The sequence below is a fragment of the Hydrogenobaculum acidophilum genome (assembly GCF_054656715.1).
In genome coordinates this window covers 1-56562 of sequence record NZ_BAAHXP010000007.1, presented here as the reverse complement: position 1 = coordinate 56562, position 56562 = coordinate 1, and the positions used below count along the sequence as shown (strand labels likewise).

The following is a 56562-nucleotide window of genomic DNA, read 5'->3' as shown; positions in this document are numbered from 1 at the left end:
AAAAACCCGTGTTTTCTATAAAAGGATACGAGCTTTTGCCCTTTGTGGATAAAAATAGCTTAGTGATATGCATATCTTACAGTGGCGATACCGAAGAGACCATATCTATCTTTGAACAAGCGATAAAAATAGGTGCCAAGATAATATCCATAAGCTCAGGAGGTAAGTTGGAAAAGCTATCAAGCGATAACGGGGTACCTCACATAAAAATACCCACCGGTTATCCACCAAGGTATGCTCTCGGGTTTATGTTAAACGCCTGTTTGTGGCTTTTTGGAAAAGAGGAAGAGATATTGGATTTAAAAGAGGATTTAAAAGCATCAAGCTCACGTTATGAAGAAATTTCAAAAGACATAGCAAAAGGGCTTTTTGGATATGTACCTATCATATACGGCACACCGCTTATGGAAGCAGCCGCTTACAGATTTAAAACCCAGATAAATGAAAACTCAAAAACCCCAGCTTACAACGCATATATACCAGAGATGCATCACAACGAAGTGGTGGGCTACACAAACCCAGATATAAACCAGTACCTTAGGTTTGTAATAGTGGCAGACAAAAAAGAACATCCTAGAGTAAACCTAAGAGTTAGCATGACCGTGGATATTCTAAAAGATAAAGGCTTTAACCCAATACTCATATCCGAAGAAGGAAACTCTTACATTTCAAGGCTTTTAAAAAATATATACATAGGGGATTTTGCCAGCTATCATTTGGCAAGTATGTATGGTTATGACCCGTTGCCAGTGGACATAATAACCTATGTAAAGAAGAGGCTACAAGATGGATAGGATAAGGTTTGCAGAATCACCTTTTGAAGGACATCCAGACAAGCTTGCAGATATCATATCCGATGAAATATTGGACGAGTTTATGAGAAAAGACCCATTTTCTAGAGTTTCTATCAATGTACTTCTTAGCTCTAACATCGTATTTATAGCCGGGGAAGTATCTTCCTCTGCCTACGTAGATTTACAGATGATATCAAAAAAAGCTATAAAAGAAGTAGGATACACAAAGCCAGAGTATGGTTTTGATGGTGATTTGATAGGTATTATAAGCTCGATAAACGAACAAAGCCCAGAAATAGCTCTTTGCATAGCCTCAGAAGGTGCCGGAGATAGCGCTATAGTGGTAGGATACGCCACCGATGAAACCGAAAACTTTTTACCAGCCCCAATACATTACGCTCATAAAATCTCAAAAACCACATCAGATTTTAGAAAAAAGGGTATGATGCCATTTTTAAGACCCGATGGCAAAACTATAGTGGGGATAAAATACGAAGATCAAAACACGTTTTATATAGACTCCATAAATATGTTTGTCCAGCATGACCCAGACATAAGCTTGTCTCATCTTAGAGAGCTTATATTTGAAGATATTATAAAAAAACACATACCAACCTCTTTGTTGAGGAAAGAAACCAAGATAAAGATAAACCCAGCTGGTAGATTTATAATAGGGGGTCCAGTGGCAGATACAGGTATCACCGGAAGAAAAATAGTATCAGATGCTTACGGGGATATATCTTTTTCAGGAGGAAGCGCTTTTTCCGGCAAAGACCCCACAAAAACCGACAGAGCCGCCTCCTATATGGCAAGATACATCGCTAAGCATATAGTGGCCGCCAAGTGGGCTAAGAAAGTCCTCATACAGATAGCTTACGCTTTTGGTGTGAAAGAACCAATTGGTTTTGACATAGAGACTTTTGGCACAGAGACAAAACCCGTAGAGCTTATAAAATCAAGGATAAGAGAAGTCTTTAGCTTATATCCAAAAGACATTATAGAGATTTTGGATTTAAGAAAACCCATATACAAAAAAACCGCTTGTTATGGACATTTTGGAAAAGAAGGGCTTAGTTGGGAAACGCTTGATAAGTTAGAGTACTTTACCTAATATGAAAGTAAATTTTGTAAACTTAGGATGTCCAAAAAACTTAGTGGATTCGGAAAACCTTATCGGTTTTTTTAAAAAAGAGGATATTAGCTCTTATCACAAAGCCGATACTGTAATTATAAACACCTGCGGTTTTATAGAACAAGCCAAAAGAGAATCTATCGAACATATCTTAAAAGCTATAGAAGACGGTAAAAAAGTACTTGTAACAGGATGTCTTGTTTATAGGTACAAAGAAGAGCTTCAAAAAGAGATACCAGAAGCTGTATTTTTTGAAAATATAAAAGATTTAGACAGTGTTGAGCTTTTAGAAACCCCAAAAAGACAAATCACCACAAGGCATTATGCTTATCTTAAGATAGCAGAAGGCTGCAACAGAAAATGCTCTTTTTGTGCGATACCAAGTATAAGAGGGCATCATCGGTCCAAATCCATAGAGGAGCTTGTAGATGAGGCAAAATATCTCAAAGACAACGATGTAAAAGAGCTTATCATAGTATCCCAAGACACTCTTTACTATCAAGAAGACAACTCTTTTAAAAGCATAATAAAACTCTTAGAAGCCCTTGAAAAGCTAGATTTTCCTTGGATAAGGCTCATGTATCTTTACCCAAATAGCATCACCGATGAGCTTATAGATTTTATAGACAATTCTAAAAGCATTTTGCCATATTTTGATATACCGCTTCAACATATATCCGATAATGTTTTAAAAAGCATGAGAAGAGGCTATACAAAAAAAGATATTTTTAGGCTTTTAGAAAAAATAAACGCTATGAAACACAAAAAATCCATTTTAAGAAGCTCTTTTATAGTAGGATACCCAACTGAAGAAGAAAAAGATTTTGAAGAGCTCTTAGATTTTATAAGCCAAAAAATCTTTCAATTTGTGGGGGTATTTGAATACTCCCACGAAGAAGGGACCTTTGCTTATAAGCTTGAAGACAAGATACCAAAAGAAGAAAAACAAAGACGCTACAAAGAGGTGTTTAATCTATCTCAAGACATACTTGAAGAAAAAAATACAAGCCTAATAGGTCAAGAGGTAGATATACTTATAGAGAAAAAAGATAAAGGAAGAACCTTCTTCCAAGCCCCCGAGATAGATGGGATAGTTATATTGGATAGACCAAGCGCTAAAACAGGCATCATAACAAAAGCAAAGGTAATAGGTAATATAGGCGCTGATTTGTTGGTGAATGTATGATACTTTACATTCTAAACATCGTTTTTTACCTAATGGCGTTTGTGAGTTTTCTACTTTATACTCTAAAAGCCAAAAACACGATAAAGTATAGCTTAATCTTTATAATGCTTGGCAACCTATCATACCTTATTAAGCTTATAATAAACGTAAAAACTGGCGTAGTGTTTAGCAACATAGACGCTATAGTGGCGTTTTCTGGCAACGTCATAATGCTTTTTTACGGCATACTTCTTACTAAATTTAGGAACCTGGAAAATGTAGGGTTTATCATATCTTTCATAGGCGCTCTATTTAGCATGGCAAACCTAAGAAATGTATTTTTGCATCAGCATGCAAGCCTTCTAAATCCCATATTCCTTATACATATTATAAGTGCAGGGCTCTCTTACTCTTTTATCATGCTTGGTGGTATTTTTTCACTTCTAAAGCTTATATCCGAAAAGCAGATAAAACAAAAGAGATTTTCAAAAACCTACGTACCTATCTATACCTTGATATTTATAGAAAAGCTGTCCATAAATATGAGCTTCATATTTTTAACTATCACCATACTTTTTGGTGTAATGTGGTCTTTTTATTACGATAAAAGCCTTTATATAGACCCAAAGATTATAGTCATATCATTTTTATGGTTTTACTATGCAATACTTGTACATACCTACATATTTAAGTCTTCAAAACCAACTACCATATCTGTTTTATCAGCCATAGGAAGCACAATCACAGTTATATCCGTCATATTCATAAAACATAGTATAATAACAGGATGAGTAAGGCTTGGTCTGGAAGGTTTAAAGAAGAAACTCTAAAAGATGTGGAGCTTTTTACAGAGTCTATAAGCTTTGACAAGATTCTGGCTCTTTATGATATAGAACAAGATTTTGCCCATTTGGAAGCCCTTCTAAAAGCAAGCGTCATCTCAAAAGAATCTTATGAAAACATCAAGAAAGGCCTTCAAAAGATAAAAGAAGAGATAGAAAAAAACGTATTTAACTACGACATATCAAAAGAAGATATACACATGAACATAGAAAGCAGATTGTACGAACTAATAGGAGAAGATGCCAAAAAATTACACACTGGCAGATCCAGAAACGACCAAGTAAACACAGATTTAAGGCTATATTTAAAAGACCATATATTAGATATTTTTGAGCTTTTAAAAGCCTTAAAACAACAGCTTATTTTAAAAGCAAAAGAGTACGAGCATCTTATAATACCGGGATACACACACTTACAAAGAGCTCAGCCGGTGCTGGTGGCTCACTATCTTCTTTCTTTTAAAGAGGCTTTCGTGAGAGACTCCCAGAGGCTTATAGACGCCTATAGAAGGATAGACACCTTGAGCCTTGGAAGCGGTGCTTTGGCAGGGGCAGATTTTCCTTTGGATAGGTTTTTGGAAGCAAGTATTTTAAACTTCTCCAAAATATCTAGAAACTCAATGGATGCAGTGGCAGATAGAGATTTTGCCATAGAGTACATGTTTTGCCTTAGCTCTATAGCTATGCATCTTTCAAGGATGGCAGAGGATTTTATCATATTTAACACAGAAGAGTTTAAATTCATAGATTTACCAGATAGTCTTTGTACGGGCAGTTCTATCATGCCTCAGAAGAAAAATCCAGATGTTTTGGAGCTTATAAGAGGAAAAACTGGAAGAGTGTATGGAGACCTTCTAAATCTTATGATAAATCTAAAAGGGCTTCCAACAACTTACAACAGAGACCTTCAGGAGGACAAAGAACCTATTTTTGACGCCACAAATACCATCCTTAAAAGCCTAAAAATGATGATACTTATAATAAAAGACATAAAGTTTAGAGGCGATATAGAGGCTGGCAATTTACTTTTAGCCACTGACCTGGCAAATTATCTTGTAGAAAAAAATATACCCTTTAGAGAGGCTCATCACATAGTAGGTAATATAGTGGCATACTCCATAGAGCATAAAAAACCATTGGAATCTCTTAGCAAAGAAGAACTAAACACTTTTTCAAACGCTTTTGATAAAGATGCAAAAGATATAATATCAAAAGAACTTTCTATATCAAGAAAAAAAACCTACGGAAGCACAAACGAATATTTTGTAAAAAAACAGTTAGAGCTATCTTTTTTAGAGGAAGCCATAGACAAAAATTTATAAAAGTATTATAATTTTAGTTAGAGGAGTTTATGATAAAAGCTCATAAACATGGAAACTTGGGGCTTACTATTACAGAGGTTATGGTGTCTATCGCTCTTTTGGCAATAGGGATTATCACATTTGCAGCGCTACAATCATTTTTTGCAAACGATACAAAAAATAGGTTTATATATGGATGTCTTACCACTGTCGCTTCAAACGGCATAGCCATGTGTATGAGCGGACAGCCGATACCTTCCACAGTCAAGTGCGGTGGCATACAAGTGCATTTGAATATAAACCAATCTGGAAATATTATAAATGGAAATGGAGCGTGTAGTCCGCCTACAAGTGGCTGTAGTCCAATAACATCCACGGCCTCTTACAACAACATATCTTATAGGGAAACTGACAATGTTTGTGCGTTCTAAGGCTTTTACCATTACAGAGATGCTTGTAGCCATAGCTATGAGCATTATACTGATGCTGGCACTTTTTGAACTTTACGAATCCACTCAAAAGATATTTTTTAATACAAACTCCATATCTGGTGCAGAAGAAAACGCTTACAACGCTTATGTGATAATGCAAAAATATTTTGACAGAGCCGGTGTCGGTGTCCCATCAAATACACTAAGTACCGGCGGGTATCCACCGCCAGCGCCAAACTACGTATCCATATCCTCCGGAAGCCCTTGCGATAGCATTACATTTTATGGAGATTTGTATGGATTTGGAATGGTGCAAAGTATAAGCAATGGGAATGCTTATGTCATAAGCTGTAGATTATCAGATACAAATCCAAGCGGTAGTACCGCATACTATTATTTAGTTAGAGGAGAAAATTTTTATTATTCAAACTCTTCTAATACTTCTCCTGATGTATTTACAATAGATATATCTCCAAACAACGTATCTTGCATATCTACTACAAGTCCAAACGCCAGTATATCTGGAGCCACAATATATGATACTAATACAGCTCAAAACGTAAGTTTAAGCCCAGGGGATGTACTTTATTCAGTTCCATATCAAATATCGTTTTTCTGTAAGCAAAATCCAAGTGACAACAACAATCTTTGGCTATATCTTCAAACCGTAAACGAAGCTACTAACATTACCAATACACAACCGATAGTCCCAGTGCAAAGTGTTAGTTTTAGCGCATATCCTCAAGGATGCCTTTCCACAAACTCTTGCAATATGATACAAGCTACTATAGGTGTTAACTCGAGCAATAAAAATGCTTCCGGAAGCATGGCTTCCATCACTTTTAGCTTTGATTTTTACAAGTAGGAGGTGGGTTTTATGAAAAAACAGTCTGGTTATACGTTAATCACCACTATGCTTGTAATGATAATACTATTTGTAATAGGTATAGCTGGTGCTTTGCTTGTGTATTATGGTAATATGACATCCACCGCTATGATAAACTATCAAAAAGCCTATTATAATGCGGATTATGGACTTCAACAAGCAGCTTACAACGCTATGAATGGTATTTGTAATTGCCAAAACAACGGATGTGGCATGTCTCAAAACCTCCCTACTGGTGGAACCGTAACAGTAATTACACAAGCTGATACCAACAATACAACATGTTTTATAGAATCTATAGGTAAAGGACAAACTGGAGGGCAAGTGGCAAAAGCGGTGGCAATATCCACTGGCGGGTCCAATTGGGGAGCTCTTGGGATATTAAACGGTGCAATAATGAACTTTTTTGGTTCTGCTGCTATAAATGGTTGTGATTACACTGATAACTGCCAAGCTGCAGGTCTTCTAAGAGGTAATGGTTTAAGTATTGTCTTAGGACTTAACTATTATACTTGCCAAAGCAATCCTAATTCTAACAATCCACAAGGTATTATAGGAAATCCAGCTGTTAAAACTATCAGTGCTCCAGATATAGCTAAAATGATTACAAATTATCCAAGCTTTTCTGCTTTACAACAAGCTATTCAAGATATGGCATGTCCCCCAGATGGTTCGTCTTGTTTGAATATACCAAACCCAGCTTCTTTACCATCAAATTGTGTATGTTATGGTAGTGCAGTATCAAACGATGGGCAAACTATACAATGCAATTCTATAACTACGCTATCATCTTCTTGCTCTTCATACTATATAGCTGGTGTATTCAATGCGAACAATGGATTTACACTAAACAATCAAAACCTATATGCAGTAGGTGGTATAAACATAGATGGTCCTTTTAATTTATCAAACGCCACTGTAGTATCAGATGCTGCAACCAACATGAACTCTACTATAAACGCTACAAATTCAAATATTTATGTTTCTACAGGTTCTATAGCTTTTGACAGCACATCTATTTTATCTGGTACAAAAGTTTATGATGGTATGGGTGACATATATTTTAATGGCGCTAATGGACAAAACATTACAGCAGATTTATGTGGTGGAAATCCTTGCAATTCATCTAACGATTCCATAGTATACACAAACGGTGCTACATTCGTAAATGGCCCTATACAAGGTGGTCTTTTGTATGGAAACGGAGGACTCACTATACAAGGTATAAATGGCAACAGAGAAGTAGGAACTTCTCAAGAACCAGTAGTAGCTATATCTGGTATAGGTAGCAATTCTAACATGACTATCGATATGAGCGGCACCACACAGTTTAATGGACTTATTATGGCTTATATGCTTGGTAATTTTAACATAGGAAACAACCAGATAAACGGCGCCTTATATGCTAATGATTTAGCTAATTTTAACGTCGGAGGCAATGCCTCTATAAACTTCAATTACAACATACTATCTCAAATAGTGAATGACTTTCCAAACATTTTTCAACCTGTAAATTGTTACTCTCAAGGAACACAAGAGTCACTTTTAAATGCTAGCACATTGTATTAAAAGCATTGAAAACTTGAGGATATGGTATATATTTAGAAAGCGGAGGTAAGGATAGATGTTTAGAGCGATGTGGACATCGGCAGCTGGTATGACAGCCCAACAACAAAACCTTGATATTATATCAAACAACATGGCAAACGTAGATACAGTAGGCTATAAGCAACTTCAACCCGTATTTGACGACCTTGTATATCAAACGGTAAAAGACCCCGGTATGGAAACCTCTCAAAACTCCCAAAACCCCATAGGATATCAACTTGGACTTGGGGCATATATAGATGGAACTTACGGCATATTTACCCAAGGCAACGTCCAACAAACTGGTAATCCTCTTGATGTAGCTATTCAAGGAAATGGATTTTTCCAAGTGGCAATGCCAGATGGCACTATTGCATATACAAGAAATGGACAGTTTCAATTGGATGCCAATGGAGATTTGGTAACGGCAGATGGATATCTTATACAACCACAAATCACTATACCTCCAAACGCTACATCTGTAAACATAGGTCCAGATGGTACAGTAGCTGTAACAATACCGGGTCAACAAGGGGTTCAGGTGGTGGGTCAATTACAACTGGCAAACTTTGTAAACCCAGCAGGTCTTAAAAGGATAGGCAACAACTTATATGAGCAAACCCAAGCCTCCGGAAACCCTATAGTATCAAATCCCGGTACCCAAGGTCTTGGCACACTTCTATCTGGCTATGTGGAAGCCTCAAATGTTAATATAGTCAACGAAATGGTAAATCTTATAATAGCAGAAAGAGCTTACCAGTTTAACGCCAAAGGGATAACCGCAGCAGATACCATGCTATCAACAGCGGCAAACCTTTACACTGGTTAATGAAAAAAACCTTTTATAGCGTTTTTGTTTTATTAATTTTTCTACCGTTTTTGGGCTTTTCAAAAGAGATAATTTTTAGTCAAAGATATGTTGAAAAGCTAGTAAAACAAGAAATACAAAAAAAGTATGGTAAAAATATAAAGGTGGATTCGGTAAATTGTTTTGTATACAAACCTTTTGAAGTGGATTCAAAAGACATATCAGTAAGCCTTAGGATACCACCTCTTAGCCCAGACGCTTACGCTAGCATAAGCATAAACTCCAACAACATACTTCAAAGAACATACAACGCCATAGCCTACATAGAATGGAGAGTACCTGTGATAGTGGCAACAAAACTTATCACAAGGGGGGAGATAATTACAAAAAACGACATTAAAAGCGCCGTCAAATACATTAGATTTGTGCCTCAAAACTTAGTAGTATCAAAGCATCAAGTGATAGGGGCTACAGCCTTACAAAATATAGGCATAGGAGAGCCCATAAGGACTTCTATGATAAGCATGGTGCCTGTTATAAGGTATGGAGACATCGTAAGAGTGATATACGACAACGGTTATATAAGGATTACCACAAAAGCAAAAGCGATGCAAAACGGATACCTTGGAAAGTTTGTAAGACTAGAGCCCCTTGACAACCCAAAAACCTTTATCACCGGCAAAGTCATAGATAAAGATACGGTCCTTATAAGCCCAAATTCATATTAATTTCATGTAAAAATGATAAAATTAGATAAGATGGACAGTAGCATAAGCAAGCTAGACAAAACCTTTTGGAAAGACTTCTGGCACATATTAAAACCCTATTGGCTTCATTCGGAAGAAAAAAAGAAAGCCTGGCTTTTGTTTTTCGTGATAATTTTCTTAAACCTTTTTCAAGTATTTTTAAATGTGCTTTTTACAAAATGGTACAAAGTTTTTTACGACGCGTTGCAGCACTTTGATGAAAAAGGCTTTTGGAAAGCGCTTTTAGAGTTTAGCATATTGGCTACGTTTTTTATAGTATCGGCAGTTTACGCTACATATCTTCAACAGATGCTTCAAATAAAATGGAGAGCTTGGCTTACATCCTTTTACATATCAAAATGGGTTAGCAACAAAAAATTTTACCACATGCAAGTGATAGAGCAAAACACCGACAACCCAGACCAACGTATAGCAGATGATGTAAACGCCTTTATAAGCCAAAGCTTAAGCCTATTTCTTGGACTTATGAGTTCTGTGGTGACGTTTTTCTCTTTTGTGGGTATGCTTTGGGTTATATCTGGTCCTATAAGTTTTGATGCTTTTCATATGAAAATCACAATACCCGCTTATATGGTTTGGGCAGCTATAATATATGCGGTGGCAGGTACTTACATAACCGCTAAAATCGGTAAACCTCTTGTAAAACTAAACTTTGACCAACAGATGTTTGAAGCAAACTTTAGATTTGCTTTGATAAGGATAAGAGAAAATTCAGAGTCTGTAGCTCTTTTAAACGCAGAAGAAAAAGAGCACCAAAATCTCATGGATACGTTTAGATACGTATTTCAAAACTACTGGCAGATAATGGTAAGACAAAAGATGCTTGGATGGTTTACCTCTGGATACAACCAAATAGCTATTATATTCCCAATCCTTGTGGCAGCGCCAAGATTTTTCGCAAAAAAGATACAACTTGGGGATGTGATGCAAATAGCAAGCGCCTTTGGCCAAGTCCAATCGTCTTTATCTTTTATAGTAAACTCTTATTCTTCTATCGCTGCTTGGTACTCGGTGGTGGATAGGCTTAGGACCTTTGAGAGAAATATACAGTCTATAGAAAACTCTCAACGTCAAAGTAAAATCACTATTTTACCAAGTCAAGATAGGCTTGTGATAGAAAACCTAAGCATAAAAATACCTTATTCTGAAAAGCTCATAGTAAAGGATTTAAACCTCACAATAGAGAAAAAAGAACACACCATCATAATGGGACCATCTGGTGTCGGTAAATCTACGCTTATAAGGGCAATAGCCGGTATATGGCCCTTTGGAGAAGGCGTTATAAAACTGCCTTCAAACCACATGTTTTTACCCCAAAAACCTTATTTTCCTTACGGAAGCCTGAGAGAAATACTTTTGTATCCATCTACAGACGGTAAAGCTGTGCCAAACGAGTATTTGGAAGAACTTTTAAACATGGTAGGGCTTTCTTATCTTTCAAAAGATTTAAGCACCAAAAACTTGTGGTCTCAAGTGCTCTCTCCCGGTGAACAGCAAAGTTTAAACATAGCAAGAGTGTTGCTTCATACTCCAGATTGGCTTTTCATGGATGAGTCCACAAGCGCCTTAAACGAAGAAAAAGAAATACATCTTTACAATCTTTTATTGGAAAAGCTTAAAAACCTAACAATTATAAGTGTAGCCCATAGAAAATCTTTAGAAAACTTCCACATAAAAAAATTAATCCTCAAAGAAAACCCCACATATGAGATAATAACATTAGACAAAGTTAAAAACCTAATCTAAGTTTAAAGAGGTTTTTATGAAAAACAAGAAAACAAAATGCAACTTATCAAAAGAGCTATTTATAAACAGCGCTTTAATAGGCATGTGTGCTTTAACGCTATCCTCCTGTGGTGGCGGTAGTGGTGGCGGTGGAAGCTCTAGTTCAAATCCATCTAGTAGCTCTCAAGCCAACACAGTATGCCCAACATCAAGCCAACCAAACAGCGCATACATATGTCAAGGGTCTGATTATATAAATGAACCCATCATAACGGTATATATAGACGGAACGCCAGTAAGCTTACTTTTAGATACAGGGGCTTCTGGGATATTGGTGAATCAATCAGCCGTCAATATCCCATCGTCAGATTATACCAACACACCATTTTTTGGTACTTTTGGAGATGGAAGCACATACTCTGGAACAGTGGCTAGCGCTACCGTTTGCTTAAACCCAAACTACAAAAATACATGTGTAATAATGCCTGTGAACGTCGATTATTTAGAAAGCGCTTTTCCTCCAAACGGAGAATCTCAAGGGGATTTTGGTATAGATTGCAGTGCAAACACATTTTCCCAAAACTCTTTTTGTTATTTTTATTATCTTGAAGCTCAAAACGGTATAAATTCGTATGCACTATCTTTTTCAACACTTTCAAACACATTTTATGGGAATTCGTCACCCAATTCACCCATAGGAGAGTTAAGTTTCGGATCTTACAACAATAGTAATAACGGGCTTATATCATACAACGAAGGAGGTTTTCCGTCTACTACAGCAATATTTTCATCATACACAAGCAGCATACCCTCTTTTACAGCAACAACTTCATTTTTTGATACAGGGTCAAATTTTAACTATCTAACTACAGACGTATTTAAAACAGAAATACCACATTTTTCTAAAACCGCAAGCGAAGGAGCTTGTTATCAAAACGTGCTAAATGGAGGGTTAAGCATATCCTACAACATCCAAAACACTTATTCAACAACGTTTTTAACAGAACCACCACAAAATATGTGTAATCTTTTGATGCAACCCTTGGTTATAGAGGGTGTTACTTTAGACGCAGGTTCTTATTCTTCCGTAGGGTATGAGGATTTTGGATTTCCCGAGATGATAAGACATAGCTTTATTTGGATATTAGACAACAACGGTTTTGTAAAATATATAAAGATTAACAACTAATTAAAGCTCCGGGGGAGGGGCTCGAACCCCCAACCTGGTGGTTAACAGCCACCCGCTCTGCCGGTTGAGCTACCCCAGATAATTTATTATTATAGCATAACAGAGGATTTTTTGCAAAAAATATTTATCATAAATTTAAGATTTTAACGCTATAACATCTATTTCCACAAGAGCGCCCTTTGGTAAAGAAGAAACCTCCACAGTAGAACGAGCCGGTTTTATAGAAACTTCTTTGAAAAACTCCTCATACACCGAGTTTACCACTGCAAAATTCTCCAAATGAGTTAGATATATACTTACCTTCACTACATCTTCTATACTAAAGAGAGCTTCCTCTAGTATATTTTTAATATTTAAAAGACATTGCTTTGTTTGTGAGACTATATCTTGTTTTAGATTTCCGTTTTCATCTATACCTATGCTACCAGATACAAAAAGCATATCGTTTACAAGTATAGCTTGAGAGTAAGGCCCCAAAGGCTTTGGTGCCTTTGGTGTAAATACCTCTCGTTTCATATCTTTCTCTTTCTTCTCATATAAGCTGGCAAGTCGTCTGGCTCCTGAGGCTGGACTTCTTGCACAACTTTAGACCTCTCTTCTTTTTTTATATCCTTTTCTCTGTCTTGGGGTTTTATAATCTTCATACCTTGTTGAGCCTTTACGTTTTCTTCAAAATCAGTAGCCACTATAGCCACTTTGGCGTTTTGTGATTCGTTTTCACCAAGCATCACCGCTCCAAATATAATAAGGGCATTTTCGTCCGCCTCTTCTCTTATTTTTGCTATAGAAGATTCTATTTCTGTGAAAGGTGTATCTTGGTTTATCCACAGGGTCACCATAAGTCTTTTGGAGCCTTTTATAGAGTTTCCTTCCAAAAGCGGACTATGCATAGCTTGTTCTACAGCAACATCTATCTTATCGCTATTTTTAGATGTGCCTATACCTATCAGAGAAAGACCACCATCTTGCATTACGGTTTTCACATCCGCAAAATCTACATTTATAAGAGCAGGAGTTGCCACTATGCTTGTAATACCTCTTACAGCTTGAGAAAGAATGTCATCCACCATCCTAAAGGCATTGCCTATAGTTAGGTTTCTATCCGCTATATCGTGAAGCCTTTGATTGTGTATGACTATATAAGTATCACAAACATCTTTTATCTTTTGAAGCCCTTCCTCTGCCACCTGAGCTCTTCTTGGCCCTTCAAAATTAAAAGGTTTTGTACATACACAAACAGTGAGTATATTCATTTCCTTTGCCGCTTGAGCTATAACAGGTGCTGCCCCCGTACCAGTACCTCCACCCAAACCAACTGCTATAAAAAGCATATCGGTATCTCTTAATATCTCTTTTATCTTATCCAAATCTTCAAGAGCGGCTTGTTCTCCCATCTCTGGCTTGGCACCAGCACCAAGACCTCTTGTTATCTTTTCGCCAATTTGGAGTTTGTTTGGGACTGCCAGTGTACTGAGATGTTGTATGTCTGTATTTAAAGCGTAAAGTTCTACGTTTTCTATACCATCAAGATACATTCTATTTACCGCATTGCAACCACCACCGCCTACACCAAACACCTTAATCTTTGTAGGATTGATAAAATCCATATACACCTCCTATAAAATCACACTCATAAATAGTATATCATAAACGCTTCTCACATTTTGTATATGGCTTTTAAAAAGAACATAGGTTTAAAGATGCTTGGTGCAAACATGAAAACCCCACCAACAAAGATGGGGCTTTGATAATTAATTTAAGCTTTTTAATTTAGATGCTACAGATGTTATATAACCTAAGAAAGCTTCCTCTGGTTGAGCGCCTACAAATTCTGCAAGACCGTTGTTGAGGACTATCTTTGGCACACCTACCACTTGAAATTTCTCTGACAAGTCCATATTTTCCGATGCGTCTATGGCTTTTGATGTGATATAGTCGTTTGCCATTGCAAATTTAAAAGCTGTTATAGCGGCTGATGGGCAATATCCACAAGAAGTGGTAACAAACACCATTATATCTATGGGCACATCCACTTCTTTTAATATTTCCAACGTTCTTTCTTTAAGACCGGGATCCCTTTGAGATACTTGTATAATACCATGTATAAGGGTATTAAACTCTAAGCCAGCTGGAAGGCCTATATACCTTATGCCGTAATCCTTATCACCTTCTATAACAATAGTCGGTACCCTTTCTACGGCGTACAAAGAAGCAACTTCTTGGTTTGTAAGAGGAGATATAACCTCTAAAGATAGTTTATCTCCTGCCACCTCTTTCACCTCTTGCATCAACCCTTCTGTTATACCACAGCTTTCACAACCTATGGCCTGTGAAAACAGTTTTAGCTTTACAGGTTCTTTGAGATTCTTTTCAAATATGTCTCTTAACTGTGCCCTTGTTTCCAAGTCCAAAAGCATAAAATAACCTCCTTAAAGGATAAAAAATTTATTATATATTAATATAATAACTCTTAACAAAAAATCTATAGATAATCTGCCAAATATTGAGCAGTGACAGTATCCATGGTAGGCACATGTATTATGAGCCAAGGTACAAACTTTTGTTCTAAATAATTTGCTATCAATTCTTTATTTTTAGTGGCATAAAACTCCTCCTTTAGTCTGTTTAACTCGGATAGTCTCATCTCATGCTCTTGTCTATGCATAGGATAGGCAAAAAATCCAGTCTCCTTCATAGCGTTGTTCTCAAATTCAAAATGATAAATCACATCTGCCAAAAAATCTTCAAAAAGCCTTTCCACTTCTTCGATAGGTTCATTGTTTTTAATAGCGTCGTAAAGTTTGTTTAGAAGCTCTATCTCTTCAAAGTGTATATCGTTCATCTCCATCAAAGCCACTTGCGGTATCCTTTCTTTTTGTAAAAGCATAAAACTATACCTCCTATATTAAAATAATTAATTAAAATAAGTAAATGTTAATTTATATAAGTTAAGGTCATTGTCAAGATGGTATTAGTCAGAAAAGCACTAAAAAAAACAGTGTATAATTTATCATATCTAACGCAGAGATTTTGGATATAATATTTATTTAACTTTTTAGGAGTGAAAATATGGAATTGACCCTTAGCAATCAAGAAAAAGTTTACGATGTAATTATTATAGGCGCAGGACCAGCAGGAGCTTCTGCTGCAATTTATACTGCAAGAGCTGGGCTATCCACACTGGTTTTGTATAGAGCAGAAGCCGACGGGGCTTTGGGCGTCACTCAAAAGATTGAAAACTATCCCGGAATAAGAGGACCGCTATCTGGTTTCGAGCTTTTAAAATTGATGAGAGACCACGCAAAAGCCTTTGGGGCAGAGTTTCAAAGAGGCAAAGTAATAGCTACATCCTTAGAAGGTGATATTAAAAGCGTATACACAATAGACGGGAGAGAATACAAAGCAAGGGCTCTAATAGTATCCTCTGGGGCTATGGAAAGGGCTCACAAGTTTCCGGGGGAAGAAGAGTTTTTGGGTAAAGGCGTATCTTATTGCGGTGTCTGTGATGCGGCTTTTTTCAAAGATAGGCCTGTAGCAGTGGTAGGAGATGATGATTATGGTATCGAAGAAGCCGAATTTATAGCTCGTTTTGCCTCAAAGGTATACTTTGTAGTGCCTTCTTCAAAAATAAGAGCTCCTCAAGAAGAGATAGAACATTTCTCTAGCTTGCCAAATGTAGAAATACTTCTTCACACAAGACCAGTAAAGATAACAGGGGACAATCTTGTCAAAGGACTTCACGTTAAAAAACTCTCGGCCGGCGAGGAAATAACGCTGGAAGTCGATGGAGTGTTTATATTCATAGGTGGCAACAAACCATCCGTAGATTTTCTAATGGGTCAAGTAAATATGACAGACCAAGGTTGTCTTGTGATAAACGAAGAGATGATGACATCGGTCCCCGGTGTTTTTGCAGCGGGAGACATACTTTGCACAAATATAAAACAAGCCGTAATAGCAGCAGCAGACGGTGTTAAAGCCGCTTTGGCAGTGGATAAGTATCTCAACAAAAAATCTAAGATTACATCTCAGTGGTAATAAAGGGGGTTTTATGCAACATCTCACAAAAAAGCAATTGGATGAGTTAAAGAAAAAACTCTTGGAAGAAAAAGCCAAGATAATAGCAAGGTACAACGATACTTTAGAGGCTCAAAAAAGAGTTTCCGAAGAAGCAAAAGAACCTCAAGATTTAGAGGATTTGGGACAGATAAACTACACAGAGGAGCTGTTAGAGTCTTTATCTCAAAGAGATATGGAAGTGTTAAAAGAGATAGAAGATGCTCTTAAGAGGATGGAAAACGGCACCTACGGTATATGTGAATGGACCGGAGAACCAATACCCTACGAGAGGTTAAAAGCTATACCCTGGACAAGGTTTACCGCTAAAGGAGCAGAAGAATACGAGGAAAACATGGGCACTTCTATGACAAATACCACTTACGAGCCCCCAGTAGAAGATATAACCATAGAAAGAGACGACATAGGGGAAGATTGATATGCTTTACAAAGAAAGCGTTTCTAAGCTTTTAGAAGAAAGAGTAAAACCCTCTGAAATAGTAGAGGCATTTTTAAAAAGAAAAGAAGAGCTAGAGCCTAAGATAAGAGCCTATGTGACAGAGGTATACGACAAAGCCTATGAGAGTGCAAAGGCTCTAGATTCCCAAATACCAAAAGGAAAGCTCTTTGGTATACCAATAGCTATAAAAGACAACATAAACATAGAAGGTTATACCACCACTTGCTCTTCAAAAATGCTACAAAACTATGTATCCGTTTACGATGCTACCGTGATAAAAAAATTAAAACAAGAAGGGGCTATCATAGTAGGTAAAACCAACATGGATGAATTTGCCATGGGTTCTTCCACCGAGTATTCGGCTTTTTTCCAAACAAAGAATCCATGGAACCTTGATTTTGTACCCGGTGGTTCATCAGGGGGGTCTGCTGCATCGGTAGGAGCAAACATGGCACCTTTGGCTCTTGGTTCTGATACAGGGGGTTCTATAAGACAACCAGCTTCTTTTTGCGGAGTTATAGGACTAAAGCCTACCTACGGCAGAGTATCAAGGTATGGGCTTGTGGCGTTTGCCTCGTCCTTAGACCAAATAGGACCTTTTGGTAGATATACAAAAGATGTAGCCCTTCTTTTAGAGGTGATATCAGGACATGACCCAAAAGATAGCACCAGCGCAAATATAGAAGTCCCTTCTTTTTCTAAAAACCTAAAACCAAGGACAGATTTAAAAATAGGTATACCAAAAGAGTTTATGGGTTATAAGATAGACAAAGAAGTAGAAGAATCTTTTAAAAATTTTGTTAAGTTTTTAGAAGACAACAAAGCTATTGTAAAAGAAATATCCTTACCACACATAGAATACGCCATACCAGTTTATTACATAATAGCACCGGCGGAAGCCTCATCAAACTTGGCTCGTTTTGACGGTGTAAGATATGGTTATAGGACCAAAGATTTTAGAGATATCTTTGAGCTTTATGCAAAAACAAGAGATGAGGGGTTTGGTCCTGAGGTAAAACGCCGTATCATGCTCGGGACTTACGTACTATCATCAGGATACTACGAGGCTTACTACGGCAAAGCGTTGGCCGTTAAAAACCTTATAAAAAAAGAATTTCTAGATGCCCTAAAAGATGTCGATGTGATAATAAGCCCCACCTCACCTACACCACCTTTTAGATTTGGCGAAAAGCTAAATGACCCTATAGCCATGTATCTTTCCGATATATTTACAGTGTCCGTAAATTTAGCAGAGCTTCCAGCCATATCAATACCCTCTGGGTTTACAAAAGATGGGCTACCAATTGGGGTTCAAATAATAGGTAGAGCTTTTGATGAGCAAACGCTTTTAGACCTATCATACGCTTGGGAACTAAACTATCCCCACTATGATTACATCTCAAATGTATGATAGTCCTAAGCTTAGATACATCTAGTAGCAACATTTCTTTTTGTTTGCTAAAAGCCTCTAAACCAGTTTTAAGTTTTTACAAAAATACTAGCGAAAAAACGCTAAACCTACTACCTTATCTATTCAATCAATTTGAGATAGACCCCACATCCATAGACGCTTTTTTTATATCAATAGGAATAGGCTATTCTACTCCGTTAAAAATAGGCATAAACTTCATAAAAGCTATGGCTATAGCTCTACAAAAACCAATATACACTTTTACCAACATAGACGCTTTGGCAAAAACCATTTATAAACAAGAGGACGTATTCTTATATAGAAAGATATCAAACGCCTACGTAGGAGCTTATTATGAGAAAGGAAAAAGAGTATCTGATATAGAAGAACACCAAGAACTCCCAGAGACCTATTCAAAAAATATAGAAGACTACGAACACATGTTTTCTTGTCTTGGATATGAAGCTTTTAAGGATACCAACCCAAGCAATGTGTTTTTTATAGAACCAATATACACAAGACCACCTACAAGGATGCCACGCCCCACAAGGATGCCACGCCCCACAAGGATGCCACGCCCAACAAGGATGCCACGCCCAACAAGGATGCCACGCCCAACAAGGGTGCCACGCCCAACAAGGGTGCCACAATCAACAAGTATACCACGCCCAACAAGTATGCCACGGTTTACAAGTATACCACGCGATACAGGTATGCCACGGTTTACAAGTCTGCCACGGCTTACAAGTCTGCCAGAGGATAAAAGGATGCTTTGATGAGTGTACAATTAGATTTACTTCATGGGCTAAATGAAGAGCAAAGAAAAGTGGTGCTATCAAAAGGAAAACCTATTTTAGTAGTAGCTGGTGCTGGTTCTGGTAAGACAAAAACCATCATTCACAAAGCTCTACACCTAATACTTGATGAAGATTCAAAGGTTAGAGCCAAAAGGCTTCTTATGATAACCTTCACCAACAAAGCCGCCAACGAGATAAAAGAGAGAATCAGGCTTGCCGGAGAATCTTTTGGATTTAATCTAAACATAGAATGGATTGGCACATTTCACTCTGTAGCGTTTAGAATTATAAAAAAGCATCACGCCATATTTGGACTTTACAACGATTTCAGAGTACTTGATGAAGAGGATTCCAAAAGGCTGTTTCAGGGGCTTTTAAAAGGACAAGAAGTATCAAAAGAAGAAGGCAAAAAGCTTTATATAGCAGTAAACCAAGCTATAGAAGGTATAAGAGCTTTAGACGAGGACAACAAATTTGATAAAAAGGTTTTAGAGTTTAGAGAATCATTTTTAAACGCCATGCTTGAAACAAACGCCGTTACGTTTTCATATCTTATGGGTGCTTTAAAAGATATGCTTGAAAAAGACGAGGCTTTTAAAAGCTACTATCAAAACTTCTTTGACTACATAATAGTAGATGAATTTCAAGATACCAACACCACTCAGTACGAGATAATAAAACATATATCAAGAAACGACAACATATGCGTCATAGGAGACCCAAACCAATGTATATATGAATGGCGAAGCGCCCACCCAGACAACATAATAAGCTTTATAGAGGATTACAACCCAGAGATAATAAAGCTAAACATAAACTATAGGTCTTCCGCTGAGATTTTATCCTTAGCCAACGAAGTTTTAAACCATTCAAAGGCAAAATGGAAAGAGCTTGTCCCTATATTAAAAAGCCATAAACTAGAAACTGAACATAAAACGATAAAGCCTATCATCACGCTACATCCTACCGAAGAAAAAGAAGCCGAATGGATAGCGAAAAAGATTGAAGAGCTAAGCAAAGATGTACCCTTAGATGAAATAGCTATCTTAGTAAGAGTAAACTACATAACAAACTTCATAGAACAGGCTCTTGTAAAAGCAAAAATACCCCACAAGGTGGTAGGTGCTTTAAGGTTTTTCCAAAGAAAAGAAGTAAAAGATATATTAGCATATCTACATCTTGCAACAAATCCAAAAGACGTTATATCCTTTCAAAGGGCTATCACAAATCCAAAAAGAGGTATCGGTGAAAAAACTATAGAAAAGATAGTAAATTTGTCAAAACAAAAATCTATAGACTTAATACAAGCTACAAAATACATTTTAGGAAATAAGCTTTTTGAGGATGGTATTGCCACACAGGGGGGCTTTATAAGTACTATAGAAAGGTTAATACACAACTTAGAAAAAGGCAACGAGAGCATATCTTTTTACCTTGAAAAGCTTATAAAAGATATAAAATATTTTGAATACCTAGAACAAGAATACAAGGAAGATTACAAAGAGCGTGTTGAAAACATAAAGGAGCTTATAAGATTTTTTGAAATAGAGTCAGCTAAATCTGAACAAAAAGGCAATCAAAAAGAGGTCTTAAAAGAACTTTTACAAGAGCTTTCTTTAATGGAAGAAGACGAAAAAGACAACTCAAAAAGCGTTAAGATAATGACCATACACAAGGCAAAGGGTCTGGAGTTTGAAGTGGTGTTTATGCCAAGGCTTGAAAACGGCATACTTCCACATTCATCAGCTTTTGATGATATCCTTGATATGGAAGAAGAAAGAAGGCTTTTGTATGTAGGCATCACAAGGGCAAAAAAGCATCTATTTTTAAGCTATACAGAGATAGGAAGAATAAGTGATTTTTTAAGAGAGATAAGAAAAGATTTTCTAGATACATCAATGTTACCAGAAAAACGCATAAAAGACATTACCGCACAAACTATAACAAGCTACAAACCTATAGACTATAAAAATGAATCCAAGAAAAATAGCAAATTTAACAAAGCTTCAAACAAAAGTATAAAAGTAGGAGACGTTGTATTTCACGAAGTCTTCGGAGAAGGAGAGGTAATAAACATAACAAAAGATATGGCAAGCGTTAGGTTTAAGGATAAAGATAGGACTATTATGAAAGACTTCCTAAAGCCTATATGAGACTAAAAACAATAAAACGCTTTCTCTTTAGAGTTTTTGAAGTCCCATCTTCTACCGCCTATAAAACCTATCAGCCTATAAGCATATTTGTAGTATTAATGTCTATCATCTTTGGGGTATTAGAAGAATTCCACTCTTTACACAAAGATCTTTACGCTATTGCAATAATCTTAGACTATACCGCTTCTATTGTAATAGCTTTTGAATACTTTTCAAAATTATGGCTTTCTAGCAACTTCACAAAAGACTTTATAAAACATAAAGAGGAGGGTATATTTACAGCTTTTCTAAAAGCCTTAAAACCAAAACTAATTTGGGCTTCTAAACCTTCTTCTATTATAGACTTTATATCCATATTTCCTATATTTCACCCTTTAAGACTAGTTAGGATTGTGGTCTTAACAGCTAGATTTTTTAAAATCTCAATACAGTATAAAGATTTATACAAAACTTTGTTTACACACATAACAGATGTTATAAACGAGATACTTGGTGTTTTAGTATTTATCTTTATAAGTCTTACATCTTTGATTATAATTTTATTTTCTGTAGAAAAAAATGCTCATAATCCACATATACATAATCTTTTCGATGCTTTTTACCTTGCAATGATAACTGCCACTACGGTAGGCTACGGAGATATAACACCTATCACCACCATAGGGAGGATAATTGCAATACTTATAGCCCTCATCGGTTGGTTTTCTTTTTCTATCATCACAGCTTTTGTAAGTTCTGGGCTTATGAGATATATAAACTTGCTGAAAACAGGAGGTATCATAATGGCGGATTTAAAAGACCATGTAATAATAGCCGGTTGGACAGAAACAAGCTCTTATATGATTGAAAAATTAAAACACAAGAAAGATAAACCTCTTGTGGTGGTGATAAGCAATCAAGATTTGAATTTAGAAGGGGGGTTTATATTTAAAAAAGGAGATTTTGTGAAAGAGCAAGTTTTAAGGGATGTAAAGATAGAACTAGCTAAACAAATAAACATATTTCCAGAGCTTTTTCACGACCTTGATGCAGAGTCCATAGATGCTAGGTCTATATTAGCTGCCGTTGTAGCAAGAGGGCTAAACAAAGATATAAAAATAAACCTTCAGCTTTTAAAAATAGAAAACGCAAAAACCTTTAGAAGAAGAAACATTGCTGACAACATCATAGTAAGCGGTGAAATATTGGGAGATATCTTCTTAAAAGACCTTTAATATGTTAGAATAATCTTATGAAAACAATACTCGTTACAGGTGCCGCTGGTTTTATAGGCTGGAAAGTGTCTACGCTTCTTTTAGAAGAAGGATATAAGGTTATAGGCGTTGATAATCTAAACGATTACTACGATGTAAAAGTTAAAATATGGAGGCTCGATACTCTTAAAAGCCATGAAAATTTTAAATTTTATCCGATAGATATAGAAAACAAAGAAGCTTTGCAAGTGATATTCCAAGATAATCATATAGATGCCATAATAAATGAAGCTGCTAGAGCTGGCGTGAGATACTCGTTAGAAAACCCTTTCGTATACCTTTCCACCAACACCCTTGGAGTTTTAAACCTTTTAGAGCTTGCAAAAGCCTTCAACGTTAAAAAGTTTGTCCAGGCTTCTACTTCTTCTTTGTATGCAGGACAACAAATGCCTTTTGTAGAAGAACTACCGGTAAACACGCCCATATCTCCTTACGCTGCTTCTAAAAAAGGTGCCGAAGCCATGCTTTACAGCTATCACTATCTATACGGAATAGACGTATCCATACTACGATATTTTACCGTTTACGGTCCCGCTGGAAGACCAGATATGTCAATATTTAGGTTTATAAAATGGATATACACCGAAGAGCCCATAGAACTTTTTGGAGATGGGTCCCAATCAAGGGATTTTACCTATATAGACGATATTGCCAAAGGTACGATAAAAGCTCTAAAACCCCTTGGCTATGAAATTATAAACCTTGGCAACAACAAACCAGATAAGCTTATGTACACTATAGAACTCATTGAAAAATATTTGGGTAAAAAAGCCAAAATAAATTACAAAGAATTTCACAAAGCCGACATGATGGCCACATGGGCTGATATCACAAAAGCCATCAAGCTTTTAGAATGGCATCCTACGATGCCTTTGGAAGATGGCATTAAAAACACCGTAGAATGGACTTTGAAAAACTGGGACTGGATAAAAGACGTCAAACTTTGATTACCTATATTCCACTGGGGCTACTACCTTTTTGATACCGCTGTATTTGAACTTGAGCCAAAGGGTCACTTTTTCACCATGTTTAAGAGGATGCTTTAAATCTATAAGCATTATATGATAACCGCCTGGTTTTAATACAAGTGTTTGGTTTGGCTTTATTAGCATATACTTTATCCTTATCATCTTCATAAGGCCGTTTTTCTTTATAGTTTTGTGAAGCTGGGTAATCTTAGACACAGAGGATTTAGCCCACAAAAGCACATCCTTTGAATTTCCTTTGTTTTCTATTTTCATGTAGGCAGCACTAACTTTTGAAGTGGGTGGCATCAACCTTACCCACGGGTCTTTTATTACAATGTCTGGCTTTGCCAAAGCAACACCACTCAATAGTCCAACAATAAACAACAATCTTTTCATAAAATCCTCCTTAATAAAATAAATTTAACTTTATTTTACCATAAATTTTTATTTGATTTGTAGCCCTATACCTAAAATTGTGTAAATCAATTCTACCATCAATTCTTAGTATAGTAAATATCATGATAAATCAATCAAAGATAAATCTTCAAGCAGTTCCAAATCTCAAAGCGACAAGTATACCATGACCAACAAGGGTGCCACGACCAACAAGTATGCCACGCCCCACAAGTCTACCACGATTTACAAGTATACCACGCGATACAAGTCTGCCACGATTTACAAGTATGCCAACGACTTATACAATAAAGCTTGTGAGTTTGGGCAACTTTATAAAATGTGGTATAATTTTTGGTAAGTGCCAATATGTATTAACTCGTAAATAATTTGTGGTATAATTTTATATTTGATACATTAGCGGATGTGGTGAAATTGGCAGACACACAGGACTTAGGATCCTGTGGGCGTAAAAGCCCGTGAGGGTTCGAGTCCCTCCATCCGCATTGGAAAACTAATTTTGGAGGTTTTATGGCTTTTACCATAACAAAAGAAGAAGGTATATTTAGAGATTTTGCGTTTGATGTAGAAGGCAAAGAATTGGAGCAAGCCTACAACACTATTTTAAATGAGTTGAAAGCAAACGCCACTGTGGATGGATTTAGAAGGGGAAAGGCTCCAGAGTGGGTTATAAAAAGTAAGTTTAAAAACTATATACTAGAGGCTTTGGTGGAAGATTTTGCAAAAAAGGTTTACGATAGTGCCAAAGAGCTTGGTTTTGACGTGATGGACATAAAGATAAATTTAGAGAAAAGCAGTTTTTCAGAAAAAGAGATGAAGCTTACGATGGAAGGTTATATAGAGATATTCCCTCTTATAGAAGCTGACAAACTAAAAGACCTAGAAGGGGTGGAGTTAGAGATACCTAGCTTTGAACTTACCGACGAAATGGTGGACAAAACTATAAAGTACATGTTAGAAGATAAGGCTACTTTGGAGCCAAAAGAAGGTCCTATAGAGGAAGAAGATTACGTAGTGATAGATTACACCGTAACGGATAGACAAGACGGAGAAAAAGTAAATCAAAAGTTAAGCGGAGTATTAAAAGAGCTTGGTTTAAGAGAAGATTTGTACAAAGAGATACTTGGCAAGAAAGAGCAAGATGTAATAAAGTTAGAGAATGTGCCAATCCAAGAAGCTGAGGATGAGAATGCTCCTAGAGTGGACATAGAAGCCAAGATAGAGTCTGTAAAAAAGAAGATATACCCAGAGTTAACAGATGAACTTGCAAAAGAGCTAAACCTCGGAGAAAGCGTCCAAGAAGCTTTGGAAAATACAAAGAAAAGGCTTCAGACCTACCTTGAAAATAAGAAAGAAGAGGCAAAAATAAACGCCATTACAAAGTATCTATTGGAAGAGTATAAAGACATAGCAGAAACATCAAGGACAGAGGCTATAAGAATAGCAAATGTGGTTTATGAAGAAGAAATAAATAGGCTAAATAGGCTAAATAGCATGTTTGATTTAAATTCTTTTGATGAAGATACGCTAAAAGCTATAGAAAAATCAGCTTACGATAAATCTATAAGAGAAGGTATTACAAGCGCCAAAACCCGTTCTATACTAGTGTCTTATGCAAAGAAGTTTGGTATAGAAGTGAGCGACGAGGATATTAAAAAGTACATAGATGAGCAAGTAGAAGCTTATAAAGATATGTTGCCAGAAAATCAAAGAAATGAAGAGTCTTTGAGAAGATTAAGGGAAAACATAGAAAACTACTTTTTGAGAGAAGATAGAAAATCTGTGCTGTTAAAAGACATACTTGCCTCAAAAGCTATGGACAAACTCTTAGAAATTATTAAATTTAAAGAAAATAGCGCTTTAAAGGAGGAAGAAGTTGAGTAACGCTAGTGAATATCAGAGAATAATAGACCAGTTAGTGCCTATAGTTGTAGAGCAAACTCCGCGTGGAGAAAGAGCGTACGATATATATTCTAGGCTTTTACAAGATCGTATAGTTATACTTGGTTTTCCCATAGATGACCATGTAGCTAACCTTATAGTGGCTCAGCTTCTTTTTTTAGAAGCCCAAGACCCGGAAAAGGATATACAGATGTATATAAACTCACCTGGTGGGTCTGTTACTGCTGGTCTTGCCATATACGATACCATGCAGTATATAAAGCCAGATGTTACCACTATATGTATTGGTCAAGCAGCTTCAATGGGAGCCGTACTTCTTGCGGCTGGAGCTAAAGGTAAAAGATTTGCGCTTCCAAACTCCCGTATCATGATACACCAACCTCTTGGTGGTGTTCAGGGTCAAGCTACAGACATACTTATACATGCAGAGGAAATAAAGCGTATAAAACATATATTAAATACAATACTTGCCAATGCCACCGGTAAAAGCCTAAAGCAAATAGAGAAAGATGTAGATAGAGATTATTTTATGTCGGCAGAAGAAGCTAAAAACTATGGTCTTATAGACAAGGTTATCTCAAAGAGGTCTTAACAATGGCAAGCAAGAAAGAATATTGTTCGTTTTGCAACAAATCTTCAAAAGATGTGCCTCTATTAATAGCAGGACCAAACGGGTTAAACATATGCAGCGAGTGTGTAGAGAAAGCCTTGGACCTGATAAAGCGTCATGAATCCGAAGAGATGGCAAAGGAAGTAAAGTCTATACCAAAGCCAAAAGAGATAAAAAAGATTTTAGATGAGTTTATCATAGGCCAAGAGGAAGCTAAGAAGATTTTATCAGTAGCAGTCTACAACCATTACAAAAGAATACTGAGAAAATCTGACACCGATATAGAAAAAAGCAACATCCTTCTCATAGGTCCCACCGGAAGTGGTAAAACGCTTTTGGCTAAAACGTTGGCGAAAATTCTAAATGTCCCTTTTGCTATAGCGGATGCTACCACCCTTACAGAGGCAGGTTATGTAGGAGAGGATGTAGAAAACGTTTTGGTAAGACTTTTACAAAACTGCGATTACAACATAGAAAAAGCTAAAAAAGGTATTATATACATAGATGAAATTGACAAGATAGCAAAAAAAACAGGTCACAATCCCTCTATTACAAGGGATGTTTCTGGTGAAGGTGTACAGCAGGCCCTTCTTAAGATTATAGAAGGTACCGTGGCCAACGTACCACCCCAGGGCGGTAGAAAGCATCCTCACCAAGAGTTTATCCAACTTGATACCACAAACATACTATTTATATGTGGTGGAGCTTTTGTGGGTTTAGAAGATATCGTTAAAAGAAGACTTGGGAAAAGCACCGTTGGATTTGAAACGGAGATATCCAAATACAAAGAAGAAGGAAATATACTATCGTTGGTGGAACCGGATGACCTTATAAACTTTGGTCTTATACCGGAATTTGTAGGAAGATTGCCGGTAATAAGCGTATTAAATGAGCTTACAGAGGAAGATTTGATAAGGATATTAACAGAGCCAAAAAATGCTATAGTAAAGCAATATAAAGAGCTTCTAAGAATGGAAGGCATAGAGCTTGAATTTACCGATGGCGCTCTGAGAGAGATTGCCAAAGAAGCTATAAAGAGAAAAACAGGCGCTAGAGGATTAAGAGCCATAGTAGAAAAAATTATGACGGATATTATGTATGAGGCACCTTCTTTGGTAAACGTGGAGAAAATTGTTATAGACGAGAACAAAAAACCAGTTTACATGTATAAGAAAGCTGGTTAAGTAAGACCAAAGCGCTTTACAAAGCTTTCAAATATATCAAGTGAGCGCTTGTGGTTTTCGTCCAATCTCAAGTCTAAGCATTCTAAAAAATATGTTCTAAAAAAATCTTCTTTTACAAAGTTGTATTTTTTAAACAACTCTTTTTCTAAGCTGTTGCTTTTTAGCTTTTCGTAAAAAATGTTTATAGAATGTATTACATCTTCTTTTAGCTTTTTAAAAGAGCTTGGATTGGATTTTTTGTATGTAAAAAGCGCAAAAACAAAACCAGCTCCGTACTCTTTAAACCATTCCTCACCTAAATCTATAATATGTTTGTACTTGTTTGTGTTTTTTTCTTTTATGGCTTTATCACCTATATATAAAATGGTGTCAGCCTCGTTTTCGTTCTCTACATAGTTTGGGGTGAGTTTTAAAATATGTTCTACATACCACCGAGTGAGTACCCTAGATGTTACGGAGTCTTTTGTAAGGTAAACATTTTTTATGTAATCTTCTTTTAAAAAAAGAAGCACAGAGCATACCATGGTTTTACCAGATATAGAAATACCATCTAGATAATCGTATTTTTCTTTATCCTTTAAATAAACCGCCGATGATAAAATCCCTATATCTATTTTATTTTCTTCTAGCATCTTGAAAAGTTCTGAAGGATGACCTTCCATAATCTCATATCCTGAAAGCCTATAAAACATAGGAAGAGTGTTTAGATAGGATACTTTACCTACTTTTATCATTTAATATCGTTTGAGCACTCTCTCAGGGTATTTAGCTTGTTTATAGCTTTTTTAGAAAAGATGCTATCTTTTGCAATCTCTAAAGCCTCTTTAAACTCTATATCTTTAAAAGCCATAATACCAAAGCTTGCATTTATAAGAACTATATCAAGAGCAGCAGAAGGTATACCGTTTAAAGCCATATTAAATAAATTTAAGCTCTCTTCTATATTTTTCACTGTGATATCTTCTATATTTCTCAAGTTAAATCCATATTTTTCTGGGTCAAATTCAAACATCTCAACTTCTTCTTGAGTTTGCTTTGCTATCAGTGTTTTTGAGCTTATAGAAATTTCATCCATGCCGTCAAAGCTGCTAAACACAAAAGATTTTACGTTGCCAAGCTCTTTTAACACATAAGCTATCTTCTCTACAAGGTTTATATCGTATATTCCCATTATCTGTCTTTTAGCACCTGCTGGATTTGATAGGGGACCTACTAGGTTAAACACAGATTTTATACCAAGCTCTTTTCTTGGCTTTGCTATGTTTTTCATGACGCTGTGATGAAGCGGGGCGTATATAAAACCTATACCTATTTCTTCTATGCATTTTGCTATTTTATCAGGGGATAGGTTTATATTAACACCAAGGGCTTCTAATATATCGGCACTGCCACATTTTGAGGATATGGATTTGTTGCCATGCTTTGCTATTTTAAAACCAGCCCCTGCTACAACAAAAGCACTGGCCGTAGAGATGTTGAAAGTAGAGAGTCCATCTCCACCAGTCCCACATGTATCCAGAAGCTCTTCTTGGTTTTTTACAGGTACTTTTAAGGCTTTTTCCCTAAAAAATGTTGCTATTTCAGAGATTTCTTCTACGGTCTCTCCCTTTAGCCTCATACCCATTATGAAAGCCCCTATTTGAGCTTCCGTAGCTTCACTTGAGGCTATCGTCTCTAAAGTTTTTCTTATATCTTCTTTCGAGAGATTTTCTTTTTTTGATAGTTTATATAGTATATCTATCATCTATGCCCGGTGGAACCAAATCCACCATCTTGTCTTTTTGTAGAAGAAAGCTCATCAACCTCTAATACATCTACTTTTGCTATAGGCGCTATTATCATTTGAGCTATTCTTTCACCTTTTTCTAAGATTACTTCTTTATCGGATAGGTTTATCAGTATAACCTTTATCTCACCTCTATAATCTGGGTCTATAGTGCCGGGACTGTTTAGGACAGTTACACCTTTTTTAAGAGCTAGTCCGCTTCTTGGCCTTACTTGGGCTTCGTAGCCCTCTGGAAGTTCTATGGCTATGCCAGTGGAAACCAAAACCCTTTCAAGAGGTCTTATCACCACCACATCATCTACGCAAACTAGGTCTAACCCAGCGGAGTTTTCCGTAGCATAAAAAGGAAGCGTAGCGTCTTCTCTTAACTTTTTTACTAAAAGCTTCATAAACTATCTTTTTTGATAGGGTTTTCTTTGGTCTTTTCTTGGTTTTTCTTGGTTTTCTGGCTTTTGATAGTCTGGGCTACAAAGGTTTAATCTATTTTGCTCATCTATAGCCATAACTTTTACTTGTATTGTATCACCTACGTTTATGTTTGGTTTTTGAGTCATAGCGGAAGCGTGTAGAAGCCCTACTTTGCCTGGTAATACTTCTACAAATAAACCATAGTTTTCAACCCTTATAACTTTACCTTCGTAAACCCCGCCTACTTCTACTTCCTGAATAAGAGAATTTATAAAATCAACAGTTTTGTTTATACCCTCTATAGTAGGAGCGTTTATGTAGGCGTTGGCACCATCTATCCATACGCTTGCACCAAACTGCTCTTTTATGTATTTTATGTTTTTGCCAGCAGGACCTATTATAAGACCGGCTTTGTCTTCTGGAATTTTCATGACTTGAGCTTTTGGAGCGTATTTTGATACTTCTTTTCGCGGCTCTGGTATAGCTTCGTATAATTTGTCCAATATAAACATCCTAGCTTCTTTGGCTTGGTTTAGGGCTTTTACCATTATATCTTTGCTAAGACCTTTTATCTTTATATCCATCTGGACACTGGTAACTCCCTCTCTTGTGCCGGCTACTTTAAAGTCCATATCCCCAAGATGGTCTTCATCTCCCAATATATCTGTAAGTATCACGAAGTTGTCGCCATCTTTTATAAGTCCCATGGCTATACCGGCTACGTGTTTCCTCATGGGTACTCCAGCATCAAAAAGCGCCAAGGAACCAGCGCACACTGTTGCCATTGAACTAGAGCCGTTTGATTCTAGTATATCTGATACTACTCTTATTATGTATGGAAATTCTTCTTCTTTCGGCAGCATAGGTTCTAAGGCTCTTTCCGCCAAAGCACCGTGCCCTATCTCTCTTCTTCTTGGAGGACCCCAAGGTCTTGCTTCACCGGTGCTAAAAGGCGGGAAGTTGTAATGAAGCATAAACCTTTTAAAAGTTTCACCTTCAAATATGGTCTCTACCAACTGGGCTTCATCTTTAGGAGCAAGTGTAACTGTGGCAAGTGCTTGAGTTTGCCCTCTTGTGAATACGGCAGAGCCATGTGGTCTTTCTAAAGGATGCATCTCTATGCTTATAGGTCTTATATCCGTTTCCTTTCTACCGTCTATACGCTTTTTGGATGTTAAGATTTGTTCTCTCATCAATTGGCTTTCTAGCTCTTTAAAAGATACCGCAAAATCAAACTCCTGCTCTTTTGGTATACCAAGAGTTTGTATAGCTTCGAGATAGACATTTTTTAAAGCCTTGCTTCTTTGTTTTTTATCTTCTATGTTAAAAGCCTCTAAAATTTTTAAAGAAGCCATATCTTTTAGTTTTTGATAAAGCTCATCGGTTAAACCTACATGACCTATTGGTTTCTTCTCTGGTTTTAAGGTTTCCACAAGCTCTTCTTGAGCTTTTATAAGGGTTTGACCTTTTTCTAATCCAAAAAACAACGCATCCAAAAGGACGCTTTCTTCTACTTCCTTTGCACCACCTTCTACCATTACTATGGCATCTTTTGAAATAGCCATTATAATATCTAAGTCAGCATTTTTCCTCTGTTCATATGTAGGGTTTATCACAAACATGTTGTCTATTCTGCAAACCCTCATGCCAGCTATAGGCCCTTCAAAGGGTACAGAAGAGCACATCAAAGCTGCTGAAGCACCTGTTATAGCTAAAACATCAGGGTCGTATTTGTCGTCTGCTGACAGCGTAAGACAAGTCACCACTATTTCGTTTAAAAATCCTTTTGGTACTAAAGGTCTCAAAGGCCTATCTATAACTCTTGATACAAGCACTTCTCTATCGGTGGGCTTTCCTTCTCTTTTTATAAAGCCACCCGGTATCTTACCCCATGCAAAAGAGCGCTCTCTATAATCTACCGACAAAGGCGCAAAATCTATTCCGCATAGAGGTTCTTCCGATGTGCATACGGTAATCAAGACCTTTGTATCCCCTTGAGATATCAAAACGCTGCTGTCTGCTTGATGGGCGTATTTGTTTACCTCTATCTGTATTGGCTCTTGATTTTCTATATCAGCTTTTATCATCATAGTTAGTTCTTCACTCTAAGGTTTAATTTCTCTGCTACCTCTAGATATTTGTTGTAGTTTTTTCTCTTAAGATAATCAAGTAAAGCTTTTCTCTTGTTGACCATAGCTATAAGACCACGCCTTGAGTGAAGGTCTTTTTTATTTTTCTTCATGTGCTCAGTTAGCTTATTTATACGCTCTGTTAGTATAGCTATCTGAACCTCTGGTGAGCCAGTGTCTTTTTCATGATGTTGAAAACTTCTTATAAGTTCCCATTTTCTCTCTTTCAAAATAGGCATATCTAAACCTCCAATTAATGTTTGTTAGAACGGGTCCGGAGGGAGTCGAACCCCCGGCCTAGGGATTAGAAATCCCTTGCTCTATCCAACTGAGCTACGGACCCTTCTAAAGTTATATATTATATCAAAATCCCAAGACTTTATCAATGATAATTTAGCTTCTTTGTATCAAAGCTTTTAATAAACGCTATCAGCTCGTCTATTGGCATTGGCTTTGCCAACAAAAACCCTTGAATTATATCGCACCCCAAAGATTTTAAAACTTCAAACTGCTCTTTAGTTTCTACACCTTCTGCTATTGTTTTCATATCAAGGTTGTGAGCTAATTCTATTATGGTCTTTACGATAGATTTAGATTTCTTATCGTCTAAGATATGTCTTACAAAGGACATGTCTATTTTAAGATAGTCTATTGGTAAATCTTTAAGATAAGAAAAGGAGCTATATCCAGTTCCGAAGTCATCTATAGATATTTTAAAGTTAGAAAGTTTAAATTTTTCCAATGTGGACAAAGCCGTCTCAAGGTTTTCCAAAAATAGACTCTCTGTAATCTCTATGTTTATACAGCTATTGCGTGGCATACTTGTTGATACTTTAATCTTGTTGTAGTTTGAGACGATATTTACGACTTTTTCATAGACATTCTCGTTTTTAAAGGATATAGGAGATATGTTTATTGATATGGGTGGTATTTCTCTATAGTTGCCTAAAGCCTCAGACAAAGTATCCAAATCTTTGCACGCCTTATGGATAAGCCAATTTTCTAGTTTTGATATAAGTCCAGATTCTTCCAATATGGGTATAAAATGCACAGGGGGGACAAAGCCAAGCTCTTGGGATTTCCATCTTGCGAGCGCTTCAAAACCTACAACATCCAGTGTTTTTGTATCAAAATAAGGTTGATAGTGTATTACAAATTCTTCTTTTTCAAAGGCTTTTTCAAGATGAGTTTTGTAAAGTAAAAATTGAGAAGCTTTTGAGTTTAGGTCTTCACTAAAAAACACATAACTCCATTCTGTACCTTTTTTAGCTTTTGCTAAAGATATATCTGCGTTTTTGTAAACCTCTTTTGCGCTTTTACCGTTTTCTGGGAAAATGGCTATGCCTATTTGCATAGCAACGCTTATAACATTTCCGTTTATGTTTATTGGTTTTTCAAAGGCTTCTTTTAGCCTATCTAAAAGTAATATTACGTCCTCTTTGTCCTTTAAATCTGTCAAAATGATTCCAAACGTATCGGAAGCCACTCTGCCTATTACATCTGTAGGTCTAAAGATATCTTTTAATATTTTGCCCACCGCTTTTAAAAGCTCATCTCCTATGTCAAAGCCATACACATCGTTGATATAGGTAAATCCATAAATATCTGCCAGTATAAAAGCCCCTATCTTACCAGCTGGCTTCATCTCTCCCACCATGACCAGCGGCTCACTCCCCCAATTCACTCATTTCCACAGATCTTCTTACGTGCATATCAAGCTCTGTCATCAAAAATGAATAAGAAAACAAACCGGTGACGGGATCTTGATTTAAAACAAAATGCAGCTGCTCCTCTAAGCTCTTTTCCCTTGATATATCTTTACCTATGTATATTAAACTGTTGTAATCAGTGGTATACTCTTTGTCTATAGGGAAAACGGATAAATCTATATAGATATCTTTGCCATATTTTGTCCTAAAAAGCACTACGCCGTTGTATTCTTTGTTTTGAAATATCGCCTGCGGTATGATGGACCTATCTAAAATATCTTTGTAGCTGTATAGAATATCTATTTTGTTGCCCAATAGTTCATTTTTGTTGTATCCAAAAACCTCTAACGTTTTATCGCCAACGTATGAGATTTTTCCATCGTTGTCGGTTATGATAAACAACTCCATAAAAGAAGAGAGTCCGGATTCTATAGTCTGAAGAAACCAGTTTGTCTTTATGGCGTTTATAGTCATCTGTATATCAATTGTTATCTCTTCTAGCAAGCTTCTTTCTTCCTCTTGAAAGAAGTTACTTTCATCTGCATACATTCCAAAGACACCTATTGCTTCACCATTTTTTCTTATAGGTATTGTGGCGCTTGAGTAAAACCCTCTTTTCAAGGCCTCTTCTTTCCAAGGCCTCATCCGTGGGTCTTTTTCTACATCTTCTATTATAACAACGCTGTTTGTCTTAAAACATGTACCAATAGGCCCTTTTGACCTTGCATCAGATTCGTCAAGGGGTATTTCTAAAAATTTAAGATAATCTACGTACATATTGATCATGGCAGGGTTTTTGGCTTTTTTAGAGTAGTAAGCTGGCACTATTTTATTTATGCTTTTTATATAAAAGCCTATAAAAGCAAATTTAACAAAATGCTCTACTACTATGTTGCAAAGGTTCTCGAAAAACGTGGCTTCATCGTAGGGTTTTGAAGCATTTACGCTTCTAACGATCTCTTGGTTTATAGCCCTCATCAACCTGTATAGTTTTACAATTTTACCTTCCATTTTACTTTCCGCCTAAGGTTGCTTTTAACGTATTATATCAAAGTTATCAAAATTACGTCTTTACAAATTCACAGACATTGTGAAGCCTTAATTTTGTTAAAATTCTCTATAAATCTCAAAAAGAAGATTTGCAATATGCAACGGTTTATGACAATATACTACACCCGGTATATCGGTTGTTGTGATAAAATAAACTGATGATAACAAAGAAACATGTAGAGCTAAAAGAGTTTACAACGATAAAAGTAGGCGGAGTAGGTTCATGTATGGTTTTTCCAGAAAATGAAGAAGAGTTTTTAGATGTATACAAAGAGCACAAAGATTATAATTTATACGTCCTTGGTAAAGGCTCAAATGTAATATTCGGTGATTTTGATGGGGTCTTAATAAATACAAAACACTTCAACGATGTTAAAATCTCAGAGACAAAAGACGGTATATTGGTAAAAGCCTCAGCCGGAGTACCATTAAAAGATTTGATAAAACTGTCGGTGGAGCAAAGCGTTGATGAATTTTACAAGCTAATCGGCTTTCCGGCTAGTGTAGGTGGGGCTATCGCCATGAACGCAGGGGCGTATGGGGTTGAGATTTTTGATTTTATAAAAGGTGTTTGGTTTATAGAAGATGGCGAGATAATTTATAAGCCTAAAGAAGAAATTTTTTATACATATAGAAAAACTGAGTTTGAAAATAAGCCAGTGTTGTACGGAGAGTTTTTATTTAAAAAAACCAATAAAGACGTAAAAGCTCTAGCTCAAGCTATAAACCAAAAGAGAATGGAAAGCCAGCCTTTAAACATGCCCACCTCTGGTTCTACATTTAAAAACCCAAAAAATAACTTTGCCGGCAAGCTTTTAGAAGCAGTTGGTTTAAAGGGATACAAACTAAAAGATATAGGTTTTTCCCAAAAGCACGCAAACTTTTTAATAAACTATCAAAACGCTTCTTTTCAAGATGTAGTAGGTTTAATAAGTATAGCAAAGGAGCAAGTTTACAAAGCTTTTAATATAATATTAGAAGAGGAAATAAAGCTAGTATGCACATAGTGGTTATTACCGGAGGAGACTCGCTGGAGAAAGAAATAGCCCTAAAGGGTGCAAAAGCCGTAGAAGATTCTCTTATAAGGCTTGGCCATCAAGTGGATGTTTTAGAAATAGATAAAGATTTATGCTTAAGGTTAAAAGAGATAAAACCTCAAAAAGCTTTTATAGTGGCTCATGGGACCTATGGGGAAGATGGTAGAGTCCAGGGTCTTTTAGATATTCTTGGTATACCTTATATAGGATCAAACACAAAAACAAGCGCTATATGTATGGACAAGGATTTTACAAAACAGATGTTTGCTCAAAACAATATCAAAACCCCGGTGTGGAAAGCTTATAAACAGATAGGTAATATTGACTGGAATATATTTCCATGCATTGCAAAACCTGCTTCTGCTGGTTCTAGTTTTGGGCTTTTCAAAGCAGAAGATGATAAATCTCTTAAAGAAGCCGCTCAAAATATATTTAAAATAGACGATAAGCTTATCATAGAGGAGTTTATAGAGGGTAAAGATATGACGGTGGGATATTTTAAAGGAAAAATATTAGACCCCATAGAGATAATACCCAAAAAAGGTATATATGATTTTGAAAGTAAATACACAAAGGGAATGTCAGAGTACATTTTTGTAGAAGATGAACATATCTCTAAAAGACTGAAAGAAATCACGGCTAAAATAGTTGATATATTTGAATTAAAAGATATAGCAAGGGTGGATTTTAGAGTAAGAGGCGATGATATATATACCCTTGAAATAAATACGATACCAGGCCTTACAGAGCTTAGTCTTTTGCCTATGGCTCTTAAAAAAACTGGTGTATCTTTTGATAAGATGGTGGAGATGCTTTTAGATGGCTAACTTGTATTATCGTAGGGGTAGACAAAAAGAAAAGCTATCAAAATGGAACACTGTAAAGCAAGTGCTACCCTTTGTTTGGCTCTTGATGTTTGGACTTTTTAGCTTTTTTGCCCCTTTTCTTATAGATAGTATTAGCTTTTTTAAGGCAAAAGCTGTAAACGTTTACGGTGATCAAAATATACCACCAAAGGTAGTGGCTGACGCAATAGGAGCTTATAAAAGAAACTGGCTTTTTATGAATGCATCAGGCATAAAAGACAAGCTGGAAAAAGCCACAGGAAACGCAGTTGCATCGGTGGCTATCAAGAAAGATTTTAAAGGCTTGCTCAACGGCGATGTGATAGTGGACGTTTACATAAAAGAAAGGAAACCCATCGCTGTAGTGGTAAATCAAAACAAGAGCTATCTTATGGACGATAAAGGCGATTTGTTTGACAAAAGATATTTCAACACCAAAGGTCTTACTATTATATATACACCAGATATAGAAAAAACCCAAAAAGAGGTAAAGCTTTGGTTAAAACCAATATCAAGCTATCTTAAACGATTTAAAGACAAAAATATATTTATAACCAACAGCGGTATATTTGTAGATATAAAGGATATAAATGGAGAGCTTATATTACCGCTTTCCAATAAGTATGATAAAAAACAACTTTTGGAGAGATTAAGCATAATACTAAGCCATGGTCCAAATTATATTGCCAACAAAATAATAGATTTACGATACAACAAGTTTATTACAATAAGAGAAAATACGGATAAAAATCAAGGTGAAAATCAAAATAAAAATCCAGTTAAAAGCCAAGAAACAAAACCATCATGAAATTTTATATAAATTTTATGTTTATTGTATATAATATGTATAAATAGGAAAAAAGAGGAGATTTTATGGAAAGAAGAGAGTTTTTGAAAAATGCTTTGATGGGTTTAGTGGGCGTTGGTGTTGGTAGTGCTTTTGGAAGCGCTTTATCACCGATAAAATTGGAAACTCAAACATCTACCACCAAGGTAAAACCTCAGATAGCCCTTACCATAGACGATGGATGGTTTGATAGAGAAAAGATGGTAGACATAGTAAACTACTACAAAGTACCAGCAAATTTTTTTATAATAGGAAGAGTCATAGAAGAAGACCCAAAACCTTGGATAAACGCTATTGAAAATGGGCATGAGCTAGGATGTCACACCTACTATCACAATTTCTTTTCAAGGGAAACCATATCGAAAGTAAACGAAGATTTTAGTTTGTATGCTAAGACTTTTATAGATAAGCTTGGTACTGAAAACTTCAACAACATAAAGCATTTTAGATATCCTTACGGGGATGTTGGCAACTATGTAAACAAAAAATATATTGAGTCTCTTATAAAAGCCCATGGCTGGGACGTAGCTTGGTGGGATTTAGATTTATCTTTTTATCATAGACCTCGTTTTGGTGTTTATAAAAACCCAATACAGCCTTTAGATAAGTTTAAAATGTATATGGAACGCATGGAAGAGCTATCTACAAAGTTTGGCAAGCCAACAAAGACAAAGGTGTTAATGCATTTTAAATATCCAGATGACCTTACGCTAAGAGATGTAATAGAGTATTCTTTAAAGCAAGGTTATGAGATAAAGAGATTATCCGAACTACAAGCATAGCACATCAAAGAAGCCTAAACAAAACTTTTCGCGGTGTGATATTATATTTTTATGCACCATGAGGATAAGGCATTTCTTGGAGTAATAGGTGGAAGTGGTCTATACAAAATCTTTGATGATGTAGAAGAGCTAGATATAGATACGCCTTTTGGTAAACCTTCTTCAAAGATATTTTTAAAAAGCGGTGTTGCTTTTATATCAAGACACGGTGTAGATCACTCAATACCGCCTCATCTTGTAAACTATAGAGCAAACGTATACGCCCTTTATAAAATAGGTGTAAGAAAACTTATAAGCATAGGAGCTACAGGTGGTATAAATACTCTTTTTAAAAGTGGGGACATAGTAATCACTTCTGATGTTTTAGACTTTACCAAGTCTAGGGCCTCTACATTTTTTGAGGGTATATTTTCAAAAGATATAGAAGAAGAAGATACACCTTTTTATAGGCTTTTAAAAGCGAAAAAGGTAGTGCATACAGATATGTCTAATATTTTTTGCGAAGAGATGATAGGTATAGCAAGTGATGTGTTTAAAGAGCTAAAGATACATTTTTACTTGAAAGGTGTATACGCTTGTACGGAAGGACCAAGGTTTGAAACCAAGAAAGAGATAGAGTTTTTAAGGCATACAGGGGCTGATATGGTGGGGATGACTGCTTGCCCGGAATTGTTTTTGGCAAGGGAAACCGGTATGCATATACTTCATATAAGCGTTATTACCAATCCAGCCGCAGGAATAGAAGGACACAAGCTCACTTCAAAAGAAGTACTACAGATGATGAAGCAAAAAGACGAGGAGATTAAAAAGTTTTTAACGCTTTTTATACCAAAAGCCCAAAAGCAATTTGTCTGTCAATGCGAGAATGTCCTTGAAGGAGCAGATGTATGAAAACCATAGACGTAAGCGATAAGATAGAGACTTTAAGAGAAGCAAAAGCTTATGGTTTTATAAAGCTAAACAAAGAAACCATAGAAAAGATAAAGTCAAACGAACTTCCAAAGGGAAATCTTGTAGAGGCTACAAAACTTTGTGCTTTGTACGGAGCTAAAAACACCCAGCAAATACTTCCTTTTTGTCATCCTATAAGCATAGATTTTGTAGAAGGTGAGCTAAATATAAAAGAAGATGGTATAGAGGTGTTTGCCACAGTAAGGGGTATAGCAAGAACAGGCTATGAAATGGAAGCTCTAAACGCCGTAAGCACTATGCTTCTTAATATATACGATATGTGCAAGAGCATAGACAAAGACATAGTTATAAAAGAAATAAGGCTAATATCAAAAAAGGGTGGAAAATCAGATTACTTTGAAGATTTAACCGGTGAAAAGGCCGCTGTGATAGTTCTAAGCGATAGGGCTTCAAAGGGAGAATACGAAGATAAAAGTGGTAAAATAGCCATAGATATGTTAAAATCCTTGAATGCCGAAGTCCTCCATTACGAGGTGATACCTGATGATAAAGATACGCTTATAAATCTTTTTAAAAGCTTACAAAACAAAGTAAATATAATAATAACAAGCGGCTCAACGGGTTTTTCAAAAAGAGATATAGCTCCAGAAGCCACAAAAGAAGTTATAATAAAAGAGATGGTCGGTTTTGAAGAGCTAATGAGAGTGTACGGTTATAGAAAAGTTCCAAAGAGCATAATGTCTAGAGCGGTTTGTGGTATTTTAAACGAAAATTGTATAGTCGTGAATCTTCCAGGCAGTGCTGGTGGAGTGAAAGACAACCTTGGTATGATAGGTGGTCTTATAAAACATGCTTTGAAAATGGCAAGAGGAGAAGGACATTAGAGTTTATGGATAACCTTGCAACGACTAAACACGCTAATGTTAACATGTTAACAAAATTGTTAACACAGATTTTGGCTTTTCCGAAGGAAGTATTGTTTTATGTGAAACATTTACTGGCATTATATTTGATAGGAGGTACCTATGAAAAAAATAGAGGCTATTATAAAGCCTTTTAAGTTGGATGAAGTAAAGGATGCTTTGACAGAGATAGGTATAGGTGGTATGACGGTTATAGAGATAAGGGGCTTTGGGCAGCAAAAGGGTCATACGGAGGTGTATAGAGGCACAGAGTATGTGATAGACTTTTTGCCAAAGATAAAGATTGAGATAGTGGTAAAGGATGAAGAAGTGGAAAAGGTTATAAATACCATTATGAAATCTGCTCAAACCGGAAGGGTAGGAGATGGTAAAATATTTATATCACCTGTTGAAGAAGTAATACGTATAAGAACAGGGGAAAGAGGAGAGGCAGCCATTTAAAATGAAAAACTTTGTTAAGGAGGTTTTAATATGAATCAAGCAAAAGCTCAAGAGGTCTTGGACCTAGTTAAAAACGAGAGTATTGAGTATGTGGACCTGAGGTTCTCTGACCCACTTGGACAGTGGCAGCACCTAACTATACCGGCTTATGAGCTATCTATGGATACGTTTGAAAACGGTAGGGGTTTTGATGGCTCTTCTATAAGAGGTTGGCAGTCTATCAACGAATCAGATATGTTAGCTTTTCCAGACCCGGAAACTTGTTTTATAGACCCATTTATGGATAAAACCATCGTTATGATTTGTGATATATATGACCCTATCACGAGGGAAAGATATCAAAGGGATACGAGGTATATAGCTCAAAAAGCAGAGCAATACCTTCAGCAAACAGGCATCGGCGATGTATCATATTTTGGACCTGAAGCTGAGTTTTTCATATTTGACTCTGTAGAATTTGGAAACACCGGAAACTCTTCTTTTTGGAGAGTTGATTCTGAAGAAGGTTGGTGGAACAGAGAGTTTACTTCATCTGGTTATAAAATACCAAACAAAAGAGGATACTTCCCAACTCCCCCTATAGATAAAACCCACGACCTTAGGTCTGAAATGGTAACCATAATGAGCAAATACATGGGTATAACGGTAGAGTTGCACCACCATGAAGTGGCAACTGCCGGTCAAGCTGAGATAGATATAAGGTATGACTCTTTGGTGAAACAAGCGGACAATCTATTTAAATACAAATATACCGTAAGACAAGTGGCGGCTAAGTATGGTAAGTTTGCCACATTCATGCCAAAAGTGTTACCAAACGACAACGGTAGTGGTATGCATACCCACTTTTCTATATGGAAGGGTGGGCAAAACTTGTTTGCAGGCTCTGACTATGCAGGTATATCTGAAATATGTAAATACGCTATAGGTGGAATATTAAAGCATGGTCCAGCCTTAGCAGCAATCACAAATCCAACCATAAACTCTTACCATAGACTGGTGCCAGGTTTTGAGGCTCCGGTGAGACTTGCTTACTCTGCTAGAAATAGGTCTGCTGCCATAAGAATACCGATGTATTCTCAAAGCCCAAAGGCAAAACGTATAGAGATAAGATTCCCAGATCCAACGTCAAATCCATATTTGGCTTTTGCAGCTATACTGATGGCCGCTATAGATGGTATAGAGAACAAGCTAAATCCAGGTGAACCTTTTGATAAGGATATATATTCTTTACCACCAGAAGAGCTACAAAATATACCTCAGCTTCCAGGCTCATTGGAAGAGTCTTTAAAAGCTTTAGAAGAAGACTACGAATTTTTACTAAAAGGCGGTGTGTTTACCGAAGAGTTTATACAGCTATGGATTGAAACCAAGAAAGAAGAAATAAACAGGATGAGGTTTACTCCACATCCACTTGAGTTTGAACTTTATTTTGATATCTAACATTTTTCAAAAAGGGGGCTTTGCCCCCTACCTATGAACCAACGTTTACTAAAATTTTTGCCTATATCTATTAGGCTTTTAAGAAAAACCATAAAGATAACCTGTGACAGGGATGATTCTAAAGATAAATCTATTATATACGCTCTTTGGCACTCTCAAGCGTTAGCTATAGCCATGTATGGTATAGATAAAAAAATATACAGCATGGCAAGTCAAAACAAAGACGGTAATATAGCAGCTTATATCCTAGAAGGTCTTGGTTTTGGAGTAGTAAGGGGTTCTAGCAACAATGATAGTAAAGATAAAGGAGGAGCAAAGGCCTTAATTCAGATAAAAAGAGTTTTAGAGCAAGGGCATAATGTAGCTATTACAGTGGATGGACCCACTGGTCCACCTAAAAAAGTAAAACAAGGCATAGTGTACCTAGCCCAAAAAACAAAAAGACCTATAGTAGGTATATACGCTGATATATCTAAGTACATAAGCCTAAATTCATGGGACAGGTTTCAGATACCGCTTCCATTTTCTAATATAAGGCTTTTTACAACGGAAGAGATATGTGTGAAAGAAAATGAGGATTTAGAAGCATATACAAAAATATTGGAACAAAAGATGATAAATCTTGAGTTAAAAGCTAATACCTAAACATATACTAGAGAATAAAATATTTAAAATGAGCAATCAAAACGATATCCTTAACAAGATAAATATATTTGATATAGATTTGCCACGAGATGAATCGGCAGAAAGGTCTGTGTTAGGAGCCATGCTTTACGATATTGAGAATATACCAATTGTGGCAGAATATTTAAAAGAAGAAGATTTTTTTGAACCTATACACAAAGTCCTTTTTAAGCTTTTGATAGATTACTATTTTGAAAACGGTAATTTACCTACTATGGATAGAGTCCTTTTTAAGGACTTTTTAGAAAAAAACAGGGTTTCTGAAATATCAGAAGATTTGTTAGAGGCTTTGATATTAGAAGCTGTAACAGACATAGAGATACTTCAAAGCATAATAAAGATAATAAAAGAAAAATCGATGCAAAGAGCCATTATAAACCTTGGTTTTAAAATCATAAGAGAGACAAAGCAAATTCAAGATTCAAGCGTTCTTATAGAAACTATTCAAAACGAGCTTATAAACATAACTTCAGAAAGTATAAACACCGGTTATTTCGAGATAAAAGATATACTTGAGGAAGTAATCAACATCATAGAAAAGTTTGCTCATAAAAAAGAGCTTGTTACAGGAGTCCCTACCGGTTTCATAGATTTAGATAGAATGACCACAGGCTTTCACGAGTCTGACCTCGTCATAGTAGCAGCGCGTCCTGGTATGGGTAAAAGCTCTTTTATGCTTTCTATGGCCCACAACATAGCAAAAAAAGATATTCCCGTGGGTGTATTTTCCTTGGAGATGAGCAAAGAGCAGCTTATAATGAGACTTTTGTCTTCCGCTAGCAAAATAGATATGCAAAGGTTAAGAACCGGTATGGTTACGGATGAGGAGATAAAGCTTTTGTCCTCTACCAAAGAAGAGCTTTCGACGTTAAAGATATATATAGATGATTCACCTGCTATAACCGTATCCGATCTTCGCATAAAAGCCAGAAAACTTGTAAGAGAAAAGGGCGTAAAAGTCATAGCCATAGACTATCTTCAGCTTGTAAGGTCAATAAGGGCAAAAGGCAACAGGCAAGAAGAAGTGGCAGAAGTATCTAGAAACCTAAAAGCTTTGGCAAAAGAGCTAAAAATTCCAGTGATAGCACTAGCCCAGCTTTCACGTCAAACAGAGCATAGATCCGATAAAAGACCTCAACTATCAGACTTAAGAGAATCTGGACAAATAGAGCAAGATGCGGATCTCATAATATTTTTACATAGGCCAGAGTATTACAAGAAAAATCCTTTGCCAGAGGAAAAGGGTCTTGTGGAAGTGATTATAGCAAAACAACGACAAGGACCTACTGGCATAGTGAGATTGGCTTTCTTAAGTGATTTTGCATCCTTTCACCAGCTTTCTGAGAAATCAGCTATGTTGCATACTCAGGATGCTTACAATGATGATATAGCAGATAACGATATAGTGGATACTGATTTTGACGTGGATTTTTGATGAAAACCAAGAAACCTTATATCATAGTTTTTGAAGGTATAGATGGTAGCGGAAAATCTACCCAGTTAAATATAGTATATGAGCTTTTAAAAGAAAAAAATGTAAAGCTCCTAAGAGAACCAGGCTCTACCGAGATTGGGGACAAGCTTAGGGATATATTAAAATCTCAAAAATTAGACCCAAAAACCCAAACGTTTTTGATAGAGGCTTCAAGAACACACATGATAGAAAAACATTTAAAAGGTTTCGATGGCATAGTACTTTTGGATAGGTATATATATTCAACAATAGCTTACCAAGGATATGGTTTTGGTATAGATATAAATTTTCTAAAAACTCTAAACGATTTTGCTATAGATATATACAAACCAGATATAGTTTTTTTATTTGATATAGAGCCAAAGATAGCATTGGAAAGACTTGCTAGAGAAAAAGACGTTTTTGAAAATATAGAATTTTTAAAGAAAGTAAGAGAAGGTTATTTGGCGTTGGCTAGAGAATACAATTTTTACGTGTTAGATGCTTCAAAAACAAAAGATGAAATTACAAACTTTATAATAAACATATTTAAGAAAAATAGCATATTTTGATTTTATAAAAAGCTAAAATACTATATCTATCAGAGAATAAACATATTTTAAATAGTAAAATGTAAGAATGCATACGATAGACATGATAAACTTGCTAAACATGAGACATTATTGGCAGTACTTTTTATACGGCGCTTTTGTGGTGGCGTTGGCTTTTTACGTAAGAGCTACCATTGGCTTTGGCTCTGGTCTTATATCTGTATCGCTTTTGAGCCTTGTCTTCCCTATAAAAGAGGTGGTGCCGGTAGTTCTTATCTTAGACCTAACTGGCTCTGTGTTGCTTGGAGCATACGATTTTTCCCACATTAGATTTAAAGAACTTACATGGCTTTTCCCAGGTAGTATAATTGGACTTATAATAGGTACTTTCATACTGGCAAAAACCAATGCTCAGAATATAACAAGGTTTTTAGGCGTTTTTATCATTTCTTACGTGATATATGCTATAAGCTTCAAACCAGAAAAGCTGCCCATTATAAGAAAATTTTGGGCTTTTCCACTTGGCATGCTTGCTGGTGTGATAGGCAGTTTGTATGGAGGTGGAGGTCCCCCGTTGGTGGCCTATCTTCAACTAAGAAGGATAGAAAAAAGAAGCTTTAGGGCTACTTTTCAAGTGATTGCTCTTCTTGATAATATATTGAGGGTCTTTACATATCTTAGTGTAGGGCTTTTAAACATTAAGCTTTTTGAGATAAGTTTATCTTTAATACCCTTTGCAGGCCTAGGGCTTTTTGGAGGTAACAAGCTACATATGAGAATATCAAATGAAACCTTTATGAGGCTTACACTAATATTTCTGTTTCTAATAGGTTTAAACTATCTAGTGTAAGATAGCACTATTATTGTTGGCGGGCTAAAGCCCGCTTTCATAACAAATACAACTTACTTTTTGATATTTGGTTCGTCGTTAAAACCTTTGAATATTTCACCTTCTTCATCGGTACGAGAGGCATTTATTATGCCGTACAGTAAGGTAGCGAAAATCCAACCATAAAATATGATTGCCAAAAACATAGAAAGCTTAAAACCCAAATACATAACTTCACCTCCTTAGATAATATAATAACATATAAACAATTTTTTTCAAGGGTTATTGTTTACCTGGTAAACCACTACAATCAGCGCACGGCTCTACAAGATGAAGGTTAAACATGGCTTCAAGACCCATCTTCTCAAACCATGGCTCTACATCGCCAGTTTTTACCTTCCATAAGAAGTACTTTTCAAAACCGCTTTTTACCCAGTGCATCCATTTGCTTCTATTTTGCTTAGTCCAAGCCCTTGGTGGGATAACTGGATAAGCTATAAACCCGGCAGCATCGTTTCCCATATCAGCTATACAAATAGCTGCCAAAGTAGGCATATATTTTTCAGAGCTGTTTCTTATGTCAGATATTATGTTTAAGGCGGTGGCTAAGGCCATCCCTTCTATCATCTGACCAGTTTTTGGAGTACCGGTAGGCACTGGAGTTTGCTCTACTGGGGGTATCGCAGCTACTACGCCGACACCGTATATATTTCTATAGGTAGGATTGTTGAAGCATTTGTCTACTATAACCATTTTGTTGGCTGGGTTTGCTACCTTTTCACCGGCTGTTGCTACTACATCGGTACCCATGAAGCTTGGCATAATCATCGTAAAAGATGATTCCACTTGGTATTCTTTTCCGTTTAAATCTTCGTAGATGACATGGTCTTTTTCTACCTTTTTGGTTTTTACATTTACGATAGGTCTTATATCTCTTTCAGCCATCAAATCTTCCATAACTCTCTTGGAGCTTCCAACACCACCAAGTCCAAGGTGGCCCACAAAAGGCTCAGAGGTTATGTAGTGTATAGGAAACTTATGCCTTACACCTCTTTTTTTGGCTTCGTAATGAAGCATGAAGGCAAATTCGTATCCTGGGCCAAAGCAGCTTGTACCTGGTTTTGCACCTACTACTACGGGTCCTGGTTTTTCAAAGAATTTTTCTAAGGCTTTGTTAAGGTGTAAAGCATGGTCTACTGTGCAAACAGAGTATCCGTTTTCTTCTTGTCCGTCTGTAAATACAAGCTTAGGGCCTGTGGCAATTACGAGATAATCGTATTCTAGCACCTTTCCACTTTTTAAGGTAACCTTGTTGGCATCTGGATCTATCTTTTCTGCGTCCTCATTTATAAAGTCTATATTTTTTCTTTTTAAAACCGGTTGAAGGGGCGTTGAGATGTCGCCAAATTTACGCCACCCTATCGCTAAATGAGGGAAAGCTGGTGTAAAACCAAAATAAGGTCTTCCAGAGACTACTTTGATATCCAAGTTAGCATCTAATTTCCTCAAATTGTAAGCGGTAGAGACACCGCCTACGCCACCGCCTATTATTACCACTCTTTTTGCCATAATACCTCCTAAAGTTAGATAATACTTAATTATAATATAACCATACCTAATATAAGCAAATAAATATATCTTATATTGTAATAAGTTTCACTTATATATAAAAGAAACATAAAATAGTAAATAGCATTTTATCCATGCTTTGACACGTAATTAAAGATAACGATGAAAATAGCCAATACGATAATCACCACAGTGGGGGTAAGTATAAACATAAACTTATCATGAGCGTTTAACTTTTTACTCATGCTAGCCACTCCTTTGCTTTAGGATTTTACTAATATAAGACCTATTGCAAATTTGACAATGATTAGCCTGTTTTTTGTTTTTTTAGCCTTTTAAGTATGATTTTTATGTCTAAAACCAGCGCAGATGCCACAAATATAGATGACAACGTACCCACTATCACGCCTATTAAAAAGGCAAAGGATATATCAGAGAGCACTGACCCACCAAATAAGTAAAGCCCCAAAGAGGATAAAAACACCGTAGAGGATGTCATGATGGTTCGTACTATATTTTGATTGACCGATAAATTTATAATCTCTCCCAAATCTGTGCCTTTTCTTAGCTTTAGATTTTCTCTTATCCTATCAAATACTACAACCGTATCCGTTATAGAGTAGCCTGCCACCACAAGTATAGATGCCAAAACATCCAAACTTACCTCTTTGTAAGTCAAAGAGTAAGCCCCCACCACTATAAAAACATCGTGAGCAAGGGCTAGTATCCCACCAAGGGCAAACAAAAATTCGTATCTAAAAGACAAGTATATAAGTATCCCTACCAAAGCTGTAATTATAGCCCATACAGCTTTTTTTCTAAGCTCCCCACTTACTACGGAGCCTATGTCTTCTCTTTGTAAAAGCTCAAAACTACCGATACTGTTTAAAGCTTTTTGCACAAGGCTTGGCTTTTCCCCCACCCTTATTTTGACAATGATATCGCCAGTATTTGTGCGCTGGACTACAGCATCTTTTATATTTACCTTGTAAAGAGCATCGTCCACCTGTTTTACGTTTACTGGCTTTTGAAATCTAACTTCTAACATAGTCCCACCGGTAAAATCTAACCCAAGGTTTAAGCCTCTTGTATACAAGCTAAAAGCCGAAAGGAGTATAAGCAATATTGATATTACGTAAGAGTAATATCTGTACTTTATAAAATGTATATATTTAATGCGCATACCTCTATAGTATATCATGAATTGTTTAGCGTAAGCCCAATAAATGTTATAATATTTACAATGAGATATTTTAATAGTCCTTTGTTATATCCCTTTTACCTTTTGTACAAGTATCATTATCTTATATATGTGTTATCGCTTAAGGAGTTAAAAATAAGGTATAGGGGTTCTGTTTTTGGGTTTTTGTGGAGCATGCTAAACCCTCTTTTAAACCTTTTAGTTTATACATTCTTGTTTGTGGTAATATTTAAAAATACCGCTAAAAACTATCCAGTTTATTTTTTCAGCGGTATACTACCTTGGAATTGGTTTTCCTCATCTATAATGGAAGCTACAGACTCTGTTGTATCTGCAGGGGCTTTGATAACGAAGTCCACGCTTCCAGCTGAGATTGTAGTAATAGTAAAAGTAGTTTCTAACCTAATAAATTATCTTTTGTCGATACCTATACTGTTTTTATTCTTATTGTTTTTTCATGTTGAAATAAGCTTTATAGTGTTGCTTCTTCCTATAATTATCTTGATACAGTTTTTTATAACCACAGGTTTAGCCTTTTTCCCAGCTACTTGGAATGTCTTTTATAGAGATGTTAAACATATTATGCAGACCATAATACAATTGTTGTTTTTCTGTATACCTGTTATGTATTTTGACAGTCAGCTACCGCCCAAATATGAGAAGTTAATATACTTAAATCCTATAGCCTATTTGATAAAATGCTATCACGACATATTTTACAACAATCTAATACCGAGGCCGGAGCTTTTGCTTTTGTTATTTTTTATATCTATCATAGTTTACATAATAGGTTTTAACTATTTTCATTCCAAAAAGGATGTCTTTGCAGAGTATATATGAGCGTTATTATAGAAGTAAAAAATGTGACAAAGATATTTAAAAGGCATACAAAAAAATATTTTTCTATAAAGTCTGCCTTTATAGATTTCCTAAAGCATGGAAAACCAGAAAAAGAAGTGGTAAAGGCTCTTGATAATATAAACTTTGATGTAATATCTGGAAGCACTTTTGGCATTATAGGGCGAAACGGTGCCGGTAAATCCACGCTTCTTAAGATAATATCTGGCATTATAAAGCCTACGTATGGCAGTGTTAAAGTCAAAGGGTCTTTGGTACCACTGTTGGAATTAGGTACTGGTTTTCATCCTGAGCTTACCGGCAGAGAAAACATTATCATAAGCGGTCTCATACTAGGGCTTTCTAAGAAAGAGATCTATAAAAAGATAGACGAAATAATAGAGTTTGCCGAGTTAAAGGAAGTTATAGATGAGCCTGTTAGGACTTACTCTTCTGGCATGTATTCAAGGCTTGCCTTTTCTACGGCTTTTAGCATAAATCCAGATATTGTTATATTAGATGAAATATTGTCGGTAGGCGATATAGCTTTTATGAAAAAAAGCAAAGAAAGGGTAAAGGAATTTAAAAGAAAAAATAAAACTATTTTATTCGTAAGCCATGACCTTAAAAGTGTAAAAGAGATGTGCGATGAGGCTATACTTATAGATAGCGGTAAGCTTATACAAAGAGGTGATGTAAACAAGGTAATAGACTTATGCAATAGTATAGTGGTATAATTGTGCTATAATTATATCTTTAACCAGCGCTAGCCGTAGGCGCTATAAAAGTGGCGGTGGCCTTTTTGGCTTTAAGGAGAGGATATGGCTATAACTGTAAGAATACCTACACCTTTAAGAAGGTTGGCCAACGGTCAAGGAGAAGTGACGGTAGAAGCTAAAAATATAAAAGAGCTAATAGATGCTTTGGAGGCAGCTTATCCAGGTTTTAGGGAAAGGTTGGTGGACGAGAACGGCGAGCTAAGAAGGTTTGTAAACTTATATTTAAACGATGAAGACATAAGGTTCTTAAAAGGTATAGACACTGAGTTAAAAGACGGTGATACTCTTTCTATAGTCCCAGCGATAGCAGGTGGTTTTTAATATCTTCTAAGCTTCTTATAGGGATAAATTCCGTTTTTTGAAACCACCTTCTTTGTCTTGAGGCGTATTCTTTTGTGTTTTTTACAATGTTGCTGATAGCTTCTTCTAGGCTTATTTTACCTTTTATATAGGGTATCATCTCTTTGTAGCCTATTGCCTGGGAAGATGTCATAGCGTTTTCGTATCCAAGACAAAGAAGGTTTATGCACTCTAACTCTAATCCCTGTTCTATCATATAAATTGTTCTTTTTTCTACGTTTTTGTTTAACTCTTCTTGAGTTAAGTTTGTGTAAAAGCCCAATACGTTTAGCTTAGGAGTTTTCCATTTATGAAAACTAGAGAATGGCTTTCCTGTATTTATAAACACTTCCAAAGCTCTTATTATGCGTTTTTTGTCCTGAGGGCCTATCTTTTTTGCATAATCTTTGTCTATTGTTTTTAGCTTTTGGTATAAAAAATCTAACCCCTTTTTATTTGCTATATTCTCAAGTTTTTTCCTAAGCTCAAAGTCAGGTTCTGAAGTTTGGGGAAGTCCGTACAAAAGAGCCTGTATATAAAGGTATGTGCCACCTACCACTATAGGAATTTTGCCTGATGATTTTATAGATTTTATAAGTTTTGTGGCTTTTTCCACATACATGTATACGTCAAAGTACTCGTTTGGTAAAACTATATCTATCATGTGGTGTTTTATCTCTTTTCTTTTTTCAAGACTGGGTTTTGCGGTGCCTATATTCATAAACTTGTAAACACACATAGAGTCTGCGCTTATTATCTCTGTGTTTAACAATTTTGCAAGCTCGTGAGCTATTTCAGTTTTACCTGAAGCAGTGGGACCGCCTATTACAATAGCATCGACGGTACTATCTAAAAGCATAGTTTAAAAAGTCTCTTATTTTCATCTATGGTGATTATGGTTAATTTTTTTGTACAATCTACGTCTTTTGGCCATTCTACAAAGCTTATAGCTTCTTTTTGTTTTTCTTTTATATAATCTAAAAAAGGTTTTGGGTCATCTATCCTGTAAAAATCACAGTGAAGCACTGTAAAATCTTTTAACTGATACTCGTTTATTATAGAAAAAGTTGGACTTGATACATTTTCAAAACCATAAGACTTTAGAAAAGCTTTTACAAAGGTGGTTTTACCAGCCCCAAGCTCACCTTCTAAACACACTATATCTGATATGTTTATATACTTTTTTACAGTATTTGCAAAATCGTCAAGCTTATCAAAGGGCACTATCTCCAACAAATATCTAGTGTACATTTGACATTGATTATATCAAAGGTTTATCGTTATATATATGAAATATATCATTGTATTTAAGCTTTTAATATGATAGGATAATAATGCGAGGTGGAGCAGCTTGGTAGCTCGTCGGGCTCATAACCCGAAGGTCGAAGGTTCAAATCCTTCCCTCGCAACTTTAACCTAAGGTTGTTTAATCTTTTTATAAAAGAAAATACCTTCTACCTTTACACTTTCAAAAAACTGAGTATGTATCTTACTAAGCACCTCTGTCATGGACACGGCAAAATACCCACCCATTTTTAACGTATACGTTATGTTTTTTATGGCTTTTAGCTTCGAATCATCGTTAAAGTATATCAAAGCGTTTCTACAAAAAGCAGCGTCAAACATGTCCTTGTAGGGTGCAAAATCTTCAGACTTTATAAGGTTTAGTTGTTTAAATTGAATGTTCTTTTTTAAAACATCTTTTATCTTTATGTAGTTCTCTTTTAGCTCTACAAAATGATGGTATTCTTTTGGTATATCGTTTAGCTCCCTCTGAGGGTACATACCTTGCCTTGCTTTTTCTAAGTACGTTTCGTTTATGTCAAAACCTATTATATGATAGGGTATAGCTTTTGATTCAAGCATCATTGCAAGGGTATAAACCTCTTCTCCAGTGGCACAAGCATACGATGCTATTTTTATTGGACTAGGCTTAATAGTTGGTACTATATGTTTAATAAAAGCATCAAGCTGAACTTTTTCTCTAAAAAATTTTGTTTCTGGTACCGTGATAATATCCAATATCTCTTTCGTGAGCTTTTTTTGTTTGAAAAGTTCTTCTATCTTAACTCTTATAATATCACCTTGGTTTGTTTGTGAGTTAGGTAATTCGTTGTATGCTTGTGAACCGTGGTAGACTTGTTGTCCTAAGAAGGCGTTAAATTTTTTTGTTAGAAGCATTAAACGTTCATCTGGATAGTAGTTACCGGTTAGCTCATATATGATTTTTCTTAACTCTTCTAGTGTTTTATCGTCTAACATATTTTCTTTTGCCATTCTAACACTTCCTCAAGGCTTAAATTTGATTTTACGGCTTTTAAAAAAAGATTTTCTAACTCTGTCATATCTTTTGGTATTAAATCAGGTCTTAGCTTCAATGTGAGCTCTATGCGTTCCCATAAGCTCCAAAGTTCTATAAGCTTGTGATTGCCGGTTTTTAATACCCAAGGTATCCTATAGCCTTCAAAGTTTTCTGGCCTTGTATAAACTGGATAGCCAAGCCATCTATTGGAAAACGAGTCTTGCTTTAAACTTTCGCTATCTGAGAGTACTCCTTCTAAAAGTCTTGAAACACCATCTATTATAGATAGGGCCACAATCTCTCCGCTGCTTAGTATAAAATCTCCAATTGACAAGTCAATGTCTACTATGCTGTCAATCCTTTTATCCATGCCTTCGTATCTGCCGCATAATATTATAATATTTTTTTTATTTTTTAAATTGTTTAATATATTTTGATCTATTCTTTTACCCCAAGGTTCTGGTTTTATTACAAAAGGCTTTTCTTTTGTTATGGAAAGTATATGATGATAAGACGCTAAAATGGGTTCTGGTTTTAACACCATCCCTGGAAATCCCCCATAAGCTGTATCGTCCACTTTCTCGTAAAAGTTTCTTGGGTTTACCGCATGCACCTTTACAAGACCTTGTTTTATGGCTTTTGACAAGATACCAAACTTAGTATAGCACTCTATTATCTCTGGAAATATGCTTACTACAAAAAAATCAATCATCTTTTAGGGTTTTATTAAAATCTTGATAGGCGTTTTTAAACCCGGCTATTATACCAAAAGCCAAAAATAAAAACAAAAAAAATGGCGAAGTATTTTTGTGAAAAATATCAAGCGCTGCTTTATCAAGCATGTACCCTACAAAAAGACCAGCTATTATACCACCTAGTATGTTAAAAGCTACATTTAAAGCGCTAAACTCTTTCAAGTTCATCTTGGATAAGAGCCTAAAAACTTTATAAGATGACCGCTTTTATCAAGCTCCTCCAAAGCATCTTTTACATTTTTATCTTCTATGTGGCCTTCCATATCCACATAAAATATATCATCCCACGCTTTTTTCTTTGAAGGTCTTGATTCTATCTTGGTTAGGTTTATAGAATATCTATAAAATGTCTCAAGGGCTTTGTAAAGGGCTCCTGTTTGGTTTTTTACACCCATTATGATGCTGGTTTTATCCTTACCAGTAGGCTTGGTAATGGTTTTCCCTATTATTAAAAATCTTGTAAAGTTGTTTTTTTGGTCTTGTATATTTTTTGCAAGTATGTTTAAACCATACACGTAAGATGCCACTTCTGAGGCTATGGCAGCGCTGTTAGGTTCTTTTTGGGCTATCTCGCAGGCGTTGGCGGTACTTTTTGCTTCTAAGATTTCAGCAAAGGGAAGATTTTTTTCTAAGTATTTTCTACTTTGAGCCAAAGCGTGCTTGTGAGAATAAACTTTGTTTATCTTAGCGATATCGGTTTCTCTTGAAAGCAAAAATAAATTTATAGGTATTATAATCTCTCCAGATATTAAAAGGTCAGCATCCATCAAAAGGTCTATGGTATGGTTAACCACTCCTTCTATGGTGTTTTCTATGGGTACTACCCCGTAATGGGCGTTTTTTGATTCTACAAGCTCAAAAACAGCAGATATAGAATCGCAAGCTATGTAATCAGCCGATAGTCCGAAATGAGACATAGCCGCTTGATGTGTAAAGGTAGCCTTTGGTCCAAAGTAAGCTATCTTAACAGCTCCTTCCAAAGATGATATAGCAGATATAATTTCTTTGTATATAATTTCCAAAGCATCCTTTGGAAAAATTCCATACTTTTCATTTTCTCTTAGGACATTTGCTATAACTTCTTTTTCCCTTTGAAGGTTTCTCACCTGGATATTGTTGTGCTTTTTTATATCCCCAATTTGCTTTGCTATGCTAGCTCTTTTATTTAAAAGCTCTACTATCTTCTGATCTATTAAGTCTATCTCTTTTCTTAAATCCTCTATCTCTTTGGTCATTACTCTATATCAATCTTTTTTGCCTTTCTTTTGATATCTTGCTTTGGCTCTGTTTGTTTTTCAAGCTTTTGAACTTTATAATCTACCACAGCCTTTAGCGCTTTCCAAAAAGCCATCTCAGATATCCTCATCTGTCTTATCACCTCTTCCCTTATCTCTTTTGGGGGCAAAAAAGCACTAAAAAGCATCTTAAGAGCCTCTTCTCTAGCTCTTTGGGCTTCATCTTCAAAACTTTCTACTTCCAACTTTTCCTTTTCCATACTAATATTATAAACTTTATACTTTTACTTGGCAATATTATTGTCTACTTTGAAAGCAGTATCTCCATCCCTTTTTCGTAGGTCCTGTTGTTGCCGTTTACTTTTAAAGATGTTGGGTCGTAAAAAAGTATTTCTTTTTGAGCCAATTTGTCTATTACATTCATAATCTCTTTTCTTCTTTCCATATTTGGGTCTAAGATAAAATACCCATTTTTTAATATCTCTTTCGCTATCATCCTAAATATCTCATCTTCTTCTTTTGTGCTGTGTCTTATCATCAAATCTGCTATCTCTGTATAAGCCAAAAACGCCTTTTGCTCAAGATAAGCTTTTAAATTCTCTATCTTATTCTTGTTGGATACAATCTCATACAAATACGGTATACACCCGCCAAGATAGTCCCAGATAAGGGCTATTTCATCGTCTTTAAATTCTTCTTCTTCTTTTAGCCACCCATGAGTATTTTCATAGGATAGGTGGTCTATTTTGTAAAAGTCGCTGGTGACTTTTAGCTTGGCGTCGTTGTATATTTGGTCTATAAATATTGTATTGGAGCTTAAGATGAGAACATGGGCTAAGTGAAGCTCTTTGGTCAAAGATACTAAGAAATTTAAAAACTCTTTGATAAGTTCTTTTTCACCGTTTAGGTATATATCTTGCAGAGTTTGAATCTCGTCTATTATGATGATAGGTTTTTGGGTTTTGGATATTTTGTCTATTTGGTCAATAAGCGCATTGAAAAGGTCTATCTCTTTTTCTTCTACTTTCTTGAGTATGTTGGCTTTTAGTTGAAAAATACCCAAATTTATCTTGCTTTCAAAGGATATATCGGCATTATCTGGTTTTATAAAAGTCTTTAAAAAAGAATCGTAATTTATCAGCGTATACCTTCTAAAGTTTATATACTTTACCCAAAACCCATTTTTTGGTTTTAGATGTTCAAAATCTTCAAAAAGCTCGTTTTCTATAATATATTCTATAAGCGTAGTCTTACCAGCAGATTTTGGTCCGTATATCCACAGTATACGCTCTGGTATTGTTTCAAAAAGGTCCATGAAAAATTTTATTTCATTAGTCCTATTTACAAATAGCTTTTTCCTAAACCATCTTTTTTCCATACGGTTATTATATTATTATATTAATTTTGTAGCTTATCGAAATTGAGTATATCCATATAATCCCATTCTCTATAGGCCATTGCATAAATATTTTGCTTGGTAAGATAGTTTACTATGTTTTCTTGGAGTCTCAAAGACGCAAATATGGGTATAAGTTTGTAATCTTTGTACTCATAGAAAAGTTTTCTAAACCTTTCTATCTTGTTGTTTTTAAAATCATCTACATAATCTATCTTTGGGGTTGATTTTACCTCTATAAGAAATACCGTTTTACAAACATCGCTTACAGCTATTACATCAAACTCATCTTGTAAATCGCCCTTCCTTTTTTCTCTGTTTAAGGCTATATCTGTTATCTCGCAATCAAAGTACTTTTCCAAAACAGGTCTTGCAGCAGGGAATATTATATCTTCTACTATAGTCCCAAGCCTGTTTGCCAAAGCACCCCATTCTTTGTTAAAACGTTTTATATCTTCTTTTCTTTGTTCATTAATCTCTTTCCACTT

At 36.0% G+C, this 56562-nt stretch carries 61 protein-coding genes, 4 tRNA genes and 1 pseudogene (1 of these 66 only partly in view); 39 read left to right on the top strand and 27 right to left on the bottom strand.

The genetic code is table 11. The annotated features are described in order from the left end of the window. The 12 genes in view from ACYQZV_RS05175 to ACYQZV_RS05120 are tightly spaced (at most 55 nt apart) and all read left to right on the top strand, a layout consistent with a single transcriptional unit that may run on beyond the window. Positions 1-794 carry the 3' portion of a bifunctional phosphoglucose/phosphomannose isomerase gene (locus tag ACYQZV_RS05175; RefSeq protein ID WP_459893876.1) on the top strand. Its footprint begins 166 nt before the window's first position, so only the last 794 of its 960 coding nucleotides appear in the window; the start codon falls outside the window, past its left edge; the stop codon is at positions 792-794. Further along, a complete protein-coding gene (gene metK / locus ACYQZV_RS05170; protein ID WP_459893875.1) occupies positions 787-1905 on the top strand; it encodes a methionine adenosyltransferase in 1119 nt (372 codons plus the stop codon). Before ACYQZV_RS05175 ends, metK begins: the two co-directional genes overlap by 8 nt. Before the next feature lies 1 nt (position 1906). Next, positions 1907-3112 carry a 30S ribosomal protein S12 methylthiotransferase RimO gene (rimO, locus tag ACYQZV_RS05165; RefSeq protein WP_459893874.1) on the top strand — a complete coding sequence of 402 codons (1206 nt, stop codon included), beginning with the start codon at positions 1907-1909 and terminating at the stop codon, positions 3110-3112. After that, positions 3109-3882, top strand: coding sequence for a cytochrome c biogenesis protein CcsA (gene ccsA, locus ACYQZV_RS05160; protein WP_459893873.1), 774 nt, complete (start codon positions 3109-3111; stop codon positions 3880-3882). Before rimO ends, ccsA begins: the two co-directional genes overlap by 4 nt. Then, entirely contained in the window at positions 3879-5255 is a 1377-nt protein-coding gene (gene argH, locus ACYQZV_RS05155; RefSeq protein ID WP_459893872.1) for an argininosuccinate lyase, read from the top strand. The genes ccsA and argH overlap by 4 nt, the downstream gene beginning before the upstream one ends. Positions 5256-5284: 29 nt before the next feature. Next, positions 5285-5665 (top strand): type IV pilus modification PilV family protein, encoded by a 381-nt coding sequence (locus ACYQZV_RS05150; RefSeq protein ID WP_459893871.1) that lies wholly within the window; start codon positions 5285-5287, stop codon positions 5663-5665. Beyond that, positions 5649-6530, top strand: coding sequence for a PilW family protein (locus ACYQZV_RS05145; protein ID WP_459893870.1), 882 nt, complete (start codon positions 5649-5651; stop codon positions 6528-6530). Before ACYQZV_RS05150 ends, ACYQZV_RS05145 begins: the two co-directional genes overlap by 17 nt. A gap of 12 nt (positions 6531-6542) precedes the next feature. Next, positions 6543-8120, top strand: coding sequence for a hypothetical protein (locus tag ACYQZV_RS05140; protein WP_459893869.1), 1578 nt, complete (start codon positions 6543-6545; stop codon positions 8118-8120). A 55-nt stretch (positions 8121-8175) separates the two neighbouring features. Next, positions 8176-8967: a flagellar basal-body rod protein FlgG gene (flgG, locus tag ACYQZV_RS05135; RefSeq protein WP_459893868.1), complete on the top strand. Its 792-nt coding sequence runs from the start codon at positions 8176-8178 to the stop codon at positions 8965-8967. Continuing rightward, positions 8967-9674 carry a flagellar basal body P-ring formation chaperone FlgA gene (gene flgA / locus ACYQZV_RS05130; protein ID WP_459893867.1) on the top strand — a complete coding sequence of 236 codons (708 nt, stop codon included), beginning with the start codon at positions 8967-8969 and terminating at the stop codon, positions 9672-9674. Before flgG ends, flgA begins: the two co-directional genes overlap by 1 nt. A gap of 30 nt (positions 9675-9704) precedes the next feature. Beyond that, a complete protein-coding gene (locus ACYQZV_RS05125) occupies positions 9705-11459 on the top strand; it encodes an ABC transporter ATP-binding protein/permease (protein ID WP_459893866.1) in 1755 nt (584 codons plus the stop codon). Positions 11460-11475: 16 nt separating this feature from the next. Then, the gene (locus ACYQZV_RS05120) at positions 11476-12627 is read left to right on the top strand and encodes a Retroviral aspartyl protease (RefSeq protein ID WP_459893865.1); all 1152 of its coding nucleotides are present in this window, start codon (positions 11476-11478) and stop codon (positions 12625-12627) included. 6 nt (positions 12628-12633) lie between these two features. On the opposite strand, the gene ACYQZV_RS05115 is transcribed toward ACYQZV_RS05120, so the two are convergent. The 5 genes from ACYQZV_RS05115 to ACYQZV_RS05095 all read right to left on the bottom strand — a co-directional run bounded on the left by ACYQZV_RS05115 (position 12634) and on the right by ACYQZV_RS05095 (position 15514). Further along, positions 12634-12706, bottom strand: a tRNA-Asn gene (locus ACYQZV_RS05115). A 56-nt stretch (positions 12707-12762) separates the two neighbouring features. Further along, a complete protein-coding gene (locus ACYQZV_RS05110) occupies positions 12763-13143 on the bottom strand; it encodes a RidA family protein (protein WP_459893864.1) in 381 nt (126 codons plus the stop codon). After that, complete coding sequence (gene ftsZ / locus ACYQZV_RS05105) at positions 13140-14234, bottom strand: cell division protein FtsZ (protein ID WP_459893863.1); 1095 nt, start codon at positions 14232-14234, stop codon at positions 13140-13142. Before ftsZ ends, ACYQZV_RS05110 begins: the two co-directional genes overlap by 4 nt. Before the next feature lie 144 nt (positions 14235-14378). Continuing rightward, on the bottom strand, positions 14379-15044 hold the full coding sequence (gene pdo, locus ACYQZV_RS05100; protein WP_459893862.1) for a protein disulfide oxidoreductase: 666 nt from the start codon (positions 15042-15044) through the stop codon (positions 14379-14381). Between the two features lie 65 nt (positions 15045-15109). Beyond that, positions 15110-15514 carry a bacteriohemerythrin gene (locus tag ACYQZV_RS05095; RefSeq protein WP_459893861.1) on the bottom strand — a complete coding sequence of 135 codons (405 nt, stop codon included), beginning with the start codon at positions 15512-15514 and terminating at the stop codon, positions 15110-15112. A 182-nt stretch (positions 15515-15696) separates the two neighbouring features. Here ACYQZV_RS05095 and trxB point away from each other — a divergent pair, with 182 nt between their 5' ends. Genes trxB through ACYQZV_RS05060 form a run of 7 tightly spaced genes read left to right on the top strand, consistent with a single transcriptional unit; the run spans position 15697 to position 23704 of the window. After that, positions 15697-16665, top strand: coding sequence for a thioredoxin-disulfide reductase (gene trxB / locus ACYQZV_RS05090; RefSeq protein ID WP_459893860.1), 969 nt, complete (start codon positions 15697-15699; stop codon positions 16663-16665). A 13-nt stretch (positions 16666-16678) separates the two neighbouring features. Next, positions 16679-17122, top strand: a complete 444-nt coding sequence (locus tag ACYQZV_RS05085; RefSeq protein WP_459893859.1) for a TraR/DksA family transcriptional regulator — start codon at positions 16679-16681, stop codon at positions 17120-17122. 1 nt (position 17123) lies between these two features. After that, entirely contained in the window at positions 17124-18554 is a 1431-nt protein-coding gene (gatA, locus tag ACYQZV_RS05080; RefSeq protein ID WP_459893858.1) for an Asp-tRNA(Asn)/Glu-tRNA(Gln) amidotransferase subunit GatA, read from the top strand. After that, positions 18551-19330: a hypothetical protein gene (locus ACYQZV_RS05075; protein ID WP_459893857.1), complete on the top strand. Its 780-nt coding sequence runs from the start codon at positions 18551-18553 to the stop codon at positions 19328-19330. The genes gatA and ACYQZV_RS05075 overlap by 4 nt, the downstream gene beginning before the upstream one ends. Then, complete coding sequence (locus ACYQZV_RS05070) at positions 19330-21504, top strand: ATP-dependent helicase (protein WP_459893856.1); 2175 nt, start codon at positions 19330-19332, stop codon at positions 21502-21504. The genes ACYQZV_RS05075 and ACYQZV_RS05070 overlap by 1 nt, the downstream gene beginning before the upstream one ends. After that, a complete protein-coding gene (locus ACYQZV_RS05065; protein ID WP_459893855.1) occupies positions 21501-22718 on the top strand; it encodes an ion channel in 1218 nt (405 codons plus the stop codon). The genes ACYQZV_RS05070 and ACYQZV_RS05065 overlap by 4 nt, the downstream gene beginning before the upstream one ends. Positions 22719-22735: 17 nt before the next feature. Then, a complete protein-coding gene (locus ACYQZV_RS05060; RefSeq protein ID WP_459893854.1) occupies positions 22736-23704 on the top strand; it encodes an NAD-dependent epimerase/dehydratase family protein in 969 nt (322 codons plus the stop codon). On the opposite strand, the gene ACYQZV_RS05055 is transcribed toward ACYQZV_RS05060, so the two are convergent. After that, positions 23705-24121 (bottom strand): copper chaperone PCu(A)C, encoded by a 417-nt coding sequence (locus ACYQZV_RS05055; RefSeq protein ID WP_459893853.1) that lies wholly within the window; start codon positions 24119-24121, stop codon positions 23705-23707. It lies immediately after the preceding gene. A gap of 417 nt (positions 24122-24538) precedes the next feature. Here ACYQZV_RS05055 and ACYQZV_RS05050 point away from each other — a divergent pair. The 4 genes from ACYQZV_RS05050 (at position 24539) to clpX (ending at position 27835) form a co-directional block, all read left to right on the top strand. Next, positions 24539-24624 (top strand) — tRNA-Leu (locus ACYQZV_RS05050). 25 nt (positions 24625-24649) lie between these two features. Continuing rightward, positions 24650-26023 (top strand): trigger factor, encoded by a 1374-nt coding sequence (locus ACYQZV_RS05045; RefSeq protein WP_459893852.1) that lies wholly within the window; start codon positions 24650-24652, stop codon positions 26021-26023. Beyond that, positions 26016-26633 (top strand): ATP-dependent Clp endopeptidase proteolytic subunit ClpP, encoded by a 618-nt coding sequence (gene clpP / locus ACYQZV_RS05040; protein WP_459893851.1) that lies wholly within the window; start codon positions 26016-26018, stop codon positions 26631-26633. The genes ACYQZV_RS05045 and clpP overlap by 8 nt, the downstream gene beginning before the upstream one ends. Positions 26634-26635: 2 nt before the next feature. Further along, positions 26636-27835, top strand: coding sequence for an ATP-dependent Clp protease ATP-binding subunit ClpX (clpX, locus tag ACYQZV_RS05035; protein WP_459893850.1), 1200 nt, complete (start codon positions 26636-26638; stop codon positions 27833-27835). Here clpX and ACYQZV_RS05030 read toward each other — a convergent pair. The 8 genes from ACYQZV_RS05030 to ACYQZV_RS04995 form a co-directional block, all read right to left on the bottom strand. Continuing rightward, on the bottom strand, positions 27832-28569 hold the full coding sequence (locus ACYQZV_RS05030) for a menaquinone biosynthesis protein (RefSeq protein ID WP_459893849.1): 738 nt from the start codon (positions 28567-28569) through the stop codon (positions 27832-27834). The genes clpX and ACYQZV_RS05030 overlap by 4 nt on opposite strands. Next, positions 28566-29579, bottom strand: a complete 1014-nt coding sequence (gene trpD / locus ACYQZV_RS05025) for an anthranilate phosphoribosyltransferase (RefSeq protein WP_459893848.1) — start codon at positions 29577-29579, stop codon at positions 28566-28568. The genes ACYQZV_RS05030 and trpD overlap by 4 nt, the downstream gene beginning before the upstream one ends. Further along, entirely contained in the window at positions 29576-30010 is a 435-nt protein-coding gene (gene dut / locus ACYQZV_RS05020; RefSeq protein WP_459893847.1) for a dUTP diphosphatase, read from the bottom strand. Before dut ends, trpD begins: the two co-directional genes overlap by 4 nt. Positions 30011-30013: 3 nt before the next feature. Beyond that, complete coding sequence (locus ACYQZV_RS05015; protein ID WP_459893846.1) at positions 30014-32119, bottom strand: polyribonucleotide nucleotidyltransferase; 2106 nt, start codon at positions 32117-32119, stop codon at positions 30014-30016. A gap of 2 nt (positions 32120-32121) precedes the next feature. After that, the gene (rpsO, locus tag ACYQZV_RS05010) at positions 32122-32397 is read right to left on the bottom strand and encodes a 30S ribosomal protein S15 (RefSeq protein WP_459893845.1); all 276 of its coding nucleotides are present in this window, start codon (positions 32395-32397) and stop codon (positions 32122-32124) included. A gap of 30 nt (positions 32398-32427) precedes the next feature. Beyond that, positions 32428-32501, bottom strand: a tRNA-Arg gene (locus tag ACYQZV_RS05005). Positions 32502-32540: 39 nt separating this feature from the next. Beyond that, complete coding sequence (locus ACYQZV_RS05000; RefSeq protein WP_459893844.1) at positions 32541-33803, bottom strand: putative bifunctional diguanylate cyclase/phosphodiesterase; 1263 nt, start codon at positions 33801-33803, stop codon at positions 32541-32543. Positions 33804-33825: 22 nt separating this feature from the next. Continuing rightward, positions 33826-34878 (bottom strand): GAF domain-containing protein, encoded by a 1053-nt coding sequence (locus ACYQZV_RS04995; RefSeq protein WP_459893843.1) that lies wholly within the window; start codon positions 34876-34878, stop codon positions 33826-33828. Positions 34879-35075: 197 nt separating this feature from the next. Between ACYQZV_RS04995 and murB the strand changes: the two genes are divergently transcribed. The 12 genes from murB (at position 35076) to ACYQZV_RS04935 (ending at position 45682) form a co-directional block, all read left to right on the top strand. Further along, entirely contained in the window at positions 35076-35924 is an 849-nt protein-coding gene (gene murB, locus ACYQZV_RS04990) for a UDP-N-acetylmuramate dehydrogenase (protein WP_459893842.1), read from the top strand. Further along, positions 35915-36781 carry a D-alanine--D-alanine ligase family protein gene (locus tag ACYQZV_RS04985; protein WP_459893841.1) on the top strand — a complete coding sequence of 289 codons (867 nt, stop codon included), beginning with the start codon at positions 35915-35917 and terminating at the stop codon, positions 36779-36781. The genes murB and ACYQZV_RS04985 overlap by 10 nt, the downstream gene beginning before the upstream one ends. Beyond that, the gene (locus ACYQZV_RS04980; RefSeq protein WP_459893840.1) at positions 36774-37607 is read left to right on the top strand and encodes a cell division protein FtsQ/DivIB; all 834 of its coding nucleotides are present in this window, start codon (positions 36774-36776) and stop codon (positions 37605-37607) included. Before ACYQZV_RS04985 ends, ACYQZV_RS04980 begins: the two co-directional genes overlap by 8 nt. 65 nt (positions 37608-37672) lie before the next feature. After that, entirely contained in the window at positions 37673-38428 is a 756-nt protein-coding gene (locus ACYQZV_RS04975) for a polysaccharide deacetylase family protein (RefSeq protein ID WP_459893838.1), read from the top strand. A gap of 51 nt (positions 38429-38479) precedes the next feature. After that, positions 38480-39319 carry an MTAP family purine nucleoside phosphorylase gene (locus ACYQZV_RS04970; protein WP_459893836.1) on the top strand — a complete coding sequence of 280 codons (840 nt, stop codon included), beginning with the start codon at positions 38480-38482 and terminating at the stop codon, positions 39317-39319. Further along, on the top strand, positions 39316-40224 hold the full coding sequence (moaCB, locus tag ACYQZV_RS04965; protein WP_459893834.1) for a bifunctional molybdenum cofactor biosynthesis protein MoaC/MoaB: 909 nt from the start codon (positions 39316-39318) through the stop codon (positions 40222-40224). Before ACYQZV_RS04970 ends, moaCB begins: the two co-directional genes overlap by 4 nt. Positions 40225-40365: 141 nt before the next feature. After that, positions 40366-40704 (top strand): P-II family nitrogen regulator, encoded by a 339-nt coding sequence (locus tag ACYQZV_RS04960; RefSeq protein WP_459893832.1) that lies wholly within the window; start codon positions 40366-40368, stop codon positions 40702-40704. A 30-nt stretch (positions 40705-40734) separates the two neighbouring features. Next, the gene (gene glnA / locus ACYQZV_RS04955) at positions 40735-42144 is read left to right on the top strand and encodes a type I glutamate--ammonia ligase (protein ID WP_459893830.1); all 1410 of its coding nucleotides are present in this window, start codon (positions 40735-40737) and stop codon (positions 42142-42144) included. A gap of 33 nt (positions 42145-42177) precedes the next feature. Beyond that, positions 42178-42789: a lysophospholipid acyltransferase family protein gene (locus ACYQZV_RS04950; protein ID WP_459893828.1), complete on the top strand. Its 612-nt coding sequence runs from the start codon at positions 42178-42180 to the stop codon at positions 42787-42789. A 28-nt stretch (positions 42790-42817) separates the two neighbouring features. Continuing rightward, positions 42818-44263 (top strand): replicative DNA helicase, encoded by a 1446-nt coding sequence (gene dnaB, locus ACYQZV_RS04945; RefSeq protein WP_459893826.1) that lies wholly within the window; start codon positions 42818-42820, stop codon positions 44261-44263. After that, on the top strand, positions 44263-44853 hold the full coding sequence (gene tmk / locus ACYQZV_RS04940; protein WP_459893824.1) for a dTMP kinase: 591 nt from the start codon (positions 44263-44265) through the stop codon (positions 44851-44853). Before dnaB ends, tmk begins: the two co-directional genes overlap by 1 nt. Before the next feature lie 67 nt (positions 44854-44920). Beyond that, positions 44921-45682: a sulfite exporter TauE/SafE family protein gene (locus ACYQZV_RS04935; protein WP_459893822.1), complete on the top strand. Its 762-nt coding sequence runs from the start codon at positions 44921-44923 to the stop codon at positions 45680-45682. A gap of 53 nt (positions 45683-45735) precedes the next feature. Here the strand turns inward: ACYQZV_RS04935 and ACYQZV_RS04930 are convergent, their stop codons facing one another. The 4 genes from ACYQZV_RS04930 to secF form a co-directional block, all read right to left on the bottom strand. Beyond that, positions 45736-45891 carry a hypothetical protein gene (locus ACYQZV_RS04930; protein ID WP_459893820.1) on the bottom strand — a complete coding sequence of 52 codons (156 nt, stop codon included), beginning with the start codon at positions 45889-45891 and terminating at the stop codon, positions 45736-45738. 52 nt (positions 45892-45943) lie between these two features. Continuing rightward, on the bottom strand, positions 45944-47230 hold the full coding sequence (locus ACYQZV_RS04925) for an NAD(P)/FAD-dependent oxidoreductase (RefSeq protein WP_459893818.1): 1287 nt from the start codon (positions 47228-47230) through the stop codon (positions 45944-45946). Positions 47231-47358: 128 nt separating this feature from the next. Beyond that, entirely contained in the window at positions 47359-47475 is a 117-nt protein-coding gene (locus ACYQZV_RS04920) for a diguanylate cyclase (RefSeq protein ID WP_459893816.1), read from the bottom strand. A 62-nt stretch (positions 47476-47537) separates the two neighbouring features. Then, positions 47538-48413: a protein translocase subunit SecF gene (gene secF, locus ACYQZV_RS04915; RefSeq protein ID WP_459893812.1), complete on the bottom strand. Its 876-nt coding sequence runs from the start codon at positions 48411-48413 to the stop codon at positions 47538-47540. A gap of 129 nt (positions 48414-48542) precedes the next feature. Between secF and ACYQZV_RS04910 the strand changes: the two genes are divergently transcribed. From ACYQZV_RS04910 to ACYQZV_RS04900, 3 genes are all read left to right on the top strand, one after another. Beyond that, positions 48543-49271 carry an ABC transporter permease gene (locus ACYQZV_RS04910; RefSeq protein ID WP_459893810.1) on the top strand — a complete coding sequence of 243 codons (729 nt, stop codon included), beginning with the start codon at positions 48543-48545 and terminating at the stop codon, positions 49269-49271. Further along, entirely contained in the window at positions 49268-50005 is a 738-nt protein-coding gene (locus ACYQZV_RS04905) for an ABC transporter ATP-binding protein (protein ID WP_459893808.1), read from the top strand. The genes ACYQZV_RS04910 and ACYQZV_RS04905 overlap by 4 nt, the downstream gene beginning before the upstream one ends. A gap of 84 nt (positions 50006-50089) precedes the next feature. Next, positions 50090-50368, top strand: a complete 279-nt coding sequence (locus ACYQZV_RS04900) for a ubiquitin-like small modifier protein 1 (RefSeq protein ID WP_459893806.1) — start codon at positions 50090-50092, stop codon at positions 50366-50368. Here ACYQZV_RS04900 and miaA read toward each other — a convergent pair. Both miaA and tsaE read right to left on the bottom strand, forming a co-directional pair. After that, complete coding sequence (gene miaA, locus ACYQZV_RS04895; RefSeq protein WP_459893804.1) at positions 50337-51245, bottom strand: tRNA (adenosine(37)-N6)-dimethylallyltransferase MiaA; 909 nt, start codon at positions 51243-51245, stop codon at positions 50337-50339. The two genes, ACYQZV_RS04900 and miaA, sit on opposite strands and share 32 nt — an antisense overlap. Beyond that, positions 51236-51637, bottom strand: a complete 402-nt coding sequence (gene tsaE / locus ACYQZV_RS04890) for a tRNA (adenosine(37)-N6)-threonylcarbamoyltransferase complex ATPase subunit type 1 TsaE (protein ID WP_459893802.1) — start codon at positions 51635-51637, stop codon at positions 51236-51238. Before tsaE ends, miaA begins: the two co-directional genes overlap by 10 nt. Positions 51638-51721: 84 nt before the next feature. Here tsaE and ACYQZV_RS04885 point away from each other — a divergent pair. Next, positions 51722-51795, top strand: a tRNA-Met gene (locus ACYQZV_RS04885). Between the two features lie 7 nt (positions 51796-51802). On the opposite strand, the gene ACYQZV_RS04880 is transcribed toward ACYQZV_RS04885, so the two are convergent. The 7 genes and pseudogenes from ACYQZV_RS04880 to ACYQZV_RS04850 form a co-directional block, all read right to left on the bottom strand. Next, the gene (locus ACYQZV_RS04880; protein WP_459893800.1) at positions 51803-52663 is read right to left on the bottom strand and encodes a CheR family methyltransferase; all 861 of its coding nucleotides are present in this window, start codon (positions 52661-52663) and stop codon (positions 51803-51805) included. After that, entirely contained in the window at positions 52642-53400 is a 759-nt protein-coding gene (gene trmD, locus ACYQZV_RS04875) for a tRNA (guanosine(37)-N1)-methyltransferase TrmD (protein WP_459893798.1), read from the bottom strand. Before trmD ends, ACYQZV_RS04880 begins: the two co-directional genes overlap by 22 nt. Beyond that, positions 53393-53611, bottom strand: a complete 219-nt coding sequence (locus ACYQZV_RS04870) for an AtpZ/AtpI family protein (RefSeq protein WP_459893796.1) — start codon at positions 53609-53611, stop codon at positions 53393-53395. The genes trmD and ACYQZV_RS04870 overlap by 8 nt, the downstream gene beginning before the upstream one ends. Continuing rightward, complete coding sequence (gene pheA, locus ACYQZV_RS04865) at positions 53608-54678, bottom strand: prephenate dehydratase (RefSeq protein WP_459893794.1); 1071 nt, start codon at positions 54676-54678, stop codon at positions 53608-53610. The genes ACYQZV_RS04870 and pheA overlap by 4 nt, the downstream gene beginning before the upstream one ends. Beyond that, on the bottom strand, positions 54678-54938 hold the full coding sequence (locus tag ACYQZV_RS04860) for a hypothetical protein (protein WP_459893792.1): 261 nt from the start codon (positions 54936-54938) through the stop codon (positions 54678-54680). Before ACYQZV_RS04860 ends, pheA begins: the two co-directional genes overlap by 1 nt. A gap of 44 nt (positions 54939-54982) precedes the next feature. Then, a complete protein-coding gene (locus ACYQZV_RS04855; RefSeq protein WP_459893790.1) occupies positions 54983-56056 on the bottom strand; it encodes an ATP-binding protein in 1074 nt (357 codons plus the stop codon). A gap of 20 nt (positions 56057-56076) precedes the next feature. After that, positions 56077-56562 (bottom strand): annotated as a pseudogene (locus tag ACYQZV_RS04850) (hypothetical protein); the annotation flags it as partial.

Excerpts from the sequence above, each read along its gene's own strand:
- metK (WP_459893875.1), top strand. The coding sequence starts at position 787 with ATGGATAGGATAAGGTTTGCAGAATCACCTTTTGAAGGACATCCAGAC.
- rimO (WP_459893874.1), top strand. The coding sequence starts at position 1,907 with ATGAAAGTAAATTTTGTAAACTTAGGATGTCCAAAAAACTTAGTGGAT.
- ccsA (WP_459893873.1), top strand. The coding sequence starts at position 3,109 with ATGATACTTTACATTCTAAACATCGTTTTTTACCTAATGGCGTTTGTG.
- argH (WP_459893872.1), top strand. The coding sequence starts at position 3,879 with ATGAGTAAGGCTTGGTCTGGAAGGTTTAAAGAAGAAACTCTAAAAGAT.
- ACYQZV_RS05150 (WP_459893871.1), top strand. The coding sequence starts at position 5,285 with ATGATAAAAGCTCATAAACATGGAAACTTGGGGCTTACTATTACAGAG.
- ACYQZV_RS05145 (WP_459893870.1), top strand. The coding sequence starts at position 5,649 with ATGTTTGTGCGTTCTAAGGCTTTTACCATTACAGAGATGCTTGTAGCC.
- ACYQZV_RS05140 (WP_459893869.1), top strand. The coding sequence starts at position 6,543 with ATGAAAAAACAGTCTGGTTATACGTTAATCACCACTATGCTTGTAATG.
- flgG (WP_459893868.1), top strand. The coding sequence starts at position 8,176 with ATGTTTAGAGCGATGTGGACATCGGCAGCTGGTATGACAGCCCAACAA.
- flgA (WP_459893867.1), top strand. The coding sequence starts at position 8,967 with ATGAAAAAAACCTTTTATAGCGTTTTTGTTTTATTAATTTTTCTACCG.
- ACYQZV_RS05125 (WP_459893866.1), top strand. The coding sequence starts at position 9,705 with ATGGACAGTAGCATAAGCAAGCTAGACAAAACCTTTTGGAAAGACTTC.
- ACYQZV_RS05120 (WP_459893865.1), top strand. The coding sequence starts at position 11,476 with ATGAAAAACAAGAAAACAAAATGCAACTTATCAAAAGAGCTATTTATA.
- ACYQZV_RS05110 (WP_459893864.1), bottom strand. The coding sequence starts at position 13,143 with ATGAAACGAGAGGTATTTACACCAAAGGCACCAAAGCCTTTGGGGCCT.
- ftsZ (WP_459893863.1), bottom strand. The coding sequence starts at position 14,234 with ATGGATTTTATCAATCCTACAAAGATTAAGGTGTTTGGTGTAGGCGGT.
- pdo (WP_459893862.1), bottom strand. The coding sequence starts at position 15,044 with ATGCTTTTGGACTTGGAAACAAGGGCACAGTTAAGAGACATATTTGAA.
- ACYQZV_RS05095 (WP_459893861.1), bottom strand. The coding sequence starts at position 15,514 with ATGCTTTTACAAAAAGAAAGGATACCGCAAGTGGCTTTGATGGAGATG.
- trxB (WP_459893860.1), top strand. The coding sequence starts at position 15,697 with ATGGAATTGACCCTTAGCAATCAAGAAAAAGTTTACGATGTAATTATT.
- ACYQZV_RS05085 (WP_459893859.1), top strand. The coding sequence starts at position 16,679 with ATGCAACATCTCACAAAAAAGCAATTGGATGAGTTAAAGAAAAAACTC.
- gatA (WP_459893858.1), top strand. The coding sequence starts at position 17,124 with ATGCTTTACAAAGAAAGCGTTTCTAAGCTTTTAGAAGAAAGAGTAAAA.
- ACYQZV_RS05075 (WP_459893857.1), top strand. The coding sequence starts at position 18,551 with ATGATAGTCCTAAGCTTAGATACATCTAGTAGCAACATTTCTTTTTGT.
- ACYQZV_RS05070 (WP_459893856.1), top strand. The coding sequence starts at position 19,330 with ATGAGTGTACAATTAGATTTACTTCATGGGCTAAATGAAGAGCAAAGA.
- ACYQZV_RS05065 (WP_459893855.1), top strand. The coding sequence starts at position 21,501 with ATGAGACTAAAAACAATAAAACGCTTTCTCTTTAGAGTTTTTGAAGTC.
- ACYQZV_RS05060 (WP_459893854.1), top strand. The coding sequence starts at position 22,736 with ATGAAAACAATACTCGTTACAGGTGCCGCTGGTTTTATAGGCTGGAAA.
- ACYQZV_RS05055 (WP_459893853.1), bottom strand. The coding sequence starts at position 24,121 with ATGAAAAGATTGTTGTTTATTGTTGGACTATTGAGTGGTGTTGCTTTG.
- ACYQZV_RS05045 (WP_459893852.1), top strand. The coding sequence starts at position 24,650 with ATGGCTTTTACCATAACAAAAGAAGAAGGTATATTTAGAGATTTTGCG.
- clpX (WP_459893850.1), top strand. The coding sequence starts at position 26,636 with ATGGCAAGCAAGAAAGAATATTGTTCGTTTTGCAACAAATCTTCAAAA.
- ACYQZV_RS05030 (WP_459893849.1), bottom strand. The coding sequence starts at position 28,569 with ATGATAAAAGTAGGTAAAGTATCCTATCTAAACACTCTTCCTATGTTT.
- trpD (WP_459893848.1), bottom strand. The coding sequence starts at position 29,579 with ATGATAGATATACTATATAAACTATCAAAAAAAGAAAATCTCTCGAAA.
- dut (WP_459893847.1), bottom strand. The coding sequence starts at position 30,010 with ATGAAGCTTTTAGTAAAAAAGTTAAGAGAAGACGCTACGCTTCCTTTT.
- ACYQZV_RS05015 (WP_459893846.1), bottom strand. The coding sequence starts at position 32,119 with ATGATGATAAAAGCTGATATAGAAAATCAAGAGCCAATACAGATAGAG.
- rpsO (WP_459893845.1), bottom strand. The coding sequence starts at position 32,397 with ATGCCTATTTTGAAAGAGAGAAAATGGGAACTTATAAGAAGTTTTCAA.
- ACYQZV_RS05000 (WP_459893844.1), bottom strand. The coding sequence starts at position 33,803 with ATGAAGCCAGCTGGTAAGATAGGGGCTTTTATACTGGCAGATATTTAT.
- ACYQZV_RS04995 (WP_459893843.1), bottom strand. The coding sequence starts at position 34,878 with ATGGAAGGTAAAATTGTAAAACTATACAGGTTGATGAGGGCTATAAAC.
- murB (WP_459893842.1), top strand. The coding sequence starts at position 35,076 with ATGATAACAAAGAAACATGTAGAGCTAAAAGAGTTTACAACGATAAAA.
- ACYQZV_RS04985 (WP_459893841.1), top strand. The coding sequence starts at position 35,915 with ATGCACATAGTGGTTATTACCGGAGGAGACTCGCTGGAGAAAGAAATA.
- ACYQZV_RS04980 (WP_459893840.1), top strand. The coding sequence starts at position 36,774 with ATGGCTAACTTGTATTATCGTAGGGGTAGACAAAAAGAAAAGCTATCA.
- ACYQZV_RS04975 (WP_459893838.1), top strand. The coding sequence starts at position 37,673 with ATGGAAAGAAGAGAGTTTTTGAAAAATGCTTTGATGGGTTTAGTGGGC.
- ACYQZV_RS04970 (WP_459893836.1), top strand. The coding sequence starts at position 38,480 with ATGCACCATGAGGATAAGGCATTTCTTGGAGTAATAGGTGGAAGTGGT.
- moaCB (WP_459893834.1), top strand. The coding sequence starts at position 39,316 with ATGAAAACCATAGACGTAAGCGATAAGATAGAGACTTTAAGAGAAGCA.
- ACYQZV_RS04960 (WP_459893832.1), top strand. The coding sequence starts at position 40,366 with ATGAAAAAAATAGAGGCTATTATAAAGCCTTTTAAGTTGGATGAAGTA.
- glnA (WP_459893830.1), top strand. The coding sequence starts at position 40,735 with ATGAATCAAGCAAAAGCTCAAGAGGTCTTGGACCTAGTTAAAAACGAG.
- ACYQZV_RS04950 (WP_459893828.1), top strand. The coding sequence starts at position 42,178 with ATGAACCAACGTTTACTAAAATTTTTGCCTATATCTATTAGGCTTTTA.
- dnaB (WP_459893826.1), top strand. The coding sequence starts at position 42,818 with ATGAGCAATCAAAACGATATCCTTAACAAGATAAATATATTTGATATA.
- tmk (WP_459893824.1), top strand. The coding sequence starts at position 44,263 with ATGAAAACCAAGAAACCTTATATCATAGTTTTTGAAGGTATAGATGGT.
- ACYQZV_RS04935 (WP_459893822.1), top strand. The coding sequence starts at position 44,921 with ATGCATACGATAGACATGATAAACTTGCTAAACATGAGACATTATTGG.
- ACYQZV_RS04930 (WP_459893820.1), bottom strand. The coding sequence starts at position 45,891 with ATGTATTTGGGTTTTAAGCTTTCTATGTTTTTGGCAATCATATTTTAT.
- ACYQZV_RS04925 (WP_459893818.1), bottom strand. The coding sequence starts at position 47,230 with ATGGCAAAAAGAGTGGTAATAATAGGCGGTGGCGTAGGCGGTGTCTCT.
- ACYQZV_RS04920 (WP_459893816.1), bottom strand. The coding sequence starts at position 47,475 with ATGAGTAAAAAGTTAAACGCTCATGATAAGTTTATGTTTATACTTACC.
- secF (WP_459893812.1), bottom strand. The coding sequence starts at position 48,413 with ATGCGCATTAAATATATACATTTTATAAAGTACAGATATTACTCTTAC.
- ACYQZV_RS04905 (WP_459893808.1), top strand. The coding sequence starts at position 49,268 with ATGAGCGTTATTATAGAAGTAAAAAATGTGACAAAGATATTTAAAAGG.
- ACYQZV_RS04900 (WP_459893806.1), top strand. The coding sequence starts at position 50,090 with ATGGCTATAACTGTAAGAATACCTACACCTTTAAGAAGGTTGGCCAAC.
- miaA (WP_459893804.1), bottom strand. The coding sequence starts at position 51,245 with ATGCTTTTAGATAGTACCGTCGATGCTATTGTAATAGGCGGTCCCACT.
- tsaE (WP_459893802.1), bottom strand. The coding sequence starts at position 51,637 with ATGTACACTAGATATTTGTTGGAGATAGTGCCCTTTGATAAGCTTGAC.
- ACYQZV_RS04880 (WP_459893800.1), bottom strand. The coding sequence starts at position 52,663 with ATGGCAAAAGAAAATATGTTAGACGATAAAACACTAGAAGAGTTAAGA.
- trmD (WP_459893798.1), bottom strand. The coding sequence starts at position 53,400 with ATGATTGATTTTTTTGTAGTAAGCATATTTCCAGAGATAATAGAGTGC.
- ACYQZV_RS04870 (WP_459893796.1), bottom strand. The coding sequence starts at position 53,611 with ATGAACTTGAAAGAGTTTAGCGCTTTAAATGTAGCTTTTAACATACTA.
- pheA (WP_459893794.1), bottom strand. The coding sequence starts at position 54,678 with ATGACCAAAGAGATAGAGGATTTAAGAAAAGAGATAGACTTAATAGAT.
- ACYQZV_RS04860 (WP_459893792.1), bottom strand. The coding sequence starts at position 54,938 with ATGGAAAAGGAAAAGTTGGAAGTAGAAAGTTTTGAAGATGAAGCCCAA.
- ACYQZV_RS04855 (WP_459893790.1), bottom strand. The coding sequence starts at position 56,056 with ATGGAAAAAAGATGGTTTAGGAAAAAGCTATTTGTAAATAGGACTAAT.